Annotated in this window: 53 protein-coding genes and 1 pseudogene; 22 read left to right on the top strand and 32 right to left on the bottom strand. The window is 67.1% G+C overall.

Annotation, left to right across the window (positions count from 1 at the left end):
- Positions 1-140 precede the first annotated feature (140 nt).
- From DI606_RS08795 to mscL, 8 genes are all read right to left on the bottom strand, one after another.
- The gene (locus DI606_RS08795) at positions 141-839 is read right to left on the bottom strand and encodes an N-acetylmuramoyl-L-alanine amidase (protein ID WP_293981720.1); all 699 of its coding nucleotides are present in this window, start codon (positions 837-839) and stop codon (positions 141-143) included.
- Between the two features lie 105 nt (positions 840-944).
- Positions 945-1,823 carry a CheR family methyltransferase gene (locus DI606_RS08790; protein ID WP_293981717.1) on the bottom strand — a complete coding sequence of 293 codons (879 nt, stop codon included), beginning with the start codon at positions 1,821-1,823 and terminating at the stop codon, positions 945-947.
- Positions 1,823-2,905: a chemotaxis protein CheB gene (locus tag DI606_RS08785; protein WP_293981715.1), complete on the bottom strand. Its 1,083-nt coding sequence runs from the start codon at positions 2,903-2,905 to the stop codon at positions 1,823-1,825. The genes DI606_RS08790 and DI606_RS08785 overlap by 1 nt, the downstream gene beginning before the upstream one ends.
- A 39-nt stretch (positions 2,906-2,944) precedes the next feature.
- Positions 2,945-3,310 (bottom strand): response regulator, encoded by a 366-nt coding sequence (locus DI606_RS08780; protein ID WP_293981712.1) that lies wholly within the window; start codon positions 3,308-3,310, stop codon positions 2,945-2,947.
- Positions 3,311-3,391: 81 nt separating this feature from the next.
- Complete coding sequence (locus tag DI606_RS08775; protein ID WP_293981736.1) at positions 3,392-3,829, bottom strand: chemotaxis protein CheW; 438 nt, start codon at positions 3,827-3,829, stop codon at positions 3,392-3,394.
- A gap of 13 nt (positions 3,830-3,842) precedes the next feature.
- Positions 3,843-6,209 (bottom strand): chemotaxis protein CheW, encoded by a 2,367-nt coding sequence (locus tag DI606_RS08770; RefSeq protein ID WP_293981709.1) that lies wholly within the window; start codon positions 6,207-6,209, stop codon positions 3,843-3,845.
- Positions 6,210-6,367: 158 nt separating this feature from the next.
- Positions 6,368-6,643, bottom strand: coding sequence for a hypothetical protein (locus DI606_RS08765; RefSeq protein ID WP_293981733.1), 276 nt, complete (start codon positions 6,641-6,643; stop codon positions 6,368-6,370).
- A 145-nt stretch (positions 6,644-6,788) separates the two neighbouring features.
- Positions 6,789-7,229 carry a large conductance mechanosensitive channel protein MscL gene (mscL, locus tag DI606_RS08760; RefSeq protein ID WP_293981706.1) on the bottom strand — a complete coding sequence of 147 codons (441 nt, stop codon included), beginning with the start codon at positions 7,227-7,229 and terminating at the stop codon, positions 6,789-6,791.
- A gap of 104 nt (positions 7,230-7,333) precedes the next feature.
- Here mscL and DI606_RS08755 point away from each other — a divergent pair, with 104 nt between their 5' ends.
- The 4 genes from DI606_RS08755 to DI606_RS08740 are packed head-to-tail and all read left to right on the top strand — an operon-like array spanning position 7,334 to position 9,949.
- Positions 7,334-7,933 (top strand): LemA family protein, encoded by a 600-nt coding sequence (locus DI606_RS08755; protein ID WP_293981703.1) that lies wholly within the window; start codon positions 7,334-7,336, stop codon positions 7,931-7,933.
- Between the two features lie 8 nt (positions 7,934-7,941).
- Positions 7,942-8,733 (top strand): TPM domain-containing protein, encoded by a 792-nt coding sequence (locus DI606_RS08750; RefSeq protein ID WP_293981700.1) that lies wholly within the window; start codon positions 7,942-7,944, stop codon positions 8,731-8,733.
- Positions 8,733-9,410, top strand: a complete 678-nt coding sequence (locus DI606_RS08745; protein ID WP_293981698.1) for a hypothetical protein — start codon at positions 8,733-8,735, stop codon at positions 9,408-9,410. The genes DI606_RS08750 and DI606_RS08745 overlap by 1 nt, the downstream gene beginning before the upstream one ends.
- Positions 9,407-9,949 carry an NUDIX hydrolase gene (locus tag DI606_RS08740; RefSeq protein ID WP_293981696.1) on the top strand — a complete coding sequence of 181 codons (543 nt, stop codon included), beginning with the start codon at positions 9,407-9,409 and terminating at the stop codon, positions 9,947-9,949. Before DI606_RS08745 ends, DI606_RS08740 begins: the two co-directional genes overlap by 4 nt.
- 7 nt (positions 9,950-9,956) lie before the next feature.
- Here DI606_RS08740 and DI606_RS08735 read toward each other — a convergent pair whose 3' ends face one another.
- Positions 9,957-10,418, bottom strand: coding sequence for a DUF6456 domain-containing protein (locus tag DI606_RS08735; RefSeq protein WP_293981692.1), 462 nt, complete (start codon positions 10,416-10,418; stop codon positions 9,957-9,959).
- A 90-nt stretch (positions 10,419-10,508) separates the two neighbouring features.
- Here DI606_RS08735 and DI606_RS08730 point away from each other — a divergent pair, with 90 nt between their 5' ends.
- Together DI606_RS08730 and DI606_RS08725 are read left to right on the top strand one after the other, a co-directional pair.
- Entirely contained in the window at positions 10,509-11,072 is a 564-nt protein-coding gene (locus DI606_RS08730; RefSeq protein WP_293981689.1) for a helix-turn-helix transcriptional regulator, read from the top strand.
- A 61-nt stretch (positions 11,073-11,133) separates the two neighbouring features.
- Positions 11,134-12,306 (top strand): glycosyltransferase, encoded by a 1,173-nt coding sequence (locus DI606_RS08725; protein WP_293981687.1) that lies wholly within the window; start codon positions 11,134-11,136, stop codon positions 12,304-12,306.
- Here the strand turns inward: DI606_RS08725 and DI606_RS08720 are convergent.
- The 9 genes from DI606_RS08720 to thiS form a co-directional block, all read right to left on the bottom strand.
- Positions 12,282-13,931 (bottom strand): molybdopterin-dependent oxidoreductase, encoded by a 1,650-nt coding sequence (locus DI606_RS08720; RefSeq protein ID WP_293981685.1) that lies wholly within the window; start codon positions 13,929-13,931, stop codon positions 12,282-12,284. The two genes, DI606_RS08725 and DI606_RS08720, sit on opposite strands and share 25 nt — an antisense overlap.
- 15 nt (positions 13,932-13,946) lie before the next feature.
- Positions 13,947-15,230: a capsular biosynthesis protein gene (locus DI606_RS08715; protein WP_293981683.1), complete on the bottom strand. Its 1,284-nt coding sequence runs from the start codon at positions 15,228-15,230 to the stop codon at positions 13,947-13,949.
- Entirely contained in the window at positions 15,223-16,848 is a 1,626-nt protein-coding gene (locus DI606_RS08710; protein ID WP_293981680.1) for a beta-3-deoxy-D-manno-oct-2-ulosonic acid transferase, read from the bottom strand. The genes DI606_RS08715 and DI606_RS08710 overlap by 8 nt, the downstream gene beginning before the upstream one ends.
- Positions 16,845-18,137 (bottom strand): glycosyltransferase family 1 protein, encoded by a 1,293-nt coding sequence (locus tag DI606_RS08705; protein ID WP_293981678.1) that lies wholly within the window; start codon positions 18,135-18,137, stop codon positions 16,845-16,847. Before DI606_RS08705 ends, DI606_RS08710 begins: the two co-directional genes overlap by 4 nt.
- Before the next feature lie 42 nt (positions 18,138-18,179).
- Positions 18,180-18,629, bottom strand: a complete 450-nt coding sequence (locus tag DI606_RS08700; RefSeq protein ID WP_293981675.1) for an HIT family protein — start codon at positions 18,627-18,629, stop codon at positions 18,180-18,182.
- A gap of 9 nt (positions 18,630-18,638) precedes the next feature.
- The gene (locus DI606_RS08695; protein WP_293981673.1) at positions 18,639-19,274 is read right to left on the bottom strand and encodes a CoA transferase subunit B; all 636 of its coding nucleotides are present in this window, start codon (positions 19,272-19,274) and stop codon (positions 18,639-18,641) included.
- A complete protein-coding gene (locus tag DI606_RS08690; RefSeq protein WP_293981670.1) occupies positions 19,274-20,149 on the bottom strand; it encodes an HAD family acid phosphatase in 876 nt (291 codons plus the stop codon). The genes DI606_RS08695 and DI606_RS08690 overlap by 1 nt, the downstream gene beginning before the upstream one ends.
- Positions 20,149-20,859, bottom strand: a complete 711-nt coding sequence (locus DI606_RS08685; RefSeq protein ID WP_293981667.1) for a CoA transferase subunit A — start codon at positions 20,857-20,859, stop codon at positions 20,149-20,151. Before DI606_RS08685 ends, DI606_RS08690 begins: the two co-directional genes overlap by 1 nt.
- 91 nt (positions 20,860-20,950) lie before the next feature.
- Positions 20,951-21,952 (bottom strand): sulfur carrier protein ThiS, encoded by a 1,002-nt coding sequence (gene thiS, locus DI606_RS08680; protein WP_293981665.1) that lies wholly within the window; start codon positions 21,950-21,952, stop codon positions 20,951-20,953.
- A 115-nt stretch (positions 21,953-22,067) separates the two neighbouring features.
- Here thiS and aroQ point away from each other — a divergent pair, with 115 nt between their 5' ends.
- From aroQ to DI606_RS08655, 5 genes are all read left to right on the top strand, one after another.
- Positions 22,068-22,508 carry a type II 3-dehydroquinate dehydratase gene (aroQ, locus tag DI606_RS08675; protein WP_293981663.1) on the top strand — a complete coding sequence of 147 codons (441 nt, stop codon included), beginning with the start codon at positions 22,068-22,070 and terminating at the stop codon, positions 22,506-22,508.
- 93 nt (positions 22,509-22,601) lie between these two features.
- Entirely contained in the window at positions 22,602-23,084 is a 483-nt protein-coding gene (gene accB / locus DI606_RS08670) for an acetyl-CoA carboxylase biotin carboxyl carrier protein (protein WP_293981661.1), read from the top strand.
- Between the two features lie 14 nt (positions 23,085-23,098).
- Positions 23,099-24,451 carry an acetyl-CoA carboxylase biotin carboxylase subunit gene (gene accC, locus DI606_RS08665; protein WP_293981660.1) on the top strand — a complete coding sequence of 451 codons (1,353 nt, stop codon included), beginning with the start codon at positions 23,099-23,101 and terminating at the stop codon, positions 24,449-24,451.
- Complete coding sequence (locus DI606_RS08660) at positions 24,448-24,792, top strand: arsenate reductase family protein (RefSeq protein WP_293981659.1); 345 nt, start codon at positions 24,448-24,450, stop codon at positions 24,790-24,792. Before accC ends, DI606_RS08660 begins: the two co-directional genes overlap by 4 nt.
- A 144-nt stretch (positions 24,793-24,936) precedes the next feature.
- Entirely contained in the window at positions 24,937-25,683 is a 747-nt protein-coding gene (locus DI606_RS08655; protein WP_293981658.1) for a ParA family protein, read from the top strand.
- On the opposite strand, the gene DI606_RS08650 is transcribed toward DI606_RS08655, so the two are convergent.
- Positions 25,684-27,969, bottom strand: coding sequence for an EAL domain-containing protein (locus DI606_RS08650; protein WP_293981730.1), 2,286 nt, complete (start codon positions 27,967-27,969; stop codon positions 25,684-25,686). It lies immediately after the preceding gene.
- Positions 27,970-28,095: 126 nt separating this feature from the next.
- Positions 28,096-29,817, bottom strand: coding sequence for a fatty acyl-AMP ligase (locus DI606_RS08645; protein ID WP_293981727.1), 1,722 nt, complete (start codon positions 29,815-29,817; stop codon positions 28,096-28,098).
- A gap of 186 nt (positions 29,818-30,003) precedes the next feature.
- On the opposite strand from DI606_RS08645, the gene DI606_RS08640 reads away from it, so the two are divergent.
- The 4 genes and pseudogenes from DI606_RS08640 to DI606_RS20330 form a co-directional block, all read left to right on the top strand.
- Positions 30,004-30,531, top strand: coding sequence for a RecX family transcriptional regulator (locus tag DI606_RS08640; protein ID WP_293981656.1), 528 nt, complete (start codon positions 30,004-30,006; stop codon positions 30,529-30,531).
- 43 nt (positions 30,532-30,574) lie between these two features.
- Positions 30,575-31,114: a DUF192 domain-containing protein gene (locus tag DI606_RS08635; RefSeq protein WP_293981725.1), complete on the top strand. Its 540-nt coding sequence runs from the start codon at positions 30,575-30,577 to the stop codon at positions 31,112-31,114.
- Between the two features lie 50 nt (positions 31,115-31,164).
- On the top strand, positions 31,165-31,563 hold the full coding sequence (locus DI606_RS08630) for an NADH:ubiquinone oxidoreductase subunit NDUFA12 (protein ID WP_293981654.1): 399 nt from the start codon (positions 31,165-31,167) through the stop codon (positions 31,561-31,563).
- A pseudogene (locus DI606_RS20330) lies at positions 31,560-31,979 on the top strand (DUF2155 domain-containing protein); the annotation flags it as partial. The gene DI606_RS08630 and the pseudogene DI606_RS20330, both read left to right, overlap by 4 nt.
- A 35-nt stretch (positions 31,980-32,014) precedes the next feature.
- On the opposite strand, the gene aat reads toward DI606_RS20330, so the two are convergent.
- From aat to DI606_RS08610, 3 genes are all read right to left on the bottom strand, one after another.
- A complete protein-coding gene (aat, locus tag DI606_RS08620) occupies positions 32,015-32,761 on the bottom strand; it encodes a leucyl/phenylalanyl-tRNA--protein transferase (protein WP_293981722.1) in 747 nt (248 codons plus the stop codon).
- Between the two features lie 112 nt (positions 32,762-32,873).
- The gene (locus tag DI606_RS08615) at positions 32,874-33,902 is read right to left on the bottom strand and encodes an LD-carboxypeptidase (protein ID WP_293981651.1); all 1,029 of its coding nucleotides are present in this window, start codon (positions 33,900-33,902) and stop codon (positions 32,874-32,876) included.
- Entirely contained in the window at positions 33,902-34,345 is a 444-nt protein-coding gene (locus DI606_RS08610) for a cupin domain-containing protein (RefSeq protein WP_293981648.1), read from the bottom strand. The genes DI606_RS08615 and DI606_RS08610 overlap by 1 nt, the downstream gene beginning before the upstream one ends.
- Before the next feature lie 57 nt (positions 34,346-34,402).
- On the opposite strand from DI606_RS08610, the gene dapE reads away from it, so the two are divergent.
- Positions 34,403-35,545 carry a succinyl-diaminopimelate desuccinylase gene (gene dapE / locus DI606_RS08605; protein ID WP_293981645.1) on the top strand — a complete coding sequence of 381 codons (1,143 nt, stop codon included), beginning with the start codon at positions 34,403-34,405 and terminating at the stop codon, positions 35,543-35,545.
- A gap of 13 nt (positions 35,546-35,558) precedes the next feature.
- Here dapE and DI606_RS08600 read toward each other — a convergent pair whose 3' ends face one another.
- The 4 genes from DI606_RS08600 to DI606_RS08585 form a co-directional block, all read right to left on the bottom strand.
- Complete coding sequence (locus DI606_RS08600; protein WP_293981642.1) at positions 35,559-37,244, bottom strand: EAL domain-containing protein; 1,686 nt, start codon at positions 37,242-37,244, stop codon at positions 35,559-35,561.
- A 102-nt stretch (positions 37,245-37,346) separates the two neighbouring features.
- Complete coding sequence (locus DI606_RS08595; protein ID WP_293981639.1) at positions 37,347-37,889, bottom strand: Smr/MutS family protein; 543 nt, start codon at positions 37,887-37,889, stop codon at positions 37,347-37,349.
- A gap of 3 nt (positions 37,890-37,892) precedes the next feature.
- A complete protein-coding gene (locus DI606_RS08590; RefSeq protein ID WP_293981636.1) occupies positions 37,893-39,155 on the bottom strand; it encodes a murein transglycosylase A in 1,263 nt (420 codons plus the stop codon).
- Between the two features lie 7 nt (positions 39,156-39,162).
- Positions 39,163-39,816 carry a Tim44/TimA family putative adaptor protein gene (locus DI606_RS08585; protein ID WP_293981633.1) on the bottom strand — a complete coding sequence of 218 codons (654 nt, stop codon included), beginning with the start codon at positions 39,814-39,816 and terminating at the stop codon, positions 39,163-39,165.
- 183 nt (positions 39,817-39,999) lie between these two features.
- On the opposite strand from DI606_RS08585, the gene secB reads away from it, so the two are divergent.
- The 6 genes from secB (at position 40,000) to DI606_RS08555 (ending at position 45,931) form a co-directional block, all read left to right on the top strand.
- Positions 40,000-40,500: a protein-export chaperone SecB gene (gene secB, locus DI606_RS08580; protein WP_293981630.1), complete on the top strand. Its 501-nt coding sequence runs from the start codon at positions 40,000-40,002 to the stop codon at positions 40,498-40,500.
- 31 nt (positions 40,501-40,531) lie between these two features.
- The gene (murJ, locus tag DI606_RS08575; RefSeq protein WP_293981628.1) at positions 40,532-42,124 is read left to right on the top strand and encodes a murein biosynthesis integral membrane protein MurJ; all 1,593 of its coding nucleotides are present in this window, start codon (positions 40,532-40,534) and stop codon (positions 42,122-42,124) included.
- 17 nt (positions 42,125-42,141) lie between these two features.
- Positions 42,142-43,146: a tryptophan--tRNA ligase gene (gene trpS, locus DI606_RS08570; protein ID WP_293981626.1), complete on the top strand. Its 1,005-nt coding sequence runs from the start codon at positions 42,142-42,144 to the stop codon at positions 43,144-43,146.
- Positions 43,147-43,345: 199 nt separating this feature from the next.
- The gene (locus DI606_RS08565) at positions 43,346-44,014 is read left to right on the top strand and encodes a DUF4136 domain-containing protein (RefSeq protein WP_293981623.1); all 669 of its coding nucleotides are present in this window, start codon (positions 43,346-43,348) and stop codon (positions 44,012-44,014) included.
- Positions 44,015-44,319: 305 nt separating this feature from the next.
- Positions 44,320-44,595 carry a hypothetical protein gene (locus DI606_RS08560; protein WP_293981620.1) on the top strand — a complete coding sequence of 92 codons (276 nt, stop codon included), beginning with the start codon at positions 44,320-44,322 and terminating at the stop codon, positions 44,593-44,595.
- Positions 44,596-44,689: 94 nt separating this feature from the next.
- Entirely contained in the window at positions 44,690-45,931 is a 1,242-nt protein-coding gene (locus DI606_RS08555; protein WP_293981617.1) for a dicarboxylate/amino acid:cation symporter, read from the top strand.
- On the opposite strand, the gene DI606_RS08550 is transcribed toward DI606_RS08555, so the two are convergent.
- The 5 genes from DI606_RS08550 to DI606_RS08530 form a co-directional block, all read right to left on the bottom strand.
- Positions 45,900-46,493 (bottom strand): peptidylprolyl isomerase, encoded by a 594-nt coding sequence (locus DI606_RS08550; protein ID WP_293981615.1) that lies wholly within the window; start codon positions 46,491-46,493, stop codon positions 45,900-45,902. The genes DI606_RS08555 and DI606_RS08550 overlap by 32 nt on opposite strands.
- Positions 46,494-46,524: 31 nt before the next feature.
- Positions 46,525-47,934 (bottom strand): chromosomal replication initiator protein DnaA, encoded by a 1,410-nt coding sequence (gene dnaA, locus DI606_RS08545; protein WP_293981612.1) that lies wholly within the window; start codon positions 47,932-47,934, stop codon positions 46,525-46,527.
- Between the two features lie 422 nt (positions 47,935-48,356).
- Entirely contained in the window at positions 48,357-48,620 is a 264-nt protein-coding gene (gene rpsT, locus DI606_RS08540) for a 30S ribosomal protein S20 (RefSeq protein WP_293981609.1), read from the bottom strand.
- A 119-nt stretch (positions 48,621-48,739) separates the two neighbouring features.
- The gene (mutM, locus tag DI606_RS08535; RefSeq protein ID WP_293981607.1) at positions 48,740-49,552 is read right to left on the bottom strand and encodes a bifunctional DNA-formamidopyrimidine glycosylase/DNA-(apurinic or apyrimidinic site) lyase; all 813 of its coding nucleotides are present in this window, start codon (positions 49,550-49,552) and stop codon (positions 48,740-48,742) included.
- A gap of 17 nt (positions 49,553-49,569) precedes the next feature.
- Positions 49,570-50,288 (bottom strand): trehalase family glycosidase (locus DI606_RS08530; RefSeq protein ID WP_293981605.1); only part of this gene is annotated, 719 nt, incomplete at its 5' end.

Raw genomic sequence — 50,288 nt, 5'->3', positions numbered from 1 at the left:
ACTCCAGCCGGCCGTTAGCCGGCACCGTCATTTCGTGGAGCCCGGACTTTCCTCGCCGTGGAAGTTACCCGCCACGCCGCGGCCGCCCGGCCCTCTGGCGAACGGGGCCATAGCGTGCTTCGGTCGCCGCGTCATCCCGCTTAATCGTCGCCCTGCGGCTTTGGCAGCAGCAGCGCGAGCAGGATCGCCCGGCATTCGCCGTCGATCACGCCGTCGATGCTTTCGGGACGGAACCGCCGCTGGAACGCGACCACCGCCGCGCGCGGATCGGCGATATCGTATCCGAACCGTTCGAGCGCCAGCATGAAGCCGCTGTCGGTCCAGTGCGGGTCCATGAGATTCCGGGTCGGACGCGGCAACGCCAGCCGCAGGCGCGCCAGCTGCCCCCAGGGAAACAGTTCGCCGGGGTCCTGCTTGCGCGCGGGCGCGACGTCGCTGTGCCCCACGATGTTGCCGCGCGTGATGCGGTGGCGCGTGACGATATCGTGGACCAGCGGGATCAGCGATCCCATCTGCGGTTCGGGAAAGGGACGATAGCCCCATTCGTGACCCGGATTGACGATCTCTATGCCGATGCTGGCGGAGTTGATGTCATCGATGCCGCGCCAGTGCGACCGGCCCGCGTGCCACGCGCGCCGGGCCTCGTCGACCATGCGGATGACCTGCCCATCCTCGGTGACGACATAATGGGCCGACACCTTCGATTCGGAGTTAGCGAGCCAGTTGATCGCGCTCGCGGCATCCGGCATCCCGGTATAGTGCAGCACCAGCATGGTGATCGGCAGGCTGCGGTCATCGTAATTGGGAGACGGCGTCTCGATCATCGGAATGTCGGTCATCGCGATAGGCCAATCACTTTCCGTGTCCCGATCGATAGCACTCCCATGCCGGAGCATGAACCGACCATGGCGGAGACAGAGGCCGCAATCAAGCGGCACGAGGGCCTAGCCGAAGCGCAGCGCCGCGCCCTCCGCGCGATCGGGCAAAGGGGATTTGACCGCATAGGCGCCGCGATGATCGCTGTGGGGCGCGAACCGGTCGCCCTGTCCGATCACCGTCTCGCCCGCGCCCAGCAGCAGGACGGAGCGTTCGTGGCTGTGCCGCGCCAGCAGGTCCAGCACCGCCCTGCGCCGCTCCGGCGAAAAATAAAGCAGCACGTTGCGGCACAACAGCAGGTCGTAAGCTCCCGTGGGGGCTTTGGGATCGAAGAGATTGTCCCGCCGGAAATCGATCATCCGGCGCAGTTCGTCACTCGCGCGCCAGTCGTCGCCCTGGGGCGCGAACCATTTGATGAGGTCGCCGACAGCAAGGCCGCGCTGCACGTCGATCTGCGAAAACAGGCCTTTCTGCGCCTGTTCGATCGCAGCGTTGGAAATGTCGGTGGCCAGGATTTCGATCCGCCATCCTTCCCAGCGCGCCGCTTCGTTACGCAGGCGGATCGCCAGCGAAAAGGCTTCCTGCCCGGTCGAACAGCCCGCGCTCCATATGCGCAGCGTGCGGTCCTGCCGCTGCTCGCGAATGCGGGGCAGGACATGGTGATGGATCATGTCGAAAATCTGGATGTCGCGGAAAAAGCTGCTTTCGTTGTTGAGCAGTGCGTCGATGACCGCATCCTCCAGCGCGGGGTTGCGGCGGCTCAATATCTTCGATGCCAGTTCCTCGACATCGCGCAGACCGTTCGTGCGCAGCACCGGGCGCAGCGCGGTTTCCATCCGCCAGGCGCGGCTTTCCGACAAAGTCTGCCCGGTTCGCGCCTCCAGCAGGCGCGTGAAGATCTGCGCGGTGCCGCGAAAGGCGTCGGACGGGGCCTGCGTGCCGGGCATCAGGCCGCCACCCGCCCGCGTTGCGCTACGTAATTCATCATCGCTCCCGGCTCCATGATCGCGCAGGTAAGGCCGGCACCCGCCACCGAGCCCGGCATACCCCACACCACGCTGCTTGCTTCATCCTGCGCGACGATCCAGCCGCCGGCCGTCACGATGTCGCGCGCGCCCGCCGTCCCGTCCCGCCCCATGCCGGTCAGCACGATCCCCGCCGCGCCGGGGCCATAGGCGTCGGCCATGGCGGAGAACATGGGATCGACTCCCGGCAGATTGCCAAAAGCCGTCCGCTGGGCGTTGAGCGCCACATGCACCCGCCCGTGCAGCCCGCGCCGCAGTTGAAGATTGGCGTTGCCGGGCGCGACATAGAGCGTGTCCGCCGCCAGCAGATCGCCGGTCTGCGCCACCTGGACCCGCATCTGCGTCATGCGGGCCAGTTGCTGCGCGAAATAGACGGTGAAGCTGGCGGGCAGATGCTGCGTCAGCAGCACCGGAACGCCCAGCGGCGCGGTCAGCCCGCCCAGCAACCGGCCCAGCGCATGTATGCCGCCGGTCGATGCGCCGATGCCAAGGCAGGCGATCGGTTCGGCGGCAGGCGTTGCCACGATGGGCCTGGACGGCTTTGCCGGCACCGGCGGCAGGGGCCGGTCGCCGAACAGCCGCGCCAGCCGCCCTATCAGCTCGTCGGGGAACTGCTCGCCGAAACTGCCGCTCCCAGGCTTCGAAAGAATGTCGCTCGCGCCCAGCGCCAGCGCCTCGACGGCGGCGGCGCTGCCTTCCTCGCACCTGCCTGACAGCACGACCACCTTGGCTTCGGGACGCATCGAGAGAATCTGCGGCAGCGCGACCATCCCGCTCTGGCCGGGAAGCTCGATATCCAGCAGGACGAGGTCGACATCCTGGTGCACCAGATAGTCCAGCGCCGTTTCGGCGTTGCTCGCCTTGTGCACGGCGGCGAAACCCGGCGTCTCGTTCAGGATGCGCTCCATCACCGTGCGCACGACCACCGAATCGTCCACGACCAGCGCGCGCACGAGCGGCTGGCTGTCGCGGAGGGTGGGGACGGGATGGGCGCTCACGGTCATGGCAGGTCCAGCAATGCGAAGGCAGGCAGGCGCGGGCCGTCAGATCACACCGACGATGGCCAGCTTGCTTTCCAGCGTCTCCCGGTCGAACGGCTTCATCACATATTCGTCGGCCCCGGCCTCGACCGCGGCCTTGATATGGCTGATGCCGTTTTCGGTGGTGCAGAAGATGATCTTGGGACGCGCCGTCACTTTTGCCGTGCCCAGTGCCTCCAAGAACTCCATCCCGCTCATCACCGGCATGTTCCAGTCGAGCAGGACCACGTCGGGCGCGGACGCTTCGCACTGGGTCAACGCGTCCTGACCGTCCACTGCCTCGCTGACTGTCAGGTCCAGCGATTCCAATATGTGTCGCGCGACTTTGCGGATCACCTTCGAGTCGTCGACGACGAGGCAGTTTTTCATGGTGCGTCCCTTGAATTTATCTTTGCTGTTCAGCCGGTTTAGGACCCAATACCGAGGAATTGGTAAATGAACGGTCAGCGTTCACGCGGCTTGCGGCAGACCGTTTCCTTCGATGAACGCGGCCAGCGACACGCGCAGCCAGGGATGGCCGTCATGTTCGACGATCCCGCGCGCATGGGGCGTCCACGCCTGCGACAATTGCCCACGCAGCGGCACTTCCCCGCCCGGCACATGGCTGATGTCGGACACCGCATCGACCATCAGGCCATAACTATGACCGCTGATGTTGGCGATGATGGCAAGGTGGCGATCCTGCGCCGGAGTCGCCCGGCCATGGATCAGCGCGGCCACGTCGATGATCGTCAGCACCCGGCTGCGCAGCGCGGAAAGCCCCGCCACATGCGGCCCCATGCCCGGCACCGGCGATATCTCGGCCAGCCGCACCACCGCCTCGACCTCGCATGCTTCCACGGCGATCCGCGTTCCGGCCAGCGTCGCGAGAAGATAGAGATTGTTCATCATGGCCTGCCCCTCATCGTCCCGCGATCGCCGCCATCAGCGCGTCCTGGTCGTAGCGATAGATGCTGCCCCGCTCCTGCGGTCCCGCCGGGCGCGGGGACGCGCGCAACTGGACGACGCGGCATCCCATGACCTCGGCCGCCTGCGCAGCGTCCGGGTCCATGCACAATACCACGTCCTGCGGCCCGACCTCGCCATCGGCGGGCAGGCCCAGTAGAACCTCCTGCCCCGCCTGCCGCAGCAGCGGGGCCAGGATCTCACGTGTCCATCCATCTTCGCCATCGGCCAGCAGGCAGCGCCCGCGCGGCTGTTCGTCCGATATTTCCTCGGGCAAAGCGGCGAACAGCGCAAAGGGATTGAGCACCTCCAGATGCTCGCCCTCGATCACCGAAACGCCGCTCAACATGCCGTGCATCGCGACCATGTCGGGCACGGCGGGCATCTGCACGATGTCGAGCACCGCGGCCACGGGGTAGCAGGCCTCCCGCCGGTCGTCGCGCAGGCGCAGCGCCGATATCTTGGGCCGGTCGAAGCGCGACAGGCCGTTCACCACCGGCACCAGCCGCCCGTCCAGCCGAACGAAGGCGCGCCCGGCGGACTGGCCGAACAGGGCGGCGTCGATATCCTCGACCCGCTCGATCGTCGACAGTTTCAGCAATCGCCGTTCGCCTGTCACTTCCTCGAACCGCAGCGCGGCGACCATCTCGACGCCGCTCGTCGCGCCCTCGCGCTCCTCCTGCTGGCGCGCCGCGCGGTCGTCGGCGATGTTGGGCAACCGCGCCGCGTTGGCAAGGCCCGCCGCGTCGAGCAGCAGCATCGGCTTGCCATTGTCGGGCAGCGTCATGCCCGCATAGACGCCGCTCGCCATCACCAGCGGCGATGCGGGCCGGATCACCAGTTCCTCATGATTGTCGACCGCGCAAACCCCCATGGCGAACGGCACGCCGGATGCCGACCGTACCACCATGATGGCGCGCGGCGTGACCTGATCGGACTTCGCAAGGCCCAGCACATCCTCCAGGTCGATCATCGAATGGCGCACTGACCGGATGGTCGCGACCTTCGCGCCGCCGACCGTGCTGATGTCCAGCGTCTCGTTGGTGTCGTGCAGGATTTCGACCACGGCGGCGCGGGGAATCGCGAAATGCTGCCCGCCTGCCCTGACGATGAGTCCTGGAATGATCGTCAGCGTCAGCGGCACGCGCAGCGTGATGGTGAGGCCCCGCCCCGGATGATTGTCGAGCGCGATGACGCCGCCGATGCGTTCGACATTGGCGCGCACCACGTCCATGCCGACGCCGCGGCCGGACACCGCCGTCACCTGCGACGCGGTCGAAAGCCCCGCCTGGAAAATAAGGTCGAGCTTGTCCGGCTCGCTCATGCGCGCAGCGGCGTCGGGCGTCAGCCGCCCGGCAGCGACCGCCTTTTCCACCAGCCGCGCCGTATCGATACCCGCGCCGTCGTCGGCGATGGCGATCACGATCTGGTTGCCCGACTGGCGCGCTTCGACGCGCAGGCTTCCCGCCTCCGGCTTGCCGACGGCGCGGCGGCGCTCGGGCGTTTCGATGCCGTGGTCGATGCTGTTGCGCACGATGTGGGTGAGCGGGTCGACGACCATCTCCACCATCTCGCGGTCCATTTCGACGTCGCCGCCCTCCAGCGTCAGGTCGATCCGCTTGCCAAGGTCGCGGCCAAGGTCGCGCACCATGCGCGGGATTGCGGCGAACAGGCGGTCGACGCGCTGCATCCGCGTCTTGGAAATCACGTCGCGCATGTCCGCGACGCAGGTGGACAGCCGCTCGAATACATTGTCGAGTTCGGGGTCAGCGGTGCGCTCCCGCAATTTGCGCGACATCTCGTTGCGGGCCAGCACCATGTCGGACACGCCGTTCATGAGCTGGTCGATCAGGCTGAGCGGCAGGCGGATCGTGCGCGGCCCGCTCTGCGCGCCGCCGCTGCGCGCGACCGCGACCGGGGCGGGCGCGGTGGGATGCGCCGCGTCGCCAGACGCGGCCTGCGCGCTTAGCGCGCCGATCAGGAAGTCGTCATTCTCGTTGGGTAGCGCCGCGCCCGCCGACACCGCCTCGGCCAGTTCGCCGATCCGGTCCATGACGCCCAGGACCGCGCTCACCGTCGCGGCATCCGCCTCGCGATTGCCCGCGCGGATTTCCGACAGCACATCCTCGGCCGCATGGCTCAACCGCTCGAAACGCGGGAGGTTGAGGAAGCCGCAACTGCCCTTCACCGTATGGAAGAATCGAAAGATCGCATCCAGCCGGTCTCGGTCATCCGGATCGGCTTCCCAGGCGACGACTTCCCCGGCCAGGGCCTCCAGCGTCTCCTGCGTTTCCGATATGAATTCCTGAAGCAGTTCGTCCATTTAGCCGGTCCCATGGATGCGCGCGGGGGCACCATGGGCGGGCTGTGGTTAAAGCCCCGTTAAAGGCGTCGGAGCCGAACTGATGTCGCCGCGGCCTGCCATGAAAAAAGGCGCCGCGATCGCTCGCAGCGCCTTCTCCGGTCCGGTAAGGGACTGGCTTACTTCTTTTCGGCCTTTTCGACGGCGTCTTCGGCCTTTTCGCCGGCTTCGCGCGTGGCGTCGGCCTTGTTCTCGAGCTTGTCGGCGGTGTTCTCGGCGGCGGCGGCGGCGTTGCCGCTCAGGTTGTCAGCCATCGATTCCATGTTGTCGGCCTGGTTTTCGAGGGCGTCCGCCTTGTTCTCGTAAGCGTTCTCGACCTTGTTTTCCTGCTTGGAATCGCAAGCTGCGAGTGCGACCATGCTGGCAAGGCCAAGGACAGTGACGAAAGTTTTCACGGCGTATTCTCCTGTTTGCGCCCCCTGGGGCTGACGTATCGGCACCGGGCTCGACCGGCAATGACGCTGTCCCGAACCCTGACGCCCATCAACCGGTCGTATCAAAGATGGTTCCCGGCGCACACTCGTTTCGTCGCAAAAACGATTATTTTTTAAGCGAGTCCCGGATCTCCCGCAACAGGACGATGTCTTCCGGCGTCGGCGCGGGGGCGGCGGTCGCGTCGGCTTCCTGCTTGCGGGTCAGGCGATTGACGCCTTTCACCAGCAAGAAAATGATGAAGGCTAGGATGACGAAATTCACCAGTACCGTCAGGAACTGCCCCCATCCCAGCATGGCGACCCCTGCGGATTTCAGGTCGGCATAGCTTTCCGGGTTGCCCTTGAACCCGGCAGGAATGCTGCCCAGCCGGATGAAGTAGCGCGAAAAATCGACGCCGCCGAACAGGAAGCCGATCGCCGGCATGATGACGTCGTCGGTCAGCGACTTGGTGATCGTGGCGAAGGCGCCGCCGATGATGACACCGACCGCCAGGTCCATCACGTTGCCGCGATTGATGAAGGTCTTGAATTCGGAAATCAGTCCCATCTGCGTGCTATCCCCTGAAGCCGTTCAATAATGTCAGGATGGCCCGTTGCGCGGTTCGGGGCAACGCCCTATTTCATGCGCGAAACAAAGCCGGGGATCCTTCCATGCTCTTGCGCCGCCTCTCGTCCATTTTCCTGCCGCTGATGGGAGCCTTGGCGCTTTCCGCCTGCGGCATCAACAGCGTGCCCACCGCCGAGGAAGCCGCCAAGGCCAAGTGGGCGGACGTGCAGGCGCAATATCAGCGCCGGTCCAACCTCATCGGCAATCTCGTCGCCACGGTGAAGGCGGCGGGCAAGCAGGAGCAGGAAACGCTGACCCGCGTGACCGAAGCGCGCGCGAAGGCGTCCTCCGTCCAGATCAACGCAGCCGACCTGAACGATCCTGCAAAGGTCGCGCAATATCAGCAGGCGCAGGCGCAACTGAGCCAGGGCCTGGGCCGCTTGCTCGCCACTGCCGAAGCCTATCCCGACCTCAAGACGAACGAGAATTTCCTCCAACTCCAGTCGCAGCTGGAAGGGACGGAAAACCGCATCGCCGTGTCGATCCGCGATTATAACGAAGCCGTGCAGGCCTATAACACCCGTATCCGCACCTTCCCCGACGCCATCGGCGCGAAGCTGATCCACGGGGCCAAGCCCATGACCCCGTTCCAGGCGACGACGCCGGGCGCGGAGGAGGCGCCGAAGGTCGACTTCGGCAACTGACCCCGCCCGTGCTACGCCGTCTGCTCCTTGCCCTCGCGCTGCTGCTGTTCATTCCGGCGGCGTGGGCGCAGAGCTTTCCCAAGTTCGACGATGCAGGGGTGGTCGATGCGGCCAACCTGCTCACCCCGCAGCAGGAACAAGCGCTCAGCCAAAAGCTCATCGCGCAAAAGCGGGCGAGCGGGCGGTCGCTGGTGGTCGCCACCATCCCCGACCTTCAGGGCTATGACATCGCCGACTATGGCTATCGGCTGGGGCGCGCCTGGGGTATCGGCGACAAGGACAGCAACGGCGCGCTGCTGATCGTGGCCCCGTCGGAGCGCAAGGTGCGGATCGAGGTCGGCTATGGCCTCGAAGGCATCCTGACCGACGCCCTGTCCTCTCAGATCGTGCGCAACGCCATCGCTCCCCGCTTCAAGGCTGGCGACATGGCGGGCGGCATCGATGCGGGAGTGGACGCCATCACGACGCTCCTGGCCCTTCCTCCCGACCAGGCCCGGCAACAGGCGGCCAAGGCCGAACGGGAAGAACGAAGCAGGGACAGCGGCGGCGGCGGCATCGTCGCCTTCTGGATCATTCTCTTCGTCGTCTTCTTCGTGGCGCTCCCGCTCCTGTCCCGTGCCCGTGGCGGACGACGCTATGGCAGCGGCGGGGCCGGACCCATCGTCATCTGGGGCCCCGGCCTCGGGTCGGGATGGGGGTCCGGCGGCGGTTGGGGCGGCGGCGACGGTGGCGGCCTTGGCGGGGGCGGCTTTTCGGGCGGCGGCAGCTTCGGCGGCGGCGGCGCGTCGGGGGACTGGTGATGGCGATGCGCCTGACGCCTGCCGACCGCGATCTGGTGACGACCGCCGTCACCGCAGCGGAATCTCGCACTTCGGGGGAGATCGTCACGATCGTCGCGCGACGGTCCGACAACTATCATGATGTGGGGTTGAGCTGGGCGGCGGCGGCGGTATTCGTCGCGCTGGCACTCATGGCCGCCTTCCCCGCGCAGCTGCGCGCGATCCTGTCGATGCTGCTGCTCGATTGGGAGCATGAGCTGGCGGACTGGAAGCTGCTGATGGGCTTGCTCGCCCTCCTCATCGTCAAGTTCCTGTTCGTGCGCTACCTGCTCGCCATCATGCCGTTGCGGATGCTGATGACCCCGCGCGCGACCAAGGCGCGTCGCGTACGCCGCCGCGCCATCCTGCTGTTCCGTACCGCAGCGGAGGCGCGCACGCGCGGACGCACCGGCGTCCTCCTGTATCTCAGCCTCGACGAACATCGCGCCGAACTCGTCGCCGACAGCGCGATCAATGCAAAGGTCGCGCCCGAAGTGTGGGGCGAGGCCATGGCGGCGCTGGTCACCGCCATTCGCGACGGGCGCCCGGGCGAGGGCATGGCGCAGGCCGTCGCGCAAATCGGCACCGTCCTTGCCGACCATTTCCCGCGCGAGGCGGACGACATCAACGAACTGCCCGACAGGTTGATCGAGCTATGACCGATGACCAGCGCGACGCGCCGGAAGAAGTGATGTGGGAGGGCCGCTTCATCACCGCGAAGCGGCGCGGCCCATGGGAATTTGTGGGTCGCGCGCGCGGCATCCACGCCGCCGTCATCCTCGCCATCGACGAAGCGGACGATGGCCGCCACGTCCTGCTGGTCGATCAATATCGGGTGCCGCTGGGCCGTCGCTGCATCGAACTGCCAGCAGGGCTCGTCGGTGACGAGGACGCGGGCGAGGACGCGCAGGTCGCCGCCGCGCGCGAGCTGGAGGAGGAAACCGGCTACCGCCCCGCCCGCCTCGAATCGCTCGGGTCCTTCTGGAGTTCGCCGGGCATGGTGTCGGAAAGCTTCACGCTCTTCCGCGCCCACGGCCTCAGCAAGACCGGCGCAGGCGGCGGCGTCGCGGACGAGGATATCGTCGTCCACCGCGTCCCCCTCGCCACTCTTTCCGACCGGATCGCCGCGTGGCGCGCGGATGGCTACGCCATGGACGTGAAGCTGTTGTTGCTGCTCGGCGGCGGCATGATCGCCTGATCGCCGGTCACGGCACCCGATACCAGTCCGCCACCCGGTCGAGCGCCAGCGTGAGCACCAGTTTCGCCGCGCGGGTCGGCCAGCCCAGTGCCTTTTCCGCCGCGCTCAGCCCCTCGCCCGCGCAGGCGACCCGCCACAGGATATCGGACAGCCCCGGCCCCGCCGCCGCGATCGCACCGTCGAACCTTTCCCGCGCGGCCATTTGCGCCAGCGTCGGGTCCGGCCGCCCCGCCGCCGCACTACGCCCGCCCTGCCGAGGCGCCGCGTCCCAGTGCATCGTCACCTTCGCGCGCAGTCGCGCCCGTTCCCAGTCGCGGCGCAGCGCTTCCCCCGCCGCATAGCGCCGCGCGCTGAGCTTGCCGCGCGCATGGAGCCAGGCGAGCGGCGATTCTCCGATATGGACGGCGACACGCTGCATCCGTCCGTCCGGCCCTTCGATCTGCTGTTCGATATGCTGTGCGTGACCCATGCCGTTCCTCGCTCCTTCTGAGCGAAGCGCTTGCCACGCGCGCCGCTTTGTAGGAAAGGATGAACCAGATAGGTTATTCAGGATGAAGCGATGATCACTCGCATCCGCGAAGTGCGCAAGGCCAAGGGTTTGACGCTCGAACAAGTGGGTGCGCTTTGCGATCCGCCGACCACGGCGCAGACGATCGGGCGGCTGGAGACAGGGACGCGCACCGTATCGGTGAAATGGCTCAATCGCATCGCCAGCGCGCTCGGCGTCACCAGCGCCGAACTGGTCGCATTGCCGGGGCAGGCCGACGTGCCGGTCGCCGCCCTGCTCGGCCCCGATGGCGTGCGCGCGCCCACCCGCCCGCTGTCCTTCCCCGCACCGGTCGGATCGGACGGCATGGTTGGCATCCACGTCAGCGCCAGCATCGGCGACTATCGCAGCGGCGACGCCATCTGGTGCCGCCGCATCGCGCCTGCCGATTTCGGCGCGATGCTCAACCGCGACATCCTCTTTCCCCGGCCCGCAGGCCGTTTCCTCTTCGGTCGCCTCATCGGGCGCGAAGGCGACCGGCTTCAAATCCTGCCGCTGGGATCGGGCGCGCGCCAGCTGGTGCTGACCGACCCGCCCTGGGCCGCCGTCGCGGTGCAACTCGTCCGACGGCTCTAGCCACGAGCGTGTCGCCGCCGTAACGTTTTGCTAAAGCCCGCGCGGGTAGAGGAGAGGGACCATGGCGCTCAACATCCTGATGCTATCGACGCTGTTCCCCGACATCAGCCGACCCAATTTCGGCGTGTTCGTGGAAAGGCAGGCGCGCGAACTGGCGAGCCGGGAGCAGGCCGACGTAACCGTCATCGCGCCGGTCGGCCTTCCGCCATGGCCCCTGTCGCGCGCCGGACGCTATGCCCCGTTGCGCGCGCTGCCGCGCAAGGAGCGCTGGCGCGAACTGACCGTCTACCGCCCCATCTTCACGCTCATCCCCAAATTCGGCCGCGCCCGCAATGTGGGGGCGATGACCCGCGCGATCCTGCCGCTGGTCAAGCGGCTTCACGCGGAGCGACCCTTCGACGCGATCGACGCCAGCTTCTTCTTTCCCGACGGCCCGGTGGCGCAGCGGCTCTCCAAGGCGCTCGGCATCCCTTATTCGGTAAAGGCGCGCGGCGCGGACATCCATTATTGGGGGGTGCAGCCGGGCACGAGGAAACTCGTCCGCCGCGCGGCGGACGGGGCGGCCGGCCTGCTCGCCGTATCGGGCGCGATGAAGCGGTCGATGGAGCGCATGGGCATCGATGGCGGCAAGATCCGCGTCCATTATACCGGCGTCGATCTCGACACCTTCGAACTGAGCGATCGCGAAGCGGCCAAGGCCGCGCTGGGGTTCAGCGGCCCGGTCGTACTGTGCGTCGGCGCGCTGATCCCGCGCAAGGGGCAGGATCTGCTGGTGCGCGCGCTGCCGATGCTGCCGGACGTGACGTTGCTGCTCGCCGGGCAGGGCGCCTATCGCCGCACGCTGGAAAATCTGGCGCAGGACCTGGGGGTGGAGCGCCGCATCGGCTTCCTCGGTTCCGTCCCCCATCACAAGCTGCCGCGCATCTTCGCCGCCGCCGACGTGATGGCACTACCCTCCGAATCGGAGGGGCTGGCGAACGCCTGGGTCGAAGCGCTGGCCTGCGGCACGCCGATCGTCATCAGCGATGTGGGCGGCGCGCGCGAGCTGATCGACCGCCCGGAGGCGGGCCGCATCGTGGATCGCGACCCGCAGGCCATCGCCGACGCCATTCGCGCGACGCTCGACGATCCGCCGTCGCCGCAGGCGGTGCGCGCCGCCGCGCTGCGTTTCACCTGGGAGGCGAACGGCGACACGCTGCTTGCGCATCTTCAGGCGATCGCCGCCACCTCCTGAGGCGGGATCAGCCGCGCGCGTCCGTCCTCGCTCGCGAACCGTCCCCCGGCAAACGGTACCTCGCCCCAGCGCCACGGCGTCAACTCGTCATAGGCGGGGTTCGAGATCGGCGCGTGCCGCTTGAGGTTCAGCACCCGCGTCCCGTCATTGCCATAGGCGGTCAACCGCCCATGCTCGCGATAGATTTCCGCCGGGCGCTCATAATGAAAGGCATCGCCCCAGCCTGCCGCCTGCGCGACCTTCGTCATCGCCCACCAGTCCGGCCTCGCTTCGCCGGGCAGGTCGAGCAGGCGGCGATGGCGGCTGATAAGGCGGTCGAGACCCGTCAATGTCCCGTCCTTTTCCACCCACAGGGGGGATGGAAAGGCGACGCTCCATCCGTCCTCGCCCGCATGGGACGTCGACCGGATGCTGAAGGGCACCCGCGCACGCGCTTCCGCCAGCCAGTCGGCGTCGCCGCCCGCCTCGCCGATGCTCCACAGTGCCTTGACCCGCCCGTCCGCCATTGCGTCGAGCAGGGCGTCGCCCTCCAGCCCCGGCTCCTGCGCCATGGTCCGCGCGCCCCAGAATCGCGCCACCTGCGTACGGGACGGCGCATCGAAGCCGCGATGCGCCGCCAGGTCCTGCGCCACGCATCCGACTTCGCGCAATGCCATGGCGTGCGCGCTCGCAGGCACCGGAAAGGGTGCGGCATCGTGCCCGCCGATCCGCCCGGTTGCGATATGCAAATTGCCGACCGCCGCCGCCAGCGCCGCATCCTCCTGCGGATAAAGCGTCACGGCGGCGGGGGTGCGCCCCCACCGGTCGAACAGCGCGCGCAGGTCGGCGACCGCCATCCCGCACCGCCGCGCCAGCGACCACAGATCCCGTCCCGGGCGCAGCTTCGTCCAGAAATCGTCGGGCACCGTGACATGATCGCGCAGCCACCCCTCGTCGATCAGCCCCGCGTACCGGCAATGCAGCAGCAATCCCTCGATCAGCAGCGCCGCATCCTGCGCCGATGCCGCGACATGGAGGTCGCACGCGCCCTCGCCCCCGAAAGCGGGTGTCAGCGCGATCACCCGCGCATCCCGGTCATGCCTCGCTGCGGCGATCCGCTCCATAAGGACGGGGTGGCTTTGCGCCGGATCGAAACCGACGATCAGAACGATGTCCGCCCGGTCGATATGCTCGCCGGTCGCGGGCGTCACATCCTCGCCAAAGCCGATGCGCTGCGCCGCTGCGCCTCCGCCAGCGCCAGCGCCGGGCGCATGGATATGAGCGGACCCGAAAAAGCCCTTCATGAGCTTGTTCGCGACGTAAAGATCCTCCGTCACCACGCCCGCCCCGACATGCAGCGCCACCGATCCCGGCCCATGCCGTGCCGCAATCTGCGTCAGGCGTTTGACGGTGAGCGCGACGGCCCGGTCCCAGCGCTGCGGCCGTCCCGCGACATGGGGAGCGACCAACCGGCCCTCCAGCGTCCCCGCCTGCGCATCGAGCGCTGCCACCCGGTCGCACAGCGCGCCCATGTTCGCCGGATGCTGCCGGTCGCCCTCGATGGAAAGCCCACGCCCTTCGCGCACCACCGCGCGAATGCCGCAGCCCACGGCGCATTGGCCGCATTGCGCGCGGACGATGGTCATGACAGTCGCATGGCGCTATTCCGCCGCAGCGACGACTTTCCACGCCTTCTGCGATAGCGGCCCGCCCTCGCCCGATCCCGACGCGCCGCCCTTGTCGGCGGTCAGGCGCGGCAGCGCATTGTCGATCAGCATGCTGAGGCCGACTTCGCTCAAAAGGCCGCCCCGGATCAGGCAGCGATCCGCCAGTACCTGCCGGAAACATTCGTAAAGCTCGCGGTCGGGTGCCTGCGGCTTCGACCAGAAATCGTCGAGCGGCCCACCGTGCACGACGCCGGGCACCTTGTAGACGGCATGGCCCATGACCGCGACCGGCTTGCCGCAATTGAGCGCCAGCGTGCCCACCGTGCTGTTCACCGTCACCACGCCCAGCGAGCGGTCGACAACATCGGCGATATCCCAGTCCGCGAGATAAGCGACCCGGTCCGCCACGCCGTACCGACGCGCGAGCTTCTCGGTCAGCCGCCGCCAGCCCACGAGCCCCGCGTCGAGCGGGTGGCGCTTCACCACCAGATGCGTGTGCGCCGGTGCGTGATGGGCAAAGCTCTTGATCACGAAACGCAGCGCCGCGCGCATGTCGCCGAAGGGGGAATGGACGCGGATCTGATAATCGGAATTGAGTTGCAGCGGCAAGGCGAAGAACGCTTCGTCCCGCACCGCCGCCCATGTGTCCGCAGACCGCCGCCGCTCGGCATGACGGCCAGACAGCTTGCGGAACCAACCGACCGATTCGGCCACCATGCTGTGCGGGCGATGCGTGCGATAGTGCGGGAAATAAAGACCCATCGCGATGGCAGCCAGGCCGTTGCGCATCGTATTGCGCGCACGCTGGCGAAAGGTCGACGGGATGGGCGTCGTATCGATGCGGAACGGCGGCAGGCCCCTGGCCTGATCGCGATACCATTGCGGGTCGAGCGGCAGGGTGGAATTGCCGTTCACGCCGTCATCTTGCAACGTCATGAAGTCGGGCCGGATATAGCCTTCCTCCATCACATGGACGCGCAGGCCGCGCAGCCGCGCCATGCCGTGCGCCGATGCGTGATAAGGGCGGCAATCGCCGTAGAGGATCAGGTCGGTGACGCCATGGTTGACCACGAAATCGTCGAAATAGAGCGGCCAGTCGCTCAACGTCCCGCGATAGTCGACCGCCCCCTCGCCGGGCCAGTCGACCTTGTCGCCGCCGTTGATGTTGATGCGCAGCGCGGCGTGGCCCTGCGCCCGCAACGCTTCGGCCAGCATCGAAAAGAACGGCCCGTGCGGCCCCTGCAAAAACAGGAAGGTCTTGCAACGCATCTCAGCCATGGGCTCGCTCGGCCGACAAGGTCATAAATCTTCGCACTCTACCCTGCAAGGTCCGCAGCCGGATCAGCCAGTTTGCCGTCGGCGCCGGACCATGCGCAATTCGTTCCGCCATCAACTCGGGACCACATGCGAGCCCTGTCACCGGATCGACATAGCGTGGATAGAGAATCAAGGCCCCCGCGACAAGCGCATCTATATCCAGGATCCGCCCCCGGCGCGGGCAGGGCGGTGCAAGGTCGCGTGTCAGCCCCCACCCGGCGTAGAAGGGCATCCCGTGCACCGTGACACTGCACCCGCGCATCAGCGCCTCGAACCCGGTGAGCGAAGATAGCACATGCACGTCGTCCACCGCCTGCACCAGATCCATGAGAGGAGACCCCATGTCGATGGCGTCGGCGTGAGACAGGACCGCCGCATCAGCCACATGCCCCTTGCGCAATCCCGCCTGCACGTCGGGATGCGGGCGGTAGACGATCCAGGCGTCCGGTTCGGCGGCGCGCACGCGGGTCAGAAAGTCGAGGTTGCCGGCAACACCCGCCCCGCCCAGCCGCACCGACAGGTCGTCGTCCACCTGCCCCACCGCCAGCACCGTGCGCCGTCCCTTGGGCAGGTCGATCATATGCCCCGCTCCGCGCCCATATTTGGTGACGCCCGACGCGCACAGTCGCTCGCGCAGCGCCTTGGCGCGCGCTCTCACGTCCGGCGTGAAATCCCGCGTCGCCAGCAGCGTTTCAAGGTCGCTCGGCCCCTGCGCGTCATAATAGATGCCGCTGCGGTCCACCACGACCGACCCGGGCGGATGGAGCGCCGCGCCCAGCCCCTTGGACCGCAGAAACCCGTCCTCGACCCGCGCGACCGGAATGCCCGCTCGCGCCGCATCGGCGCGCAGCGTCGCAGGCACACGGCTGGGCCAGATCGCCAGCGTGCCCCGCTCCCGCCCCGCCCGGCGCAGCCCGCGCCGCGCCGACAGGAAGGGCGGTGCGCGATGGCCGTCCCACAACAGGCGCGTCATCGCATCCCGTTTCCAGAATGCCATGCCGCTCGCGGCGGACAGACCGCGATTGTCGTCCATGTGCCGCCGCCAATCGGACAGGATGTCGACGGCCGCTTCCGCCCCGATCGGTTCGCCGGTAAAGCAATCGCGATAGCGGGCCGCACCGATCCGCCGCGCCGCCTCGACACGCAATTCTGTCGCCGGGATCGGCGCGCCGTCGGGACCGGTCACGGGCACGCCAAGCAGTCCGGCGATCAGCGCAACCTCTTCATCGGGGCCCGCATGGACGCTTTGCGCCCCGCCGACCAGCGCCCACAGGTCGCAATCGCGCGGCAGGCTGCGCCCCTTGCGCGGCAGTGCCTTGGCGCCCGGCAGGATGCCGATATGCTCCATCGCCTCTCCCCAATCCCCTGTGACCGGGACAGGGACGTCGCTGCCGACGACAACCCGTATGCCCTTGGGCGGCGCGCCCCAGAAGCATCCCCCCACCCGTTCCCACGCGATGCGGTCGAGCAGCGCGTCGGATACCGGCACGCTCTCCTCACCCGCAACGCTGATCGCCGCAATATCGGCGGACACGCCGGGAAAGGGCGGGGATCGGAGGAAAGGCAGCGCGGGCGTCACGCGAAGCTCGCCTGCATCTCGTCCAGCAAATCCGTCACGATATCGAAATAGCCGCGCCAGGTCGGCGCGCGCCATCCCGCCATCCGCGCGACCTGCGCCGCGCGCTGCGGCGAATCGGCAGGGACATAGGCTTCGACGGCGCGCATCCATCCGAGACCGTCGAGCGGATCGATATAGTCGGGCGCATCTCCGCCGACCTCGCGATGGGCGGTGATGTCGCTACAGATCACCGGCACGCCCGCCGCCAGCGCCTCGACCACCGGCATTCCGAACCCTTCGACGAAGGAGGGCATCAGCATCGCCCGCGCGCCCGCCGTCAGCGCCTGCATCCGCGCGTCCGACACCTCGCCCGCCTCGATCACATGACCGCGCAGGATTTCGCCGCGTTCGAGGATGTCAACGACATTCTCATTCTCCCAGCCGCGCCGCCCGATCAGCACCAGCACCGGCGCGGCATCGCCCAGCGTCTCGACCAACCGCCGCCAGACATTGAGCAGCAGCAGGTGATTCTTGCGCGGCTCGATGGTCGAAATATAGACGAAATAGGGCCGTTCGGGCAGCGTCTCGCCGACGGTGCCGAAAATGTCGGGGGCGTCGGCCCCGAAATGCGCGACCCGCACCATCCGGTCGTCCAGACCGCGCGACAGGTGCGGCGCGAGCGCGTCGAGCGTCGCCTGGCTGTTGCCGATGATCCCCGCGGCATAACGGTCGATGGTGCGCACCCGCCTGGCATGGTCGGTCGCGCCCTGCGGGCGGGCATATTCGGGATGGCTCAGCGGAATGACATCGTGCACCAGCGTCACGAACTTCGCCCCCTCCGCCCGCAATATCGCGCCGACCTGTGCATGGTCGTCCAGATGATGGGGCGACACCTGCAGGTAGATGCGCGGGCGGGTAGGGCGCGGCACCGGGCGCGGGCGAGTGGCGAACATGTGCCGGATCACCGACTTGCCCTCGCGCAAGTCCGCCTGGTCCGCGTTGCGCCATTTGGCGGCGGTGAACGCCAGGAACTGGCGCACCGCCGCGCTGCTCAGCCGCCCGTAATAGCCGCCCGCCGGGTGCACGGCGGCAAAGGCCAGACGGTCGGGCATCCGGTCCAGCAGTTCGCGGGCATAGACATACTCGACCCGGTCGATCCCTGTGGGCGAGGGATGGAAGGCGCGCGAAAGCAGCCGCGACATGTCGAGGATGACCTCGCTCTCCCCCGCGCTCGCGGTCAGGCTGTCGGCGCGCCGCTTGGTGCGCAGAGCCAGCCGCGCGCCGGGCGCGTTGAAGGGACGCAATGCCATGTCAGGCCCCGTGGCACGGGGCAGCCGCAACGAAATCCCGCATCAGAGGTATGCGCGTATCTCTTGCGCCAGCGCGGCAAGCTGTGCCGGGTCCGCCTGCCCGCCCTGCCCGCCCTGCCCGTGGGGCATGAAGCCGGTGGGGTCGCCCGACCAGCGGGGCAGGATATGGACATGCATGTGGAAGATGGTCTGCCCGGCGGGGGCGCCGTTGAACTGCGCGATCTGGATACCGTCGGGCCGCAAAGCCTGCCGGATCGCGGTCGCCACCGTCTTGGCGCTCGCCATCACCTGCGCGATGGCGTCATCCTCCATCTCCAGCAGGTTGCGCGCCTTCGACCATTTGGAAATGACCAGTGCATGGCCCTTCGTCTGCGGCATGATGTCAAGGAAGGACAGCGTGTGCGCATCCTCGTACAAGGTGGTCGAAGGGATCTTTCCCTGAAGGATGAGGGCAAAGACATTGCCCTCATCGTAAATGCCGTCGAGGCTCATGCACGCGCCCTAGCTGATATAATGGGCGCTCGTCTTAGCAGCGACTTCCTCCGCCGTCACGCCGGGCGCGCATTCTACGAGGCGGAACGGACTGTCATGGTCCGCCCGCTGGAACACGCACAGGTCGGTGACGATCATGTCCACGACATTCTTGCCGGTCAGCGGCAGCGTGCAGGCCGGAATGAATTTGGGGCTGCCGTCCTTGGCGGTGTGCTCCATCACGACGATGATCTTCTTGACGCCCGCGACGAGGTCCATCGCGCCGCCCATGCCCTTGATCATCTTGCCGGGGATCATCCAGTTGGCGATATCGCCGTTTTCCGCGACTTCCATCGCGCCCAGCACGGTCAGGTCGATATGCCCGCCCCGGATCATGGCGAAGCTGTCGGCGGACGAGAAATAGGCCGACTGCGGCAGTTCGCTGATCGTCTGCTTGCCCGCATTGATCAGGTCGGCGTCCTCTTCGCCCTCGAAGGGGAAGGGGCCGATGCCCAGCATCCCGTTTTCGGACTGGAGCGTCACCTCGACCCCCGCCGGGATATGGTTCGCCACCAGCGTCGGGATGCCGATGCCCAGGTTCACATAGAAGCCGTCCTGCAATTCCTTCGCCGCGCGCGCGGCCATTTCGTCACGAGTCCAGGGCATCAGTTCTTCCCTCCACCGGCGGGCATGTCCCACCTCTTGTCCATCGGAAACACATCGTCATATCCGCCCTTGAGAGCGGTGCCGTAAACGGGGTTGGGCAGCACGAACCAGCCGCGCCCCCACAGTGTCGATACCGGCGTTCCGACCGTCAGCGCGCGGCGCGCGGGCACCGGCTGGCCGCCCAGGTTGAACAGGTCGGAAAAATCGCCCAGCTGGTCGCCGCCCAGCGCCAGCACGCAATATTTGGCGGCGATAGCCGCGCGGCGGCCATCCTTGCGGCTGCCCTGCCCGTCGTCGCCCGCAAGGTAGAGCGTCTGCCCGTGCACCGCCTCGCCCAGCCCCGCGGCCTTGATCGCGCGTGCCGTGGCATCGGCGTTGGCGGCGGCGCGGTTGGTGTTGAAGATGACCTCGACGCCCATCCCCCGCAGCCGCGCCACGCCCTCCGCCGCACCCGGAACCGCCGCGACCGCGCCTTCGCCGGTCTTTTCCCACCGGTCCCAGTCGGCGGCGTTCCAGCCCTTGCCGGTGCGCGCGTCATGATATTCGAAGCCGATGTTGAGCATCACCGTCTCGTCCACATCGAAGACGGCGGCATAGGGCTTCGCCCCGCACGGCACGAAAGACGGCGTGACGAGCGATGCGCCCTCGGCCAGCACCACCGACTGGGCGGGCCGCGCCTTGATCCGGTCGCCGACATAGGCGGTGAGCGCCTGCCACGCCTGCACCGACAGGGCGGAGGCTTCACCCGATCCGTAAAGATATTGCATCCCCGCCGGCGGATCGGCGGGCACAGCCGCGCGCGTAGCGACCGGCGGCGTCTGCGCGCAGGCGGACAGTCCGGCGAGAGCGACGGCCGCAACGGCGGCACGCCGCATCACGCCGCCTCGCGCGGGCGGGTCGTGCGGAATTCGATCTTCTTGTCGTAGGGCGCGCCCACGATCATGCGCTTCACGTAAATGCCGGGCAGGTGGATGGCGTCGGGGTCGAGGCTGCCGGTCGGCACCACTTCCTCGACCTCCGCGACGCAGATTTTCGCGGCGGTCGCCATCGGCTGATTGAAATTGCGCGCGGTCTTGCGGAAGATGAGGTTGCCGCTCTCGTCGGCCTTCCACCCCTTGACGATCGCGACATCGGCGAAGATGCCGCGTTCCAGGATGTAATCCTGCCCGTCGAACGTCTTCACTTCCTTGCCCTCGGCCACCTGCGTGCCGACGCCGGTCTTGGTGTAGAATCCGGGAATCCCCGCGCCGCCCGCGCGGCACCGTTCGGCGAGCGTCCCCTGCGGGCAGAACTCGACCTCCAGTTCGCCTGCCAGATACTGCCGCTCGAACTCCTTGTTCTCGCCGACATAGGAGGAAATCATCTTCCTGACCTGCCGCGTCCGCAGCAGCTTGCCCAGCCCCTCGCCGTCGATGCCGGCGTTGTTGGACGCGATGACGAGGTCCTTGACGCCCGAATCGCGGATCGCGTCGATCAGGCGTTCGGGAATGCCGCACAGGCCAAAACCGCCCGCGCACAGGTGCATTCCGTCGAACAGAAGGCCCTCCAGCGCCGCCGCCGCATTAGGATAGAGCTTGTTCACCATCGCCTGCCTCCTCGTCCGTTTCGCCGACCGCCATAAGCAGGCACGATGGGTCGGTCAATTTGCTGCGACGCGAAAAATCGAACGATCGCCGTCAGATGAGTCCTGCAAGCGGGCTGGAGGGATCGGCATAGAGCCGCTTGCCCATCCGCCCGGCGCGATAGGCCATGCGACCCGCTTCCACGCCCGCCTTCATCGCCGCGGCCATCAGCACCGGGTCCTTCGCTTCGGCGATGGCGGTATTCATAAGGACGCCGGTGCAGCCCAGCTCCATTGCCTGCGCCGCTTCCGACGCCGTGCCCACGCCCGCATCGACCAGCACGGGCAGGCTCGTCCCTTCCACGATCAGGCGGATGGTCACGCGGTTCTGGATGCCCAGCCCCGATCCGATCGGCGCGCCCAGGGGCATGATCGCCACCGCGCCCGCATCCTCCAGCCGCTTCGCCGCAATGGGATCGTCGACGCAATAGACCATGGGCTTGAAGCCTTCCTTGGCCAGAATCTCGGTCGCGCGCAGCGTTTCCACCATGTCGGGATATAGAGTACGCGCTTCGCCCAGCACTTCCAGCTTCACCAGATCCCATCCCCCCGCCTCGCGCGCCAGGCGCAGCGTGCGGATCGCGTCCTCGCCTGTGAAACATCCCGCCGTGTTGGGAAGGTAGGTGACCTTCTTAGGGTCGATATAGTCGGTCAACATCGGCGCATGAGGATCGCTCACATTCACGCGCCGCACCGCCACCGTGACGATTTCCGCGCCCGACGCCGCGAGCGCCGCCGCATTCTGCTCGAAGCTCTTGTATTTTCCCGTGCCCACGATCAGGCGCGAGCGGAACGTGCGGCCCGCCACGGTCCAGCTGTCGTCTCCCGCGACCGGGTGGTCGCCGCCGCCCACAAAATGCACGATTTCCAGCTCGTCGCCATCCTCGACCCGCACGACCGCCAGCGTGGAACGCGGCACCACCGCCAGATTGCGCTCCACCGCGACCTTTTCGGGCTTGAAGCCCAGTTCGCTCGCCAGTTCAGCCAGTGTCAGGCCGTCGCGGACGCGGCGATGCTCGCCGTTGATGCGGATGGAGATGGTGCCGTCTATGCTCACGATTGCAGGTCCCGGACGAAGAAGGTGTCTCGACTTGGCCGGACACGAAGGGCTAAGGATCGTGGGCATATAGGGGTCGCCCGGTCCCCATCGCAACCGTATAAGGGGGTCCGCCTTGACCGACATGCGCAAAATCTATGTCCTGAACGGCCCCAACCTCAACCTGCTGGGCACGCGGGAGCCGGACATCTACGGCTACGACACGCTCGACGACATCGCCGGGCGGATGGACGATGCGGCGGGCCGCGCCCATGTGGAGATCGACTTTCGCCAGTCCAACCATGAAGGCCACCTCATCGACTGGCTGCACGAAGCCCATGCGGAGGGCGCGCACGCTGTCCTCCTCAATCCAGGCGGCCTCACCCACACCTCGGTCGCGCTGCACGACGCCATCAAGTCGATTGCCGTGCCGGTCATCGAAATCCACCTGTCCAATCCCCACAAGCGCGAGGAATTCCGCCACAAATCCTATGTCGGCATGGCAGCGAAGGGCACCGTCGCGGGTTTCGGGCCGCTGTCCTACATGCTCGCGCTCGAAGCCGCGCTGGAGCTGTGAGGCGGGTCGCCCTGACGCGCGAAAGTTGCGCTTTGGCGTAAAACTGCCTAGGCGCTGGCCGCAACGAAGCGATTTATCGAACAAGGGTCACTCATGAACGACAAGCATGACAAGGGCGCGATGCAGGTTGACGTCCAGCTGGTGCGCGACCTCGCTGCCCTCCTCGACGACACCAACCTGACCGAGATCGAGGTGGAGGACGGCGACCGCAAGATCCGCGTCGCGCGCAAGGCCGCCGCCGCCGCGCCCGCCGCCGTCTATGCGCCCGCCCCGGCTGCCGCGCCTGTCGCCGCCGCCGTCGCCGCTCCGGTCCCCGCCAGCGCCGAAGCCGCGCTACCCTCCGGCACGGTCGTCAAATCGCCGATCGTGGGCACAGCCTACCTCGCCGCCGAACCGGGCGCCGCGCCGTTCTCGCGCGTCGGATCGCAGGTGAAAGCCGGCGACACCATCCTGATCGTCGAGGCGATGAAGGTCATGAACGCCATCCCCGCTCCCACATCGGGAACGGTCAAGGCGATCCTGGTCGATAACGGCCAGCCGGTCGAATATGACCAGCCGCTGATCGTGATCGAATAAGGCCGCCCGGACCCATGGCCATCGAAAAGCTGCTGATCGCCAACCGCGGCGAGATCGCGCTCCGCATCCACCGCGCCTGTCACGAAATGGGGATCAAGACGGTCGCGGTGCATTCCACCGCCGACGCCGACGCGATGCATGTGCGCCTCGCCGACGAAGCGATCTGCATCGGGCCGCCCGCCGCCAGGGACAGCTATCTGAACGTCGCGGCGATCATCTCCGCGGCTGAAATTTCCGGCGCGGACGCCATCCATCCGGGCTACGGCTTCCTCAGCGAAAACGCCAAGTTCGCCGAGATCGTCGAAGCCCATGGCATCAAGTTCGTCGGCCCCAAGCCCGAACATATCCGCACGATGGGCGACAAGATCGAGGCCAAGCGCACCGCAGGCGCGCTCGGCCTGCCGCTCGTCCCCGGATCGGACGGCGCGGTCAGCGATATCGAGGAAGCGCGCGCGATCGCGGAAAAGGCGGGCTATCCCGTCATCATCAAGGCGGCATCGGGCGGCGGCGGACGCGGCATGAAGGTCTGCACCTCGCCCGACACTCTCGAAACCCTGATGCAGCAGGCCGGGTCCGAAGCGAAGGCCGCCTTCGGCGACGCCACCGTCTATATCGAAAAATATCTCGGCAACCCGCGCCATATCGAAATCCAGGTGTTCGGCGACGGCAACGGCAACGCCATCCATCTGGGCGAACGCGACTGCTCGCTCCAACGCCGTCACCAGAAGGTGCTGGAGGAAGCGCCCTCCCCCGTGCTCAGCCAGGCCGAGCGCGAACGGATCGGCGGCGTTTGCGCCAAGGCGATGGCCGACATGGGCTATCGCGGGGCGGGCACCATCGAATTCCTGTGGGAAAACGGCGAATTCTACTTCATCGAAATGAACACCCGGCTTCAGGTCGAACATCCGGTGACGGAAATGATCACCGGCCTCGACCTTGTGCGCGAACAGATCCGCGTCGCCGAAGGGCGTCCGCTTTCAGTGGCGCAGGAAGACATCCGCTTCACCGGTCACGCCATCGAATGCCGCATCAATGCCGAAGACCCGCGCACCTTCGCGCCGTCGCCCGGCACCGTCACCAGCTATCACGTGCCCGGCGGGATGCATGTCCGCGTCGATAGCGGCCTGTATCAAGGCTACAAGGTGCCGCCCTATTACGATTCCATGATCGGCAAGCTGATCGTCTACGGGCGCACCCGCGAAGGCGCGATCATGCGCCTGCGCCGCGCGCTGGAGGAATATGTGATCGAAGGGATGAAGACCACCATCCCCCTCCATCAGGCACTGTTGCAGGACCCCGATTTCCTCGACGGCAACTACACGATCAAGTGGCTGGAAGACTGGCTGGCGCGGCAGGACCCGGCATGAAAGCGACCATCTGGCACAATCCTGCCTGCGGCACCTCGCGCAAGACGCTGGCCATCCTGGAAGAGACGCCGGGCGTCGATGTCGAGGTGATCGAATATCTGAAAACCCCCTATCGCCGCGACAAGCTGGCGCAGCTGATCGCTGACGCAGGGCTGACGCCCGTCGAAGCGATCCGCACGATGGGCACCGATGCGGAGGAAAAGGGTCTGCCCGCCATGGACGCGGACGCCATCCTCGACGCCATGGCCGCCAACCCCGCCTATGTGAACCGGCCCTTCGTGGAAACCGACAAGGGCGTCCGCTTCTGCCGCCCGCAGGACAAGGTGCACGAGATTTTGTGAATCCCTTAGTTAGCTAACTAAGGGTTTGGCGCGCAACGGTATTTCAGCTGTCTACTTCGCTGTCGCGTTCCGACCGTCACGCTCCTGTCACGAAGCCGTGATTTCAGCCTTGCTTTGATCGGCGCAGGCCCTAGCCTCCGCTTCATGGCAAAGGAACCGGCATTGGCGACCGTCGCCGTCTACAGCCTCAAGGGCGGGGTGGGCAAAACCACCGTCTCGGTGAATCTCGCCTGGGCGTCCGCCACCGTGTCGAAGCGGCGGACCCTGCTCTGGGATCTCGATCCGCAGGCGGCGTCGAGCTGGCTCCTCTCCACCGATCCCGCCAGCCGCGACGCCGCACAGGCGATCTTCAGCAAGGATGTCGAAGTCCGCAAGCTGATCCAGCCGTCCACCGTGCCGGGCCTCGACCTTATCGCCGCCGACACCTCGCTGCGCGGGCTCGACCATCTGTTCCGCGAAATGGACAAGAAAAAGCGGCTCGCCAAGCTGATCGACAGCCTCGGCAGGGATTATGACCGCATCATCCTCGATTGCCCGCCGGGCCTTACCGAAACCAGCGAGCAGGTGCTGCGCGCCGCCGACCTCATCGTCATTCCCGTGATACCGTCCCCCCTGTCGCAGCGCGCGATGGGCGAAGTTGCGCGCTATCTCGTCCAACGGGGCGGGGCGCACGCGCCCATCCTGCCGGTCTACTCGATGGTCGATCGCCGCCGCAGCCTGCATCGCGCGGCGATGGAAGCACAGCCCGACTGGCACGTCATCCCCATGGCCAGCACGATCGAGCAGATGACGGTCCGCCGCAAGCCGCTGGGCGCCTACGCCCCCGCCTCGCTGCCTGCCCAGTCCTTCGCCACGCTGTGGACCCGCGTCGAAAAGCAGCTGCGCGCCTGATCAGCCCGCGGCGCGTCGTGGCGCCATGAAGAGGGCGGCGGTATCCTCCGCCGCCATCGGCCGCCCGAAATGATAGCCCTGCACCTTGCGACAGCCGAGCGCGCGGACCAGATCCAGCTCCGCCTGCGTTTCCACCCCCTCCGCCGTGGTGGTCATGCCCAGGCTGTCGGCCAGCGTCACGACCGCGCGGATGATCGCCTTGCTTTCGGGCACGTCGCGCGACGCGCCCACCACGAAGCTGCGGTCGATCTTGATCGTGTCGAACCGGGTGCGGCTCAAATAGCCGAGCGAGGAATAGCCGGTCCCGAAATCGTCGAGCGACAGGTGGACGCCCAGTGCCAGCAACTGGTCCAGCACGGCCAGCGCCCCGGTGTCGTCGCGCATGAAGACGCTTTCCGTCACCTCCAACTCCAGCCGTTGCGCGGGCAGGCCGCTTTGCGCCAGCGCGGAAACGACCGCCGCGACGAAGCTGGGATGCGCCAACTGTTCCGCCGACACATTGACCGCGACGCGCACCGCGCCCGGCCAGCGTACCGCCTGATGGCAGGCGGTGCGCAACACCCATTCGCCGATGGGGGCGATCAGCCGGGCTTCTTCGGCCACCGGGATGAACTTGGCCGGCGGCACCTGGCCCATCTGCGGGTGCGTCCACCGCACCAGCGCCTCGAATCCCAGGATCGCGCCCGCATCGGCGTCGACCACCGGCTGGTAGAGCACATGGAGCTGGTCGCGCTCCAACGCCTCGCGCAGCGCCAGTTCCAGCATGCGGCGCTCCTCCGCCTCGGCATGGAGTTGCGGCTCATAGGCGCAATGCCCCCCACCCCCTTCCGCCTTCGCGCGATAGAGGGCCAGGTCGGCGCTGCGCGTCAGCGCTTCGGCCCCGATCCCGTCGGCGGGCGATTGCGCCGACCCGACCGACGCGCCGATATGCAGCACATGCTGCTCCACCTGATAGGGTTGCGACAGGGCGTCGATGATCCGCTCCGCCAGCCGCGCGATCCCCTCCGCATCGACGGCATGGCCGATCACCACCGCGAACTCGTCGCCGCCGATCCGCCCGCAAAACTCCCCCTTGCCGCAAATCTGCCGCAACCGCCGCGCCACCTGGCTCAGCAGACTGTCGCCGGTCTGGTGGCCCAGCGTATCGTTAATCGCCTTGAACCGGTCGAGGTCGATCATCAGGAAGGCGCAGCCCGGACTGCGCCCCATCGTCTCCGCCAGCGCCGTGTCCAGCGCTTCGCGCAGGTGCGATCGGTTGGGCAGGCCCGTCAGCGGATCGAACCGCGCCAGCTGCGCGATCTTGTCCGCCGACTCGCGCTGCTCCGTCACATCCGATCCGACCCCGCGAAAGCCGATGAACGTGCCATTGTCGTCATGGCGCGGGGACGCCGACAACGCCCACCAGCGCCATTGCCCGTCGACCTCGACCGGCAGCACCAGATTGCTGAAACTCTCCCGGCGTCTAAGGTAATCGGCAAGGCTGTGCACCCCGGCGGCGACGCGACCGCTTTCCCATGCGCTGCCGGACAGGATCTGCACCAACGGCACGCCTTCCAACGCCTCGGGCGGCAGGTCCAGCGTGTCGGCGAACCGGCGGGACGCGCCGCTGATCCGCCGCATCGCGTCGGTCTGCCACAGCCAATCGGACCCGCCCTCCTCATATTCGCGCAGCAGCAGGCTGACGACCTCGCTCTTCTCCTGCAACTCGGCTCGCGCGGCATGTTGCCGGGCAAAGGCGCGCGCATAGATGAAGCAGCCGATCAACAGGCACAGCGCGTAGGCGCTCGCCAGCGGCGGCACATGGGGGGCGTCCCGGAACAGGCTGCCAAGCCCCAGCATGCAGGGCAGTAGAAATGCCGTCGCCGACAGCGGCACCGGCGCGTAGCCGATCGCCCCGCACACCATGACGCAGCTGACCAGAGTCCATAGCGCGACCAGATCGACCGCCTCGCCCGACTGCGCGATCAGCATCATGCAGACGGCCCATACCAGACCGCTCAGCAAGGCGCCCGCCGCATGGGCGCGCAGGTCGCCGGCGCAGGTCGCATCGTCGCTCCGCCTGCGCCGACGATCGATGAAGAGGCCGACAAGGACGGTGAGGACCAGCGCCGCCAGCACGCCGCCCAGCACCGCCCCGGGGCAGCAACGCGCGAATATCCGGGACAGGAACACAATGCCCAGCAGCGTCATCGCATGGCGCAGGGGCGCGACGCTGTCCGCCGATCGCAACTGCGCGGCCATCATGACGCTGGCCCATCGGTCGCGTTCCCGCGCCATGCCCATCATCGCGCGCAGCGACGATATCGGGCGAACCGTTTGTTCAGTCGAGAGAATCTTCGCCTTGTTCACGCCCCGCCGATAACAGGCAAGGGGTTAGCATTCCGTAACGGACACCCGTTTCACGCCCACCGTTCAGGCCGCGATATCGTAGGGTCGGATTTCCCCGGTCAGATAAAGGTTGCGCGCCTTCGACCGGCTGAGCTTGCCCGAACTGGTGCGCGGCAACGTGCGCGGCGGGACCAGTTCGACGACGCAGTTCATGCCGGTGATCGCCCGCACCCGCTCGCGGATCTGGTCGCGCAGGCGCGACCGTTCCTCATTGTCCGACGTGCGGCAATGGACCAGCACGGCCGGCGCTTCTTCCCCGCCCGGCGTCGTGATCGCGAAGGCGGCGATGTCCCCCTGCTTGAAGCCGGGAAGCTGTTCCACCGCCCATTCGATATCCTGGGGCCAGTGGTTCTTGCCGTTGATGATGATCATGTCCTTGGCACGACCCACGATGTAGAGATAACCGTCGCTCAGATACCCCATGTCGCCGGTGTCGAGCCAGCCGTCGACCATGCAGGCGTCCGTCGCTTCCGGATCGCGGAAATAGCCGACCATCAGGCTCGGCCCCGTGGTCCATACCTTGCCGATCTGGCGTTCGCCGATGGGCGCGCCGTCCTCGTCGCGGATTTCGACGACCATGTCCTTGGCCGGCCTGCCGCAGTTGACGATGGAGCGGAAGCGCTGCGGGCGTCCTTCGGGCGCGTCGGCGCCGGACAGGTCGGTTTCCTCGACCAGTTCGACGATGATCCCTTCGCCCGGCGGCATGATCGTGACCGCCAGCGTCGCTTCGGCAAGGCCATAGCTGGGCAGGAACGCCTTGGGGCTGAACCCGGCGTCGGCGAAAGCGTCGACGAAGCTTTGCATCACGTCGGGGCGGATCATGTCCGCACCGTTGCCCGCCAGTCGCCAGCGCGACAGGTCGAACCGGTCCTGCGCCTTCGTCTGGCTCGACATGCGCCGCGCGCAGATGTCGTAGCCGAAGGTCGGCGAATAGCTGATCGACGTGCCCTCGTTCCTGCTGATAAGGTCGAGCCACGCCAGCGGGCGGCGCGCGAAATCCTCGGTCTTCATGTAATCGGTCGACACCTGGTTGGCGACGACCGACAGGAAGCATCCGACAAGGCCCATGTCATGATACCAGGGCAGCCAGCTGATGCAGCGGTCGCTGTCCTGCAACTGCATGCCGTGGCTGTGCGCGGAAAGGTTGCTGAGCAGTGCATGGTGCGTCACTGCGACACCGTGGGGGAAGCGGGTCGAACCGCTCGAATATTGAAGATAGGCGATCTCGTCCCCGCGCGCCGTGGGCAGGGCGCAGGGCGTGGCGTCGCGTGCGATGAAATCCTCGAACGCGATGCTCTCGACGCTTTTCTGCCGCCCGGCCTCGCCCGCCATCTCCTCCAGCTCCCGGGGGAAGAGGAACAGCATCGGGTCGCAACTCGTCAGCTGGACGTTCAACTGGTCGATATAGCTTTCCTTGCCGCCGAAGCTGGTGGGCAGCGGCAGCGGCACCGGCCAGGCGCCCGCATAGACGATGCCGAAAAAGAGCTGCGCGAAATCCGCGCCGGTTTCCGCCACCAGCGCCACGCGATCCTGGGGCTTCACGCCGTGGGCGATCAGGCGATGGGCGCAGGCCGTCGCGTCGTCACGCAGTTCGCGGAACGGATAGGGCCGCGCCAGGTTACCGCGCGCGTCGTGGAAGTTCAGGCCCCGCTGGCCGCTGGCCGCATAATCCAGCGCTTCGCCCAGCGTCTCGAAATCGGAGAATCGGCGCGGCAGATCGTCGGTGGTCGGCGTCGGTGCCATCATCTCTTGCGAACCCGTCATGAAGTGGACCCAATAGTCGTCAATCTTGTCAAAGCGCCGCCGCTAGCAGCTTTCCGGCCAGCTTGCACAGCCAATGCGCTCCGAATTTACTCTTTAGCGCAAGAGGCGCGGTAAAATTCCGGCCCGACTGTGGCATAAACATGGCGCATGGGTCATGATCGCGCCCGCATGGCCCCCAAACGCACCCCACCGCCGCTCGACGAAGCGACGCTGCGCGACCTCGGCCTGCGACATGTCGCGCGCTTCGCCACCAGCCGGGGCAAGCTCCTCGCCTATCTTCAGCGCAAGCTGCGTGAGCGGGGCTGGGGCGGGGAGCGCCCAGCGGACCCCGAAGCGCTCGTCGCCCGCTTCGTCGACCTCGGCTATATCGACGACGCCGCCTTCGCCGTCATGAAAAGCGCGGCGCTCGGGCGGCGCGGCTACGGCGCGCGGCGGGTGGACGAAACGCTGCGCGCCGCCGGCATCGCGGAGGAGGATCGGGCGCAGGCCGACGCGCAGACCGGGTCGGACGCATGGGCCGCCGCCGACCGCTTCGCCCGGCGCAAGCGGCTCGGCCCCTATGCGGCAGCGCCGCTCGACCCCAGGCAGCGGGAAAAGGCCATCGCCGCTTTCCTGCGCGCCGGGCACGGCTATGCCATCGCGCGCCGCTGGGTCGACGCCGCGCCGGGAGAGGCGATGGTGGAAGAGGAAGGTTAACGCCCTCCCCCGCCCGTGCGAATCAGGCTAAGCCCCTGCCATGATCCGCCCGCTGCCCTCGCCCCCGCTCCTGCTCGCCCTCGCGCTGCTCGCCGCCTGCTCGCCCGCCCGTCAGTCCGCCACGCCCGCCAACCGGTCGGATGAAACCGCGCCCGTCACGCTTCCCCTCGTCATCCGCTCCGCAAGCGGCGCGCACCGCTTCGATGTCGAGGTCGCCCGCACGCCCGATCAGCAGGCGCAAGGCCTCATGTTTCGCAAGTCGCTGCCGGACGATGGCGGAATGCTTTTTCCCATGGATCCGCCGCGCACCGCGAGCTTCTGGATGAAGGACACGCTGATCCCGCTCGACATGCTGTTCATCCATACCGACGGCAGCATCGCCTTTCTCAAGGCGCAGGCCCAACCCTATGACCGCACGCCCGTATCGGCCGGAGTGCCGGTGGCGGCGGTGCTGGAACTGCGCGGCGGCCGCGCGGCGGACCTCGGCATCGCGCAGGGGGACCGGGTCAGCTGGGGCGGCTGCGCGGTCCCGAACGCAAAACGTGCCACCGACCTCAATTTCTGCCCCGCTGCGTCCCGCTGACGCGCGCATCCTCTTGCCCATGCCCGCGCCAGCCGCTAAGCGCTTGGCCCATGGGAATCCTGGCCAAGATCTTCACCTGGTGGGATGGCGCGACCATCGGCACCTCGCTCTTCACCTCTCGCAACGGCAGGAAGGTGGGCGAGGACCATCAGGGCAATGTCTATTATGAAGGCGGCGTGGACACCAACGGCCATCCGCGCCGCTGGGTGATCTACAACGGCGCCAACGACGCGAGCCGCGTGCCCGCCGAATGGCATGGCTGGCTGCACCACACGATCGAGGGCGCACCCGAGAGCTTCCTGCCGCCGCCGCGCATCTGGGAACGGGAATATACGCCCAACGCCACGGGCACCGCCAACGCCTATCGCCCCTCGGGAGCGCTGGAAAAGGGCGGCGTCCGCCAGAAGGCGACCGGCGACTATGAGGCGTGGAGCCCCGACGCGGCATGACCCGGCTCGCGGCGGGCAAAGCCCTGCCGATCCTGCCTTGCCTTGCCGTCTTGCCGCTTGCGCTGGGCCTTGCGTCCTGCGGCGGCGACGACATGCCGACCGCCAACCGATCCGGGCCCGTGAAGGTGCAGGGCAGCCCGATCCGCACCGTCGGCGCGGGTGCCGCGCCCGGCACGCCGATGGCGCAGCGGACCGCCGTCGTCGGCCTGCTCAACAAACGCAACGGTCTGACCCGCGACCTGACCATGAAGCCGGGGGAAGCGCTGCGCGTGGGTGACGCCATCGTCCGCGTGCAGGCCTGCGAAACGACCGCTCCTTGGGAAAATATTCAGGACACCGGCGCTTTCGTACAGCTGGACGTGCGGTCGAGCGCTGACGGCAAATGGCGGCGCGCCTTTTCCGGCTGGCTGTTCCGCGACCGGCCAGACCGCAATGTCGTGCAGCATCCCGTCTATGACGTCTGGGTCAGAAGCTGCGCGATGGAATGGCCCGAAACCGGGCCGGACACGGTCAAGCTGGGCGGCGAGGGGAAGCCGGCGGCGTCCTCGCCCCGCGCCAGCGCATCGAACGCCAGCGAAGCCTCGGCCCCCGATCCCGAAAGCACGGTGCCTGCGCCCAGCGCCACGCCGCCCACTGCGTCGCCCAGCAACTGAAGATAGGCGCGCTGGCTGATCTCCACCGCGCCCATTGAATGCAGATGGTCGGTCATGAACTGGCAGTCGAGCAGCGTGAACCCGCCAAAGCGCATCCGCGCCACCAGCCAGGCCAGCGCCACCTTCGATGCGTCGGTTCGGCGCGACACCATCGATTCGCCGAAGAAGGCACGGCCCAGCGCCACGCCATAAAGGCCGCCGACCAGTTCCTCCCCCTCCCACACCTCCACCGAATGGGCATAGCCATGCGTGTGGAGATGGCCGTAAGCCTGCTCGATCGCATGGTTGATCCAGGTCGACGGGCGATCCGAAGCGCTTTGCGCACAAAGCGCCAGCACTTCGGGAAAAGCGCGGTTGGCGGTTACGCGGAAACGATCCCGGCGAACGACCTTCGCCAGCGACCGGGACAGGTGAAATCCGTGCAGCGGCAGGATCGCACGCCTTTTGGGTTCGACCCAATAGACCTCGTCCGCATCGCGATCGTCGGACATGGGGAAGACACCGATGGAATAGGCCTGCAACAGGACGAGCGGGTCGATCATCATTCCCCCGCAGGATAGGCGGATGGGCGCGCAGGGGAAGCCCCCGCGCATCTTTTTGCTTGGGCTTGCGGTCATCGGCGCCCCGGCCCCCGCCGATCCGCCCGCACCGGACGGATCAGGCCACCGCCGATTCGAGCAGGCGGATCGTTCCTGCGCTTGCGTCCATCTCCGCCTCTATCCCCAGCGGCAGGCTATACTGGTTGGCGACATGGCCGAACTGCCCGCCCTGAAACGCCGGAATGTTCAGCGGTGCCAGATGCTGTTGCAGCACCTCGGACAGGGTGAAGCCGCCATAGCTCGGCCCACCCGGCCCGCAATCGGTGCACTGGCCGAACACCACGCCCTTCACCCTGCCCAATATCCCGGCGAGCGTCAGTTGCGTCAGCATCCGGTCGATCCGGTAAGGCTGTTCGCCCACATCCTCGATAAACAGGATCGCGCCGGTGAAATCGGGCAGATAGGTCGTGCCGACCAGCGCCGCCAGTACGGTAAGATTGCCGCCCAGCAACCGCCCGCGCGCCGTTCCGGGGCGAAAAGTGCGGATGCGGCCCCCGCGCTGCACCAACCTATCCTCATGCCCCACCGGATTGCTCAGCGTCGGCGTTCCGCCGTCGAAGGCGACCGCACGAAACGCGTCCCAGCTATAGCGGCCCCAGCTTGCCGACGCGTTGGGGCCGTGGATGGTAGTGAACCCCGCCTTCGCCGCGAAGGCGAGGTGGAGCGCGGTGATGTCCGAAAAACCGACCAGCAGCTTGGGATTGGGACGGATCGTCGGAAAATCGAGCAACGGCAGAATACGCGCGCACCCCCACCCGCCCCGCACCGCAAAGACGGCCCGCACGTCCGGGTCGGCGTAGACAGCGTTCACGTCCGCCGCGCGATCCGCATCGGTCCCGGCCAGATAGCCGTAGCGACTGCCCAGATGCGGTGCGGCCTTGGGCGTAAGGCCCATCGCGACGATCGTTTCGCGCACCAGATCGAGGTCGAACGCATCGTCGACGAAACCCGCCGGTGCGATAAGCCCGACCGTGTCGCCCGCCCGCAACCGGGGCGGCTTTACCGGACCCGCAGCGCGCACCGGAACGCCTGCCGTCACCGCCAGCGCGCCTGCGCCCGCCAACCATCCGCGCCGATCCACCTGCATCAATAAAGGCTCCCGTCCCTGCGCCGATACCGCCCGCCCGACCAGAGCAGGTCGATATCGCTATAATGGCAATCCGCAAGCGGCGGGCGGCCGACCGCGATGAAGACGCAGTCTTCCCCGCTTTCATTGAGAAGATGATGCCCGTCCGCTTCCCCCTTGGGAAAGGCGGCGCTGTCGCCCGCGCGCAGAAGGGTGCGCCCCGCATTCTCCACCAGCACGGCTTCGCCCGCCAGCATGACGACCAGTTCGTCCTCATCCTTGTGCCAATGCCGGTGAGACGACGCCGCGCCGGGCTTCAGCACCACATGGCTCACCCCGAAATCGACAAGGCCGCTCACCGGTCCAAGCCGCCGGACCCACCGCCCCGCGACGCTGGCGGCATGCTCCGCCGGATAGCCGGTGCGGTTCGTCTGCTCGACATTGTCGACATCTATCCGCGGCATGGCGGTCTTCTCCTCCTGGCGCTGGTCAAGACCCGTCCCTTTCGCTAACCCGCGATCATGACCATGACCAGCACCAATGACGATGCCGTGGCCCTCGCCCAGTCGCTGATGGCTTGCCCTTCCGTCACGCCCGCGACCGGCGAGGTATTCGAAGCGCTCGAAGCGATGCTGGCGCCGCTGGGTTTCACGGTCGATCGCTTCCTCGCCGGGGACGCGCCCGATGGGCCGGTGGAAAATCTGCTCGCTTGGCGCACGACCGGTGCGGGGCCGCATTTCGCCTTTGCCGGTCATCTGGACGTGGTTCCGCCAGGGTTGGGCTGGACCAGCGACCCCTTCGCGCCGGCGTTGCGCGGCGACCTGCTCTACGGGCGCGGCGCGGTGGACATGAAGGGTGCGATCGCCGCGTTCGTGGCGGCCCTTGCGCAACTGCCCGACGACCTGCCCGGCACGATCAGCCTCATCGTCACGGGCGACGAGGAAGGACCGGCGACCTACGGCACGCTCGCGCTCATGGATCGCATGGCGGCGCACGGAATGCGCCCCGACCTCTGCCTCGTCGGGGAGCCGACCTCCTCGGCGCGGCTGGGCGACGTGGTAAAGATCGGGCGGCGCGGATCGGTGAACATGTGGATCGGCGTCGAGGGAGCGCAAGGCCATGTCGCCTACCCCCACCTCGCCGACAATCCGATTCCCCGGCTCGTGCGCATCCTGTCCGCCATCGAAGACGAAGTGCTGGACGAGGGCACGGACTGGTTCCAGCCCAGCAACATCGAAATCACCGACATCGAAGTCGGCAATCCCGCGCATAACGTCATTCCCGCACGGGCGACAGCGCGCATATCGATCCGCTTCAACGACCGGCACAGCGGCGCATCCCTGATCGATCGCATCCGCGCCATCGCCGAACCGCTCGGCGGTACGGTCAGCGCGAAGATCAGCGGAGAAGCGTTCCTTACCCAGCCCGGCGCGCTCAGCGACATCGTTCGCGGTGCGATCCGCGACATCGCGGGCGTCGACACCGAACTGTCGACCACCGGCGGCACGTCGGACGCGCGTTTCCTGTCGCGGTTGTGCCCGGTCGTCGAATTCGGCCTGTGCAACGCGACGATGCACAAGCTCGACGAAGCGGTGGCGGTGCAGGATCTGCGCGACCTTGCGCGCATTTATGCGCTGGTGGTGGAACGGGCTTTGCGGGGATAGCCGCCCGGTGGCGTCAGCCCGCGTCGCGCGCCATCGTCGGATCGGGCATGGCATGACGCGCCAGATAGGCGTCCTCCCCCATCGGGCGAGCCAGATGATAGCCCTGGAACAACGTGCAGCCCATGACCCGCAGCATGTCCATCTGCGCCTGGCTCTCCACCCCTTCGACCACCACCTGCAATCCCAGCCCCTGGATCAGGTTCACGACGACCGAACAGATCGTGCGCGCCTGCGCCGATGTCGCGATGTCGCGCACCAGGCTGTGGTCGATCTTGACCCGGTCGACCGGCAATTCCTTCAGCCGGGCGAGGTTGGAATAGCCAGTGCCGAAATCGTCGATCGCAATCGCAACGCCGTCGGCGCGCAAGGCCGCCAGTTGATCCAGCACGCGCGGCTCCGCCTCCATCGCCAGCGATTCGGTGACCTCCAGTTCCAGCATCGCGGGCGGCGTTTCATGCACCGCCATCGCGTGACGCAGCCGCAGGAAGAAATCGGGCTGACCCAACTCCCGCGCGCTGATGTTAACGGCGATGCGCTGGTCGATGCCTTCCCTCGCCCAGCGCGCGGCAATCTCGCACACCCGGCTCACGACCCAATCGCCCAGCGCCACGATCGCCCCATTTTCCTCCGCCATCGGCACGAAGGCGGGCGGCATCACCAGATCGCGCTCAGGATGCGCCCAGCGCACCAGCGCCTCCGCAGTGACGGCGCGCCCGGTCAGGGCATCGACCTGCGGCTGGAACTCCAGCAGGAATTCGTCGCGTTGCAGCCCCATCAGCAGGTCACGCTCCAACTCCGCGCGGTCCTGCGCTTCCAGCGCGAGCCGGTCGGTATAGATTTCCGCCCGACCGCGCCCCTCGCGCTTGGCGTGATACATGGCGATGTCAGCGGCGCGCAGCAGGCTGCCCAGCGTGTCGCCATGGGCAGGATAGCAGGCGATCCCGATCGACGCGCCCAGCTCCACATGCTGGCTGCCGAGGTCGAACCGCTCGCCCAGCGCATATTGAACCGCGCGGGCGATGCGTTGCGCCGCAGCCGGTCCAGTCAGCGCGGGAAAGAACATGGTGAACTCATCGCCTGCCAACCGCCCGATGATCGCGTCGCCGCCCCCGACGCTGACCTGCGCCATCACGACCTCGCGCAGCCGTCCGGCCACGCGCGCCAGCAACTGGTCTCCGGCCGCATGGCCCAGCGTATCGTTGACGCCCTTGAAACCGTCGAGGTCGATGAAGAACAGGGTCGGCTGACCGTTCCCCTCATGCTCTGCCAGCGCGCGCTCCACCTGTCGGCAAAAGCTCGTACGGTTGGCAAGACCCGTGATCTGGTCGAACAGCGCCAGCGCCTGCACATGGTCGAGGTTGGTGCGCACCTGACTGAACAGGCTGTCCATGGCGACCGACAGGTCGGGCAGTTCCTTTCCGATGGCGGGCGTCAGCGGCGTATGGAGATCGCCATGGGCGGCGGATAGCAGCCTTTCGGTCGCGGCGGCGATGGCGTTGGCGGTCATCGCCACGGTGCGCCGCGCCGACGCCCAGCTCATCGTCCCGCACAGGATCGCGATCGCCAGCGACTGCCCGATATGGGCGGCAGCATCGCTCCGCCCATGCGCATGGGTCAGGATCAACGAAAGGATGAACACCACGGCGCCCGCCGCGCAGGCAAAGGCGGTGGTGCGGCTTGTCAAAGTCACCCCCTGCATCAAGCCTCCTGCCGGCTCATCGCTCCGATGCGGAGCGTTCGATCGCAGGGGTATGACGGCGAGTGGTTAAGAAAGGATCATCGGAACGGGGCGTACGACAAATTATTTGTTGCGGCGCAAAATCAGATAGAGCGCGCCGTCGCCGCCATGCCTGGGGTGAGCGATCCGCACGCTGGCGATACGGTCGGCCCATGCGCTGGTTTCCAGCCAGTGGCCGATCTCTCTGCGAATCGCGCCTCGCTTGGAAAACGCGCCGGAAACCGCACCTTTGGGCGGCTTTCCCGTGACCACGAGCAGCACGCGCACGTCCCTTGCCACAGCCTGCGCCAGCGCCTGGTTGAGCCGCCCATGCGCCGATGCCAAGGTGTGGCCATGCAGATCGATGCTCATGTCCGGGCTTATGCTGCCGCTGCGTATCCGCCGCTCCCATCCGCCGTCCAGCACCGCAGCCGGCGTGCGCGGCGGAGGCGGTATAGCGACCGGAGCCGCCGCCTGCGTTAACCATGTCGCGGGCGCCGAGGGCGCGGGGGCAAGCGTTTCGGCGGGTGCCGATGGCGTGCGGCGGACACGGTGGATGGGCCGAACGGTGCGCGCCAGCGCGTGCCACAGCGCCTCCTCATCGGCAGAGAGGCGCCGCCGCGCCATCGATCAGGGCCGCGCCGTGGCCGACAAGCGGGCAGCGGTGCCGATCGGCACCAGCAGCAGCGCGCTACCGCGACCGGACATGCCGCCTGCAATCGCCCGCGCGCGATCCCCCGCGCCCCAGAAGCTGTCGAACCGGTTCGCGCCCTTGATCGCGCCGCCGGTGTCCTGCGCGATCCAGATGCCGTTAGGTTCGGCGCGGTCGAGGCTGAGCAGCACCGGCGCGCCGAGCGGCACATATTGCGGATCGGCAGCCACCGTCGCCTCGCCCGTCACCGGAACGCCCATGGCGCCGATGGGGCCTGCGCCGGTCAGTTCGCGAAAGAACACGAAGCTCTTGTTCTCGTTCATGATGGCCGCGCCCTGCGCAGGGTTGGCGCGCAGATATTGCATGATATCCTGCATCGACCCGGCCTGGATAAGGCCGCGATCCTTCATCAGCTTGCCGATGCCGGTATAGTCGCGCCCATTCTGGGAGTCGTAACCGATGCGCATGACGCCGCCATCGGGCAGCCGCAGCCGCCCCGACCCCTGCACCTGAAGGAAGAAGAATTCGACCGGGTCCGCCGCCCAGGCCAGTTCAAGCCCGCGCCCGGCGAGCGATCCCGCGACGATCTGTCCGCGGTCGTCATAGGGAACGAATTTCGTGCCCTGCACCTTGCCCCGAATCGATTTGCCCTGAAGGCTGTCGCTGAACTGGCCGAGATCGACGTCGACCAGGTCAGGCGGGCGCTTGTAGATGGGAACGTCGTAACCCGGCTGGCGCGTGCGCGATCCCGCAATCTCCGGCTCGTAATAGCCGGTAACGAACGCCTTGCCGTCGCCGATCTGCACCGCCTCGAAATAGCGGGAAAAGAATTCGCTCGCCGATGCCTCCGGCCAGCTCGACGCGGCGGCGCAGGCATTGTTCCAGTCGGACCCGCGTGTCAGGCCGCTCCGGTCGGTGCGCCGCATGAGGGAGGGACAAGACACGCGAAAGGCGGCAAGCGCCAGCCGGGATCGCTCGCCCGAAGGGATAAGGCTGGCGATATCCGGCCCCCGCGTGACACCCAGCCCCGCCGCCGTGCTGGTATCGACGCCCGGTTCCGCCGGAATCTGTACCGGCAAAGCGGGGCGAGGCGTGGAAGGAACGGGCTGCGCCGCCTGTTCTGAACGACCCGCTGGGCGGCTAGGCGTAGGACCGCCCGCCGATGGCGGAATGACACCCCCGGCGCAGGCCGAAAGCATCAGCGCTGCGATCAGCGCACCCCCCGACTGACGCAACGCCATGGCGCGCTCAGGCCTCGTCGGTTTCGCTGAGCTTCCAGTTGGGATCCGCACTGCGGATATCGCGGGTAAAGGTCCAGATGTCGCGAGTTCCGACCGCATCGGTCAGCGATCCTGCAACGACATTGCCCTCCCTGTCGCGGGTCACGGCGGCGATATCGGCTTCGAAGCTCAGGACCACTTCGGCAATGCGATCACGAACGGAAGCTTCGACGATCTGTGCCTTCTCGATACGGACGAGACGATTGTCGAGCACATGGCCTTCCGCTTCGCGCGCGACGATCGATTCTTCGAACGACGCCTGTACCTCGGGGTCGCACAACCATGCCAGCTCTTCGCGATCCCCGCGCCAGAAGGCTTCGAGCACCATCTTATAGGCGCTTTTGGCGCCCTCGACGAATTGCGGAACGTCGAAACTGCGGTCGGCAGCAATCAGCGCACGAACACCGTTTTCGGCGCCCGCCGCGATGAACCCATCGGCCAGCCTCACCGATTCGCCGCTGCCCTGATTCATGGGGCCGGGTTGCAGCACAGTGACCTTCGCGCGGTCTTCCGCCGGGCGCATGACCGGCTCCTGCTCATGCCCCGTGCGTTTGCCGAGTACGGAGTAGAGCCGCAGCGCCAGGAAACCGGCGATCAGAGCGAGGATGACGATCACGTACACGGAAGGCTATACCCTTTGTTCGGGACGATGTTCCACGCAACATAGGCATGTTTGCGCGATACTTCAAATAGCCGTGGCCCAGCCACGGGCATTGCTCCGCCCCGCCCCCCCTGCTAAGCGCGCGGGTCATCGTATTTTCCGGGGGCGACGGGTTCCCGGCAGCAGGGAAAGTCAAGGACGAGCATGGCCGACCAAACGGACCACATCATCACCAGCATCGGCAATGGCGCGGACACCGCCCCCCAGATCGCGCTCATCAGCCAGTATGTGAAGGACCTGTCCTTCGAAAATCCGAACGCGCCCGCCGTCTACCAGTGGCAGGACCAGCCGCAGATCGACGTGCAGTTCAACATCGGCGCCGACAAGGTCGGCGACGAAGTGCTGGAAGTCTCGCTCAAGATCGAAGTGAAGGCGATCGCGCCGCAGGGCACCGCCTTTGCGGTCGAACTGGTCTATGCCGCGATCTTCGGGATGCGCAACGTGCCCGACGACCAGATCCAACCCTTCATGCTGGCCGAAGCGCCCCGCCTCATCTTCCCCTTCGCCCGTCGCGTGCTGGCCGACGCGATCCGCGACGGCGGCTTCCCGCCGCTGTTGCTCGACCCCATCGATTTCGGCGCGCTCTACCTTCAGCAGGCGCAACAGATGGAAGCGACCACGGGCGAACCTGCCGGTCACGCCTGACTTCCATGACCGTCGACCGGGGGCGTAAAGCGTGAAACTCGTCCGCGCCCTCGGCTCGGTCGGCGGGCTGACGCTCGCCAGCCGCATCCTGGCGCTCGTGCGCGATTCGCTGGCGGCGCGTTATGTCGGCGCTGGCTTCGCGTCGGACGCGTTCAACGGCGTCGCCTTCCGTCTGCCCAACATGTTCCGCGCGCTGTTCGCAGAAGGGGCCTTCTCCGCCGCCTTCATCCCGCTCTTCAACCGCAAGGCGGCGGGAGAAGGCGGCCTGCCTTCTGGCTACGATTTCGCCCAGCGTGCGCTCGCCGTGCTGTTCCCGGTCCTGATCCTCTTCACCGCGATCCTCATCGCCGCCGCATGGCCGATCACCTGGGCATTGTCAGGCGGATTTTCGCGCCAGAACCCCACGGCGGACCAGTTCGCCTTCGCGGTCATGCTCTCACGCATCACCATTCCCTATCTGGCGCTCATTTCGCTCGCCTCGCTGCTGGGCGGCATCCTGAATTCCCTCGACAAATTCTGGGTCAACGCCGCAGCCCCCATCCTGCTCAACATCAGCATGATCGCGGGCCTGTGGCTGTTCCACGGCGCGGACGAATATGAGACGGCGCGGGTGCAGGCAATTTCGGTGACGGTGGGCGGCGCGTTGCAACTGGCGTGGCTGACATGGGCATGCCGCCGCGCGGGTGTGTCGCTGAAGCTGCGGCGGCCAAGGCTGGACGCCGACGTCAGGGAATTGCTGCGCCTCATCGTGCCCGCCGCCGCGGGCGCTGGCGCGTCGCAGATCAACCTCCTCGTCTCCACCGCCCTGTCGGGATGGCTGCTCGCGTCGGGATCGATCACCTACATCTATTATGCCGATCGCCTCAATCAGCTGCCGCTCGGCCTCATCGGCATCGGCCTCGGCACCATCCTCCTCCCCACCATCTCGCGCATGCTGTCGAAAGGGCAGGAGGTCGAAGCGATGGAAACGCAGAACCGGGGCATCGAACTCGCCCTGTTCCTGACGCTGCCTGCGACCGTCGCCTTCCTGACGGTCGCCGAACCCATCGTGCGCGGCCTCTTCCAATATGGCCGGTTCACCGCCGAGGATGCGATGCGGTGCGGCTGGGCGCTCTCGGCTTTCTCCATCGGGCTGCCGAGCTATGTGCTCGTAAAGGTGCTGACGCCGGGCTATTATGCACGCGGCGACACGAAGACGCCGGTGCGCTACGCCATGCTGTCGATCCTCATCAACATCGCGGGCAACATGACGATGATCCCGTCGCTGGGCAGCATCGGGCTGGGTCATGTCGGTCCGCCGCTCGCGACCGCGCTGTCTTCCACGATCAATGTCGCAATGCTCTATCGCACGCTGGTGAAGCGCGGCCATTTCGCCGCCGACGCCCGCCTGCGCCGTCGCCTGCCCCGCCTGGCGATCGCCGCGCTCATCATGGGCGCGGCGCTGCTGGCGGGCAATCACCTGCTCGATCCATGGCTGACCGGCGCGATGCTCCAGCGCTATGTGGCGCTCTCTCTCCTTGTGGGGGCAGGCGTTGCACTATACGGACTGGCCTGCGTCGCGGTGGGTGCCTATCGCCTGTCCGACATCAAGGCGCTCGTCCGCGCCAAGTCCGCAACCCCCTGAACCAACGGATCATACCCATGCGCGTCCTTTCCGGCATCCAGCCGACCGGCAACCTGCACCTTGGCAATTATCTGGGTGCGATTCGCAACTGGGTGCGGATGCAGGATGAGATGACGGGCGACGCGCAATGCTTCTTCTTCTTAGCCGACATGCACAGCATCACCGTGCACGAAGGGCGTGAGCAGCGCATTCGCAACGTGCGCGACATGGCCGCAGCCCTGGTCGCCGCCGGGATCGATCCCGATCGTTCGGTCCTCTTCAACCAGGCACGGGTGCCCGCCCATGCGGAACTATGCTGGTTGCTGAACGGCACCGCGCGCATCGGCTGGCTCAACCGCATGACCCAGTTCAAGGACAAGGCGGGCAAGGACCGAGAAGGGGCCTCGGTCGGCCTGTTCGTCTACCCCGTGCTTCAAGCCGCCGACATTCTGGTCTACAACGCGACGCATGTGCCAGTGGGCGAGGACCAGAAACAGCATCTGGAACTGGCGCGCGACATCGCCGCGAAATTCAACACCGACTTCGGCGTCGACCTCTTCACCCTGCCCGATCCGATCATCCCCAAGGAATCGGCGCGGATCATGTCGCTGCGCGACGGCACGGCCAAGATGTCGAAATCCGACCCCAGCGATATGAGTCGCATCAACCTCACCGACGATGACGACGCCATCATGGCCAAGGTGCGCAAGGCGAAGACCGACCCCGAACCCCTGCCCGAAAGCGCGCAGGCCCTTGCCGGACGGCCCGAAGCGAGCAACCTCGTCGGCATTTTCGCCACGCTGTCGGGCACGACAACCGACGCTGTATGTGCCGATTTCGCGGGTAAAGGCTTTGGCGCGTTCAAACCGGCGCTGGGCGAGCTGCTGGTCGAAACGCTGCGTCCCATCCGCGAACGCTTCATGGAACTGCGCACCGACGACGCCGCGCTCGACGCCATTCTGGACAAGGGTGCCGGCAAGGCGGCGGCGGCAGCCGAACCGACGCTGCGCGCCGCCTACGACGCAATGGGGCTGATGCGATAGCGGCGTGTCGCCCTGTCCCTTTGGGAAGGGGCGGCGCGACGCACGGGAACCGGTCAGCCGTGCCGTCATTGGGACGACGGAACATGGTTTTGCGCCCATATGACGGCTTCGCGCGTTCAAACGATGTTCAGTTGCGTTTTGCTAGGGCAGGGCGCAGGAAGATCAACAGGCACTTCGCCTGATACAGGACGTGACCATAATGACCCGTAAGAAGACTTTCGGTCTGATCGCAGCGCCCATCCTGGCGCTGACGGCGCTGTCGGGCTGCGCCACAGGATTCAAGGCCGACGTTGCCCGGTTCCAGCAACTGCCCGCACCGCAGGGCCAGACCTTCACCGTAGTCGCGGACGATCCGCGCCTCGCGGGCGGTCTCGAATTCGCGCATTATGCCGACATCGTCGGCGCGCGCCTGTCGCAGACCGGCTATGTGCCCGCCAGCGATCCCGCCCGCGCCGACCTGATCGTGCGTGTCGCCTACGATGTCGACAACGGTCGTGAAAAGGTGCGCTCGACCGGATTTGCCGGCGGCGGATGGGGTCCGGGCTGGGGCCCCGGCTGGGGCGGTCGCTTCGGCTATGGCGGCTATTGGGGCCGCCCGTGGGGCTATGGGTTCTACGATCCCTGGCTGTTCGGCGGTAGCGGGTTCAACGACGTGTCGAGCTATACCGTCTACACTGGCGACCTCAGCGTCAAGATCGACCGCGCCGCCGACAATCGCCGCCTGTTCGAAGGCAAGGCGCAGGCCCAGTCGTTGTCGAACAAGCTCACCTATCTGGTCCCGAACCTGATCGACGCTATGTTCACCGATTTCCCCGGTCGCAACGGCGAAAGCATCAAGATCACCTTGCCGCCCGAAAAGCGCGGCTGAGGCCAGGCTTACGGCTGGCAAACCCAAAACCCGGCGAGTTCCGCTCGCCGGGTTTTTCATAACCAGCGCGCCGATCCGCGCCGGAAGAAAGGATCGGCGCGACAGCATGCGCGTTGAGCCGGGGCCATTTAGCCTGACGATTTCGCTCCATGCGCTTCCTGCTTCTGTCCCTCCCAATACTGTTCGCCGCGGCCTGCGAAGACCGTCAGAATGTCGATAACGCCGCCCCTCCGTCCGCGCCGTCGCCATCGATTGCCGTCGCTAAGAGCGCCACGCCGCCACCCCCCGCCCCCTCGCAGTCTGCCGTGAAAAATTGCTATCTTGCGGTGGACGGCACGGTGCATGTCGACGGACGCTGCCGGGTCTTCCCCATGGGCGATGGCGGCTATACGCTCAACACCTGGGACGGTGGCAAGCCTGCCGCATCGCATTTCGCGATTGTCGAGCCGCGCGGGGACGGCACGGCGGATGCCACCTGGAACGCCGATCCCGACGACGATCGCGCCTACGACCCACTCGGGCGGCTGAGGCGCGAAGGGCCGTGCTGGACAGGCGAACGGGCACGCATCTGCGCATCGTGAAGGCGCGCTTGGGCTCTGGCGCGACTTTTGCCCTGTTCACTCTCCTGCGGCGTCGATAGCGTCGGGCATCCGCCTCCTGCCCGAAAGCCCGCTTATGTCCCTCACCGTTCGCATCCTCCTGGCGCTGGCGTCGGGGCTTGCCTGCGGCATCGGCCTTGCGGAATGGGGCAGCGGTTGGGAGGGACAGGTGCTTGCCGTCGCGCAGCCCCTGGGCAAGGCATGGCTCGGCGGGCTCCAGATGCCGCTCATCCCCCTCATCTTTGCCCTGCTGGTCACCGGCATTGCGCAGGCGGCGGCGACCGCGCGCAGCAACGGCATGGCCGGTCGGGCCATCGGCCTTTTCGCGGCGATGCTGGTCGCTTCCGCCAGCGTCGCCGCCCTCCTGGGGCCGCTGATGCTGCGTCTCTTCCCCGTGCCCTCCGGCGCGGTCGGCGCGCTGGCGGGCGCAGCGCCGGTCACCGAAGTGCCCGACGTGCGACCGTCCGCCGAATGGCTTCTGGGCTTCATCCCGGTCAACCCGCTCAAGGCCGCGAGCGAGGGCCAGGTGGTCGCGGTGGTCCTCTTCGCGATGGTCTTCGGTTTTGCGGTCACCCGCATCGCGACGGAGCGCCGCACGCTCCTCACCGGCTTTTTCGAAGCGCTGTCCGACGCCCTGCTGGTCGTGGTCCGATGGGTGCTGTGGCTTGCGCCGGTGGGCGTGTTCGCGCTGGCGCTTGTGGCGGGCGCGCGATCGGGCCTGGCGACGGCGGGCGCGCTGCTCCACTATATCGGCTTCATCGTCGCGATCTGCCTGATCGTGACGCTGCTGCTCTACCCGCTGGTGGCGGGGGCGGGGCGCATTGGCCTTGCCCGTTTCGCCCGCGCCGCCCTTCCCGCGCAGGCCATCGCCTTTTCGACGCAAAGCTCGATCGCCTCTCTTCCCGCCATGATCGAGGCGAGCGACGGCCCGCTCGGCGTGCGTCCGACGAGCCGCAGCATCGTCCTGCCGCTCGCCATCTCGCTCTTCCGCGTCACCAGCCCACCCGCCAATCTCGGCGTCGCCATCTATGTCGCGGCGATGAATGGCGTCGCCCTGGGGCCCACGCAACTGATGCTCGGCGTCGTCGTCGCCGCTATCGTCAGCCTGGCGGCGGTGGGCCTTCCCAGCCAGATCACATTCTTCACCACCACCGGCCCCATCTGCCTTGCGATGGGCGTGCCGGTCGAAGCACTGCCGCTGCTGCTGGCGGTGGAAACCGTGCCGGACATCTTCCGCACGGTGGGCAATGTCACCGCCGACCTTGGCGTGACTCGCATCCTCGACATCAGGGAAGTCGGCGGGCGCTCAATATCCTGACGGGCGTTTCCAGCATCTGCCCCTTCATCACCCCTTCGCCCTTCGTCGGCGACTTGGGTTCGGCGAGAATCGCCTTCACCACGTCCATGCCCTCGACCACATGGGCAAAGACGGCAAAGCCCTGATTGTCGCCCGCCGCCTGCGGCTGCGCATCCATTGCCGGCATCTTTCCCAGCACGATGAAGAAGTCCCCCGTCGCGCTCCCCGGCGCATAACGCGCCATCGACAGCGCGCCATCGTCATGGGTGAGGCCGGTTTGGGTCGTCGGCTCATGCCGGATGGGCGGCAGGATGCGCTTGGGATCGTTCTGCGTCCCCGCCTGCACGAAGCCATAATCGCTGGCCCCCACCCCGCGATAGAAAGCAGTGCCGTCGAACCGCTTCTGGTCGACATATTTGAGGAAATTGGCTGCCGTCACCGGCGCCTTGTCGCCATGCACGGCAATGACGATGCGGCCCTTGTCCGTTTCGACCGCCACGCGCACGTCGCCGGGCGCGGTCGTCTGCGCCACGGCGGGCGCGAGGGAGAGGAAGGCGAGCAGCAGCAGGATGGAGCGAATCATGGGGCCAGCGTAACGCGCGCCCGCGCCCGCGTCAGCCCTCCAGCTGCCGCAGCAATGCGCGCACGTCGGCGTCGATCTCGGGATTGCTCTCGCGCAGCGCCTCGATGGTGCGGACCGCGTGGATCACTGTGCTGTGATCGCGCCCGCCGAAGATGCGCCCGATTTCGGGCAGCGAACGCGGCGTCATCTTCTTGGCCAGATACATCGCCACCTGCCGCGGGCGAGCGACGGCGCGGGCGCGGCGCTTGGAACGCATTTCCGCCGGGTCGATCTTGAAATGGGCGGCGCACGCCTTCTGGATTTCGTCGACGGTGATGCGCCGGGCATTGGCGCGCACCGCATCGGCAAGCATCTGCTGCGCGAAATCGAGGTCGATCGCGCGCCCGGTCAGCTGGCCATAGGCCACCAGCTTGTTGAACGCGCCTTCCAGTTCGCGCACGTTCGACCGGATCGACCGGGCAAGGAAGTCGATCACCGCGTCGGGCACCGGCGGGTCGCCCGCCACCAGGCGCTTGGCATCGAGGATCGCGAGCCGCAGGTCGAGCGCTGCGGGCTGGATATCGGCGACAAGTCCCCCCGCGAGTCGCGAAAGGATGCGCGGGTCGATACCGTCGAGCTGCTGCGGCGCGCGGTCGGCGGTCACGACGATACGCGCACCGGCGTCGATCAGGTCGTTGACGGTGTGGAGAAACTCCTCCTGCGTCGACCCCTTGCCCGCGATGAACTGGATGTCGTCGATCAGCAACAGCCGCGCCGCGCGCAACCGGGCCTTGAACGCCATCGTCTCATTCGCGCGCATCGCATTCACGAATTCCATCATGAAACGCTCGGCCGACATGTAGAGCACCGGGGCTTCCGGCGAATGCGCGCTGAAATCGGCGGCGATGGCATGCAGCAGGTGCGTCTTGCCCTGCCCGGTACCGCCATGGATGAAGAGCGGGGTGAAGCGCGGCTGTGCTTTCGCCGCCATCGCCTGCGCGGCGGAAAAGGCAAGGCGATTGGTGTCGCCCACCACGAAGTCGGCAAAGCCGTGGCGCGGGTGGAAATTGGAGGCGGCGACAGGCGCAACGGCGGCGGGCACAGCGGAAGGCTTTTCCACATGCACCACTTCCAGCAGGCGCGGCCCCATCATGTCCGGCGCGCGGCGAAGGCGCACGTCGCGCACGCCCACGCCCGCCACGCGCCACGCCATGCGCAGCCGGTCGCCGAACTGACCCGACACGAAATTGGCGCTGAAGTCGCTGGCCACCAGCAGGTCGAGCGTTTGCGATTCGGGGCAATAATCGCCCAGGCGCACCGGCTTCAGCCACTGGTCGAACATCCGGGCGCCCACGTCGCGGCGCAGGCCTGCCCGGATTCCGGCCCAGGCGGATTCCAGGCTATCGTCTGCCTGTACCGTCTGCCCATCCTGCCAAGCCACCACGCGCACGCCATCCTTCATTCTGTCTTACCCCCCGTGCCGCTGCGTCATCCGCAAGGGCGAAGTCGTCAGGCAAAAGGATACCGAACGGAAAAGCCCCCGCCTTTCCGGCTCCCTTGCCAGACCAATGTTCCTGACGGCGCGCCATCGGTGATTCGACAGCGGCCGGATTTCGAAAATAGACAGCCGCGCTCCGCCGGATCAAGGCCGTCCCGGTTCAAAAAACTGAAATAAAGGGTTTGACAGTGGAAACCCGCGGATTCCCGAAAGCTATGAAATTATCCTGTAATTTCATAGTCTTATATTAGTCATTTTGAGATGCGGTGCATCGAATCGCGGGGAATCCGTCATTACCGCTTGATGACCGGATTGCGTCCAACGCCAAAAGGCCCGCTCCGGCGATGCGGAGCGGGCCTTTGAAATTCGACCGTGGTCGAATGGGGTCAGGCGAGTGCGCTGACAGCCTTGGTCAGGCGGCCGAACTTGCGCGCGGCGGTATTCTTGTGGAGCACGCCGCGTGCGACGCCGCGCGCCATTTCAGGCTGCACGCTGGCGAGCGCGGTGGCGGCGGCATCCTTGTCGCCGGCGGTGATGGCGGCTTCCACCTTCTTCACCAGGGTGCGGATCCGGCTGATGCGGGCGCCATTGATCGCGGCGCGACGCTCGTTGCGACGGATGCGCTTCTTGGCTTGCGGCGTATTGGCCATTCTTTTCCTCGGTTCTCTTCAAATCTTGGGCAAGAGGCCCGATCAGATTCGCCGACCAGCCTCGTGAAGGTGCGCCCCTTACAGGGGAATAAGGCACCCGTCAACGGGGCCGGTCCGCGCTATTTCTGGCATCGGGGGCAGTAAAAGGTGGACCGCCCGCCATCGACTCGCCGCCGCACCACGCCGCCGCATGGGCATGGTTCGCCCTCGCGGCCATAGACGCGCCACTGTTTGGAAAAATAGCCCAGCTCGCCATCGGGCCGCGCATAATCGCGCAGGGTCGATCCTCCCGCCGTGATCGCGGCGGTCAGCACGGTGCGAATCGATTCGACCAGCAGGGCCAGCCGCGCGCGACCGATCTTGCCTGCCGCCCTTGTCGGCGCGATGCCCGCCATGTTGAGCGCCTCGCACACATAGATATTGCCCAGTCCGGCGACGACCCGCTGATCGAGCAGCGCGGCCTTGATCGAGGTGGCCTTGCCCGCCAGCGCGGCGGCCAGCCGGTCGGCGTCGAACTGCGCGCCCAGCGGCTCGGGCCCCATGCGCATAAAGGGCGGATAGCTGCCCCACCCGTCCGTCCGCACGAGGTCCAGCGATCCGAACCGGCGCGGATCGTTGAGGCTCAGCACGCGCCCCTTCCCCGTTTCGATCAGTAGATGGTCGTGCGTGCCGATCTGCGCCGGGTCGATGCGCCATCGCCCCGACATACCGAGGTGAAAGATCAATATGTCGCCCCGGTCGGTTTCGATGAGGCCATATTTGGCGCGCCGCGACAGCCCCGTGACCCGCGCGCCCGTCAACCGCTGGCGCAGATCGACGGGAATGGGAAAGCGCAGGTCCGCGCGGCGCGGCTCGACGCGCGTCAGCACCTCGCCCTCCAGCACGGCGCGCAGGCCGGCGACGGTGGTTTCGACTTCGGGAAGCTCAGGCATGATGCCCCATGTAGGCGTCAGCGGAGCGCACGAACAGGGGCGTCGGGATCGAGGTCGGGCCAGCGGTCGATCAGCGCGGCGGTGACGCCGTTGGTCCAGCCGAACCCGTCCTGCAACGGATATTCCCCGCCGCCGCCCGGCTTGCGCTGCTCCACATCATATTTCTCCAGCATCTTGCCCGTCTCGCGGAAGGCCGCGTCCACCGTGCCGATCCATCGGCGGGCGACCTCCTTCGCCAGCGCGGCATGCCCGTTCCGCGCCAGCCCCTCGACCGCAGCCCATTGCAGCGGCGCCCAGCCGTTGGGGCTGTCCCATTGCTGCCCGCTCGCGATGCCGGTGGTGCGCAGCCCGCCCTCGCCCAGCAGGCGCGCGCGCGTCAGCCGCGCCACGGCGTCGGCCTGCCGCGCGTCCGAAAGGCCGACGAACAGCGGAAAGAGCGTCGCCGCCGACAGGATGCCGGTGGGCCTGCGCCGGGTGCGGTCCCAGTCGGCATAGCGCCCCTCCCCCGGCATCCACAGCCACCGGTCGATCGCCGCCTTGCGCGCGTCCGCCAGCCCGGCAAAGCGCCAGGCGCATGGCCCGTCCCCCGCCGCCCGGCACCGGTCCGCGATGCTGCGCTCCAGCCGCCAGAGCAGGCTGTTGAGGTCGACGGGCACGATCTGCGTCGTGCGGACCGTCGCGAGTCGCCGGGGGTCGGCGAGCCAACGCGCGGAAAAGTCCCAGCCGCTTTCCGCCC

The sequence above is a fragment of the Sphingobium sp. genome, assembly GCF_003248505.1.
GTDB lineage: Bacteria > Pseudomonadota > Alphaproteobacteria > Sphingomonadales > Sphingomonadaceae > Sphingobium.
Note: the sequence above shows the minus strand (reverse complement) of the source record. Positions and strands in the feature narration are given on the sequence as shown.

Excerpts from the sequence above, each read along its gene's own strand:
- DI606_RS08795 (WP_293981720.1), bottom strand. The coding sequence starts at position 839 with ATGACCGACATTCCGATGATCGAGACGCCGTCTCCCAATTACGATGAC.
- DI606_RS08790 (WP_293981717.1), bottom strand. The coding sequence starts at position 1,823 with ATGCCCGGCACGCAGGCCCCGTCCGACGCCTTTCGCGGCACCGCGCAG.
- DI606_RS08785 (WP_293981715.1), bottom strand. The coding sequence starts at position 2,905 with ATGACCGTGAGCGCCCATCCCGTCCCCACCCTCCGCGACAGCCAGCCG.
- DI606_RS08780 (WP_293981712.1), bottom strand. The coding sequence starts at position 3,310 with ATGAAAAACTGCCTCGTCGTCGACGACTCGAAGGTGATCCGCAAAGTC.
- DI606_RS08775 (WP_293981736.1), bottom strand. The coding sequence starts at position 3,829 with ATGAACAATCTCTATCTTCTCGCGACGCTGGCCGGAACGCGGATCGCC.
- DI606_RS08770 (WP_293981709.1), bottom strand. The coding sequence starts at position 6,209 with ATGGACGAACTGCTTCAGGAATTCATATCGGAAACGCAGGAGACGCTG.
- mscL (WP_293981706.1), bottom strand. The coding sequence starts at position 7,229 with ATGGGACTGATTTCCGAATTCAAGACCTTCATCAATCGCGGCAACGTG.
- DI606_RS08755 (WP_293981703.1), top strand. The coding sequence starts at position 7,334 with ATGCTCTTGCGCCGCCTCTCGTCCATTTTCCTGCCGCTGATGGGAGCC.
- DI606_RS08745 (WP_293981698.1), top strand. The coding sequence starts at position 8,733 with ATGGCGATGCGCCTGACGCCTGCCGACCGCGATCTGGTGACGACCGCC.
- DI606_RS08740 (WP_293981696.1), top strand. The coding sequence starts at position 9,407 with ATGACCGATGACCAGCGCGACGCGCCGGAAGAAGTGATGTGGGAGGGC.
- DI606_RS08735 (WP_293981692.1), bottom strand. The coding sequence starts at position 10,418 with ATGGGTCACGCACAGCATATCGAACAGCAGATCGAAGGGCCGGACGGA.
- DI606_RS08730 (WP_293981689.1), top strand. The coding sequence starts at position 10,509 with ATGATCACTCGCATCCGCGAAGTGCGCAAGGCCAAGGGTTTGACGCTC.
- DI606_RS08725 (WP_293981687.1), top strand. The coding sequence starts at position 11,134 with ATGGCGCTCAACATCCTGATGCTATCGACGCTGTTCCCCGACATCAGC.
- DI606_RS08720 (WP_293981685.1), bottom strand. The coding sequence starts at position 13,931 with ATGACCATCGTCCGCGCGCAATGCGGCCAATGCGCCGTGGGCTGCGGC.
- DI606_RS08715 (WP_293981683.1), bottom strand. The coding sequence starts at position 15,230 with ATGGCTGAGATGCGTTGCAAGACCTTCCTGTTTTTGCAGGGGCCGCAC.
- DI606_RS08705 (WP_293981678.1), bottom strand. The coding sequence starts at position 18,137 with ATGGCATTGCGTCCCTTCAACGCGCCCGGCGCGCGGCTGGCTCTGCGC.
- DI606_RS08700 (WP_293981675.1), bottom strand. The coding sequence starts at position 18,629 with ATGAGCCTCGACGGCATTTACGATGAGGGCAATGTCTTTGCCCTCATC.
- DI606_RS08695 (WP_293981673.1), bottom strand. The coding sequence starts at position 19,274 with ATGCCCTGGACTCGTGACGAAATGGCCGCGCGCGCGGCGAAGGAATTG.
- DI606_RS08690 (WP_293981670.1), bottom strand. The coding sequence starts at position 20,149 with ATGCGGCGTGCCGCCGTTGCGGCCGTCGCTCTCGCCGGACTGTCCGCC.
- DI606_RS08685 (WP_293981667.1), bottom strand. The coding sequence starts at position 20,859 with ATGGTGAACAAGCTCTATCCTAATGCGGCGGCGGCGCTGGAGGGCCTT.
- accB (WP_293981661.1), top strand. The coding sequence starts at position 22,602 with ATGAACGACAAGCATGACAAGGGCGCGATGCAGGTTGACGTCCAGCTG.
- accC (WP_293981660.1), top strand. The coding sequence starts at position 23,099 with ATGGCCATCGAAAAGCTGCTGATCGCCAACCGCGGCGAGATCGCGCTC.
- DI606_RS08660 (WP_293981659.1), top strand. The coding sequence starts at position 24,448 with ATGAAAGCGACCATCTGGCACAATCCTGCCTGCGGCACCTCGCGCAAG.
- DI606_RS08655 (WP_293981658.1), top strand. The coding sequence starts at position 24,937 with ATGGCAAAGGAACCGGCATTGGCGACCGTCGCCGTCTACAGCCTCAAG.
- DI606_RS08650 (WP_293981730.1), bottom strand. The coding sequence starts at position 27,969 with ATGATGGGCATGGCGCGGGAACGCGACCGATGGGCCAGCGTCATGATG.
- DI606_RS08645 (WP_293981727.1), bottom strand. The coding sequence starts at position 29,817 with ATGATGGCACCGACGCCGACCACCGACGATCTGCCGCGCCGATTCTCC.
- DI606_RS08640 (WP_293981656.1), top strand. The coding sequence starts at position 30,004 with ATGGCCCCCAAACGCACCCCACCGCCGCTCGACGAAGCGACGCTGCGC.
- DI606_RS08630 (WP_293981654.1), top strand. The coding sequence starts at position 31,165 with ATGGGAATCCTGGCCAAGATCTTCACCTGGTGGGATGGCGCGACCATC.
- aat (WP_293981722.1), bottom strand. The coding sequence starts at position 32,761 with ATGATGATCGACCCGCTCGTCCTGTTGCAGGCCTATTCCATCGGTGTC.
- DI606_RS08615 (WP_293981651.1), bottom strand. The coding sequence starts at position 33,902 with ATGCAGGTGGATCGGCGCGGATGGTTGGCGGGCGCAGGCGCGCTGGCG.
- DI606_RS08610 (WP_293981648.1), bottom strand. The coding sequence starts at position 34,345 with ATGCCGCGGATAGATGTCGACAATGTCGAGCAGACGAACCGCACCGGC.
- dapE (WP_293981645.1), top strand. The coding sequence starts at position 34,403 with ATGACCATGACCAGCACCAATGACGATGCCGTGGCCCTCGCCCAGTCG.
- DI606_RS08600 (WP_293981642.1), bottom strand. The coding sequence starts at position 37,244 with ATGCAGGGGGTGACTTTGACAAGCCGCACCACCGCCTTTGCCTGCGCG.
- DI606_RS08595 (WP_293981639.1), bottom strand. The coding sequence starts at position 37,889 with ATGGCGCGGCGGCGCCTCTCTGCCGATGAGGAGGCGCTGTGGCACGCG.
- DI606_RS08590 (WP_293981636.1), bottom strand. The coding sequence starts at position 39,155 with ATGGCGTTGCGTCAGTCGGGGGGTGCGCTGATCGCAGCGCTGATGCTT.
- secB (WP_293981630.1), top strand. The coding sequence starts at position 40,000 with ATGGCCGACCAAACGGACCACATCATCACCAGCATCGGCAATGGCGCG.
- trpS (WP_293981626.1), top strand. The coding sequence starts at position 42,142 with ATGCGCGTCCTTTCCGGCATCCAGCCGACCGGCAACCTGCACCTTGGC.
- DI606_RS08565 (WP_293981623.1), top strand. The coding sequence starts at position 43,346 with ATGACCCGTAAGAAGACTTTCGGTCTGATCGCAGCGCCCATCCTGGCG.
- DI606_RS08555 (WP_293981617.1), top strand. The coding sequence starts at position 44,690 with ATGTCCCTCACCGTTCGCATCCTCCTGGCGCTGGCGTCGGGGCTTGCC.
- DI606_RS08550 (WP_293981615.1), bottom strand. The coding sequence starts at position 46,493 with ATGATTCGCTCCATCCTGCTGCTGCTCGCCTTCCTCTCCCTCGCGCCC.
- dnaA (WP_293981612.1), bottom strand. The coding sequence starts at position 47,934 with ATGAAGGATGGCGTGCGCGTGGTGGCTTGGCAGGATGGGCAGACGGTA.
- rpsT (WP_293981609.1), bottom strand. The coding sequence starts at position 48,620 with ATGGCCAATACGCCGCAAGCCAAGAAGCGCATCCGTCGCAACGAGCGT.
- mutM (WP_293981607.1), bottom strand. The coding sequence starts at position 49,552 with ATGCCTGAGCTTCCCGAAGTCGAAACCACCGTCGCCGGCCTGCGCGCC.